Source organism: Streptomyces sp. NBC_00727, assembly GCF_045161745.1.
Taxonomy (GTDB): domain Bacteria; phylum Actinomycetota; class Actinomycetes; order Streptomycetales; family Streptomycetaceae; genus Streptomyces.
This window is the reverse complement of record NZ_CP108981.1, coordinates 2178483-2236153: the sequence shown is the minus strand read 5'-3', so window position 1 is coordinate 2236153 and position 57671 is coordinate 2178483. Positions and strand designations below refer to the sequence as shown.

Sequence of the window (57671 nt, the reverse complement as noted above, 5' to 3'; positions counted from 1 at the left end):
CAACTTCGAGAAGGAGCTGTGCGACCTGTACGAACGGGTCGCCGTCAGCGGCAAGCCGGACGCCGCCGCGCGCGCCCTGCTCACCGCACGCTCCCCGAGCGCCGTCGCCGACCGCATCAAGGTCCCCGCGCTCATCGTGCAGGGCCAGACCGACTCCCTCTTCCCGCTCGGCCAGGCCGACGCCATGGCGAAGGCCATCGCGGCCAACGGCGCCCCCGTCTCCGTCGACTGGACGGCCGGCGGGCACGACGGGGGTGACATGGAGACCGGCCGGGTACAGAAGAGGATCGGTTCCTGGTTCGACCGCTATCTGAAGGGGGAAGAGGGCGCCGACACCGGCCCCGCCTTCCGCGTCACCCGGACCGGCGGCATCGACTCCACCGACGGCGCCGCCCTCACCCGCGGCGCGACCGGCGACACCTACCCCGGACTGCACAGCGGCGGGCAGCCCGTCGAGCTGAGCGGCGACCCGCAGAAGGTCGGCAACCCGGCCGGCGGCAACCCGCCCGGCATCTCCGCCGTCCCCGGAGTCGGCGGCTCCCTCGCCCAGCTCTCCACCCTCGGGATGGGCCTCGCCCTCGACTTCCCCGGCCAGTACGCCAGCTTCGACTCCGCCCCGCTGACCACGGCACGCCGCATCACCGGCGCCCCGACCGTGCGGGTGACCGTCGAGGCCGATCACGGCGACGCGGTGCTGTTCGGCAAGGTGTACGACGTCTCCCCGGACGGGAAGCGGCAGGTGCTGCCCGCCCAGCTGGTCGCGCCCTACCGGATCACGCCCGCGCAGCAGGGCAAACCGATCGAGCTGACGCTGCCCGCCGTCGACCACGAACTCGACGCGGGCCACCGCCTCCGCCTCGTCCTCGCCGCGACCGACCTCGGCTACGCGTCCCCGGCCGAACCGGCCACGTACACCGTCTCCCTCGAAGGGCCGCTCACGCTTCCCACCGCGCCCGGCCTCGAAACCGCCTCGGCCGCGCTGCCCTGGTGGACCTGGGGGCTGCCCGCCGTCGCCCTGGTGATCGCCGCCGCCCTGCTGCTCACCGCCCGCCGCCGTACCGTGACGCCCGCCCCCGACCCCGCACTCACCGACGTACCGCTCCAGATCACCGGCCTGTCGAAGAAGTACGCCAAGTCCGCCGACAGGTACGCCGTGCGCGACCTGTCCTTCCGCGTCGAGAAGGGGCAGGTGCTCGGCCTGCTCGGCCCCAACGGCGCCGGCAAGACCACCACCCTGCGCATGCTCATGGGGCTCATCACCCCCGACGACGGCGAGATCCGCGTCTTCGGGCGGGCCATCCGCCCCGGCGCGCCCGTGCTGTCCCGGGTCGGCTGCTTCGTCGAGGGCGCGGGCTTCCTGCCGCACCTGTCCGGCCGCGCCAACCTGGAGCTGTACTGGAAGGCCACCGGACGCCCCGACGAGGACGCGCGCATCGACGAGGCCCTGGAGATCGCCGGCCTCGGCGACGCCCTGGCCCGCGCCGTGCGCACGTACTCCCAGGGCATGCGGCAGCGGCTCGCCATCGCCCAGGCCATGCTCGGCATGCCGGACCTCCTCATCCTCGACGAGCCGACCAACGGGCTCGACCCGCCGCAGATCCGCGAGATGCGGGACGTGATGATCCGGTACGCGGCCGGCGGCCGCACCGTGATCGTCTCCAGCCACCTCCTGTCCGAGGTCGAGCAGTCCTGCACGCACCTGGTCGTCATGGACCGCGGCCGGCTCGTCCAGGCGGGCCCCGTCGCCGAGATCACCGGCTCCGGCGACATGCTCCTGGTCACCGCCGCCGACCCGCTCACCGAACCCCTCGCGGAGAAGATCGCCGCCCTGCCGGGCATCGGCTCCGCCGTCCGCACCGACGACGGGCACGGGCTGCTCGTCCGGCTCGACGGGGCGACCTCGCCGCAGCTGATCGCCGAGCTGGTCCGCCTCGACGTGCCGCTGACGGGCGTCGGCCCGCACCGCCGCCTGGAGGACGCCTTCCTCACCCTGATCTCCGGAGGCTCCGCATGAGTACCGCAGCCGACCTCGCCGCGGCCCCCGAGGCACCCGGCTACCGCGCCCGCCACACCCTGCCGCTGCGCGTCGAGGCGGTACGGCAGCTGCGCCGGCGCCGCACCCTGCTGATGGGCGGGGTGCTGGCCGCGCTGCCGTTCATCCTGATCATCGCGTTCGCGATCGGCGGCACCCCGGACGGCGGGCCCGACGGCGGCGACCGGATCACGCTCATGGACACGGCGACCGCGTCCGCCGCGAACTTCGCCGCGACCTGCCTGTTCGTCTCGGCGGGCTTCCTGCTCGTCGTCCCGGTCGCGCTGTTCTGCGGCGACACCGTGGCCTCCGAGGCGAGCTGGTCCTCGCTGCGCTATCTGCTGGCCGCGCCCGTGCCCCGGGCCAGGCTGCTGTGGAGCAAGCTCGCCGTCGCGCTGGGCTTCAGCCTCGCCGCGATGGTGCTGCTGCCGCTCGTCGCGCTCGCGGCCGGGGCGGCGGCCTACGGCTGGGGACCACTGGAGCTGCCGACCGGGGGAGCGCTGGCGGCCGGGGACGCGGTGCCGCGCCTCGCGCTCGTCGTGGCGTTCGTCTTCGTGTCCCAGCTGGTGACCGCGGGGCTGGCGTTCTGGCTGTCGACGAAGACCGACGCCCCGCTCGGCGCGGTCGGCGGTGCGGTGGGGCTGACCATCGTCGGCAATGTGCTCGACGCCGTGACCGCGCTCGGCTCCTGGCGCGACTTCCTCCCGGCGCACTGGCAGTTCGCCTGGGCCGACGCGCTCCAGCCCTCCATCGAGTGGGGTGGCATGGCGAAGGGCGCGGCCGTATCGGTGACGTATGCCCTGATCCTGTTCGCTCTCGCCTTCCGAGGGTTCAGCCGTAAGGACATCGTGTCCTGACCTTGACATTCCGCTGCCGGACCGCTCGTCGTTGCCGCATCGAGATCGTTCCGCAACGCTTTCGTCCGGTCCGGACCACCCCTTCACGCGTCACATTCACAAGTGCTGACGTGACGACACAGGGGGTACGGGATGGAACACCGCACACGGAAGTACCGGGGCGCAGTGGGGCTGTTGCTCGCGGCCGGCGTGCTGCTCACCGGCTGCTCGGGGGAGGACGGCGGCGGGAGCAAGGCGACGTCCGGCCAGCGGCGCGCGGGGGCGCCCGCACCGGCCTACACCGGCGGGGCGAAGGAGGACGCGAAGGGCGCCGAGAAGAACGGCGACGAGGCGGACCGGCTCAAGGAATCCGCCCCGCCCGACTACCTCTCCACCTTCGCGCTGGACGTGGACACCGCCTCGTACGGCTACGCCCGCCGCACCCTCGCCGACGGCCGGCTGCCCGGTCCGCAGACCGTGCGGCCCGAGGAGTTCGTCAACAGCTTCCGCCAGGGCTACCACCGTCCCACGGGCAACGGCTTCTCGGTCTCCGTGGACGGTGCCAGGGCCGGCGGCGAGGACGAGGACTGGTCGCTGGTCCGGGTCGGCCTGGCCACCAAGGCATCGCCCACCACGGCCGAACGCCCCCCGGCCGCCCTCACCTTCGTGGTCGACGTCTCCGGCTCGATGAACTCGCCCGACCGCCTCGGCCTGGTCAAGACCTCGCTCGGCATCCTCACCGACGAACTGCGCGACGACGACTCGATCAGCCTGGTCACCTTCAGCGACGAGGCGGAGACCGTCCTGCCCATGACCCGGCTGAGCGGCCACCGGAGCAAGATCCGTGACGCGGTCGACTCGATGGAACCCGGCGCCTCCACCAACGTGGGGGCGGGCGTCGAGCGCGGTTACGAGGAAGCGGTGGAGGGCCGTCGCAAGGGCGTCAACAACCGCGTCGTCCTGCTCTCCGACGCGCTCGCCAACACCGGCGACACCGAGGCCGACGACATCCTCGAACGGATCGACTCCGCCCGCCGCGAGTACGGCATCACCCTGTTCGGCGTGGGCGTCGGCAGCGACTACGGCGACGCGTTCATGGAGCAGCTGACCAACAAGGGCGACGGCCACACCACGTACATCGCCGACGAGGAACAGGCCCGCAAGGTCTTCGTCGACCAGCTCCCGGCCCACCTCGAACTGACCGCCCGGGACGCCAAGGCGCAGGTCGCCTTCGACCCGAAGACCGTCGAGAAGTTCAGGCTGATCGGCTACGAGGACCGCAAGGTCGCCGACGACGACTTCCGCGACGACTCCGTGGACGGCGGCGAGGTGGGCCCCGGCCACACCGTCACCGCCCTGTACGCGGTGCACCTGCGCGACGGCGCCTCCGGCCATGTCGCCACGGCGACCGTGCGCTGGCTCGACCCGAAGACCCGCGCCCCGCACGAGAGGACCGGCTCGGTGGAGACCGGCGCCGTCACCGGCAAGCTGTGGGGCGGCCGGAGCGCCCGGCTCCAGGTCACGGCGGTGGCCGCCTACTTCGCGGAGAACCTGCGCGGTACCGGCCTGCCCGGCGCACCGGGCCTCGGTGAACTCGCCGACCGGGCCGAGAAACTGGCCGCGAGCACGGAGGACGCCTCGGTGACGAAGCTGGCCGACGCGATCGGCCGCGCGGACCGGCTGAAGAGCGGCGACCGGGAGGACGGGACGGGCGCGGAGGAGGGCGAGATGGACTGACGGGACCGGTACGGCCGGCGCGCCCGCGTCGGCCGCCCGCCGCGCCCTGTGGCCCCAACAGGTCGTACACGTCGGCGAATTGCGGCGACGTGTACGCCCGTACCGGGCCATGATGGGCCCCATGGCATCCCTGTTCCTGACCCTCGCCGTGATCACGACCGGCCTCTACGCCGGATTCCTGCTGACCTTCCTCATCGCGGTGATGCCCGGCCTGGCCGTCCTGCCCGACGACGGCTTCACCGCGGCGATGCGCCGCTTCAACGAGAAGGTCCCCGGCCCGGTCTTCCTGGTGCTCTTCCTCGGTGTCATCGCGTTCCCGGCCGTCCCGGTGTTCACGGAGGCCGGTGAGAAGACCTGGCCCCTGCTGATCGCGGCCCTGGCCTGCGCCGTCGTCTCGCACCTGATCACGATCGCGGGCAACATCCCGCTGAACAACGCGCTCGCTCAGTCGGAGGGCGGCGACGACACGGCGGCCCGCACCGCGTTCGAAGCCCGCTGGAACGCCTTCCACCGCATCCGCACGGTCCTGTCCCTGGCGGCTTCCGTCCTGCTGGCGGTTGCCGCGTAAAGGGTGACGCCCGAAGCTTCCAAAAGAAAATGGCCGGGAATATGGGAGAAGGCGCGGTGCGTGGAATTCCGGTGCATTCCAAAGGATCAGGGCGCCGGTAATTCACGCCTCTGCCTTGGTTGTTCGGGTATACTCCGCTCGTCGCTTCAGCGGAACTTCGATCCACATAGGAATCCCAATGACTCGCCTTGGCAAATCCGAAGCTCGAACCCTCGAGCTGCTCGCGCAGGACCTGTCCTCCGACGCGACCGTGGAGGAGCTTCTGGTCGAGACCGGTGCCAGGCGTCAGCTGGACCTGTCCGACCTCAGCCCCAAGGAGCAGGCGGCGCTGATCGCGGGCCGGACCGTGGGGGTGCTGCCCTCGGAGGACGCGCTGTCCTCGGCCATCGAGGCCGCCCGTGGGGAGGGGCGGCCGCTGCGGGTCAAGCTGGGTATCGACCCCACGTCGTCCGACGTGCACCTGGGGCACACCGTCCCCATGATCATCCTGAGCCGGTTCCAGCGCATGGGGCACGACATCGTTCTGATCATCGGCGACATCACGGCGAAGATCGGCGACCCCTCAGGGCGCTCCGACGAGCGCCCGCCGCTGACGGACGAGGACATCGCGAACAATCTCGCGACCTACCGGGACCAGGTCTCCCCTTTCTTCGACTTCGAGCGTGCGGACTTCCGTCGTAACAGCGAATGGCTCGCGGACATCCGGCTGCCGGAACTCATCGGCGTCCTTTCGCAGATTCCCGTTTCCATGTCGTTGCAGCGCGAGGACTTCCGGACCCGGCTCGCCCAGGGGCACGGCCTGGCGATGTCCGAGTTCATCTACGCCGTCGTCATGGCGATCGATTCGGAGAAGATCCACGCGGACATCGAACTCGGCGGTGTGGACCAGCTGCTGAACATGCAGATGGGCCGCAAGGTCATGGAGATCGCGGGCCAGAAGCCGCAGCTGGTCATCACCATGCCCCTGATCGAGGGCACGGACGGCAGCGGTGCCAAGATGAGCAAGAGCAAGGGCAACTACATCGCCCTGACCGCGACCGCGGACGACGTCTTCGGCAAGATCATGTCCATCCCGGACCGGCTGATGGTGCCGTACCTCAAGGCGTGGACCGAGTGGACCGACGCCGAGGTGGACGCGGCCGTCGCCCGCATCGAGAGCAAGAGCCTGCACCCGATGGACCTCAAGAAGGTCCTCGCCGGTGAGGCCGTCGCCGCGGTCCACGGCCTCGAAGCCGCGATGGCCGCCCGCCGTCACTTCACCGCCCAGTTCTCCCAGCGCAGCTTCGGTGACGTCGAGTCGCTGCCCGTCGTCCCGGCCGCCCACGGCAACGACCCGGTGGCCGCCGTGCTCACGCAGGTCCTGGAGTTCGCCGCCAGCACCTCCGCGGCACGCCGGCTCGCCAAGCAGAACGCCCTCCGGATCGTCGTCGAGACCGCCGAGGGCCAGAAGACGGTGACCCTCTCGGAGGACGACGTCACGCGCCCCCTCCACGAGGCCGTCAAGACCGCCCTGGCCGCCGCCGGCGACACGACCGGCGCCGACACGGTCTACCTCAAGGCGGGCCGCAAGCTGGCGAAGATCGAGGGCGTGTAACCGCCAGGACGCGGTTGACCGGAACGGGCGGGCGGGGCGCATGGGCCCCGCCCGCCCGACGCGTATGCGGTGCCGACCGCTGGATGCTGTGTGCCCCCGGCAGGACTCGAACCTGCGGCCAAGCGCTTAGAAGGCACTTGGCCTAACGTTATCTCTACCCTCCTGACCTGGCATTTTATAGATCAGTGACGCATCGTCAGCCGTTTTGGGGGACGCATGTGGGACGATCTTGCTCGCCGACTGGTGGTGGGATCATGGAGGGAGAGTCCGTAGCGATTCGGGGACCCCGTTTCCTTGACGAGGGGCGCCACGGGCGAGACCTGATCGAGGTGCCGACCATGGATACCACCTTTGACGTCAGGGTCTGGCAGATCGAGCGGGGCTCCGGGAAGCTGCGCGAGTCCTACGGGGTCCGCTGGTCCGTCGGTGGAAAGCGCCATCGCAAGGTGTTCCAGACGTTCGCCTTGGCCGACGGTTTCCGAGCTGAGCTGGTGACCGCGACGCACGCCGGAGAGCCGTTCAACATGTCGACCGGCTTGCCGGAACGGCATGAGCCGAGAGCTTCCTCGGTCGGGTGGTACGACTTCGCCGTCCAGTTCACGGACGCCCAGTGGCCGCGTGTGTCGGCGAATCACCGGAAGAACACGGCGCGCACGCTGATGATCGTCACCACTGCGCTGATGGACCGGGAGCCGCCGGGCGTCCCTTCTCGCCGAGTCCGTACGGCCCGGAGCGAGTGGGCTTTCAATACCAACCGCCGCGGCGAGGCCGCGGATGACGTGGTCGCGGTGCTCGGCTGGGTGCGACGGCACACTCCGACCATGGACGCCTGGACCGATCCGCTCATCGTCCAGGATGTGCTGCTGGTACTGGGGACGCTGCTGGACGGGAGACGGGCGGCCGCTTCGTCCGTGAAGCGGCATCGACGGGTCCTGCATCTGCTGATGCGGTACGCGATCGTCCGCGGCATTCTGCCGTTCGACCCTGTTCCCGAGTCGCGGAACCTTACACAGCGGTCTGTCAGTGCGATCGACCGACGCCGTCTGCTGAACGAGCGGCAGGCGGCGCAGCTGCTCGGCTGGATCCGTGGCCGGCCGCGCAGCGGGCAAAGACTGCAAGCATTCTTCGCCACGTTGTACTTCACGGGGCTGCGCCCGGAAGAAGCGGTAGCGTTGCGTGTCTCGGACCTTGTCCTGCCCGGCTCGGTGGTAGGGCGGTGGGCCGACATCGTGGTCCACACTGCCGAGCCCGAGATCGGGCGCACGTGGACCGACAGTGGAACCCGGCACGATCAGCGACGTCTGAAAGCCAGAGCAGAGGGTGAAACACGCATAGTGCCGTGCCCTCCGACCCTGTCCACCCTCTTGCGGGCGCGTATCCAGGAGGCGAGCCTGCGCCCCGGCGATCGGCTCGTTCCCGGGGAACGCGGCGGAATTCTCGCCGGTTCCGTCTACCGCCGCATGTGGGACCACGCCCGCAGGGCAACCCTGCCACCCAACGTATACGCGTCACCGACAGGGCAACGCGTGTACGACCTTCGGCACACCAGGCTGACGATGTGGCTGAACAACGGCATTCCGCCTGCTCAGGTGGCAGAGTGGGCCGGCACCAGTGTTGCCATGCTGTTCGCCACATACGCGCAGTGCATCAGTGGTCAAGAGCGAGATCTGCGGCAGCGACTCGACGAGATGCCGGACGTCTCGGCCACCCTGATCGCGTGATCGCCGGTGAGGATCACCGCTCGCGCCGGTAGGGGTCCGTGTACGGCTCCATGGACTGGCGGACCTCGTCCCGGACCGGGTCCATGAGGGGCCCGGGGGCGTAGTAGCGGGCGCGGGCCTTGCCGTGAGGGACGAGCCAGCCGCGGGCCACGAGCTCCCGGATGTCGCGGATGGCTTGCTGGTCGCTGAGGTCGGCGTCCTGCTGGTAGACGGTGCGGCGCACCTTCGCGTCGGAGAAGGCGGGTAGCAGGGCATAGACCACCCGCTCGTCCAGACCGGCGGCCTCGACGCCTTCAACCAGGCGGGTCCAGGCTCGCGACATGACGTCGAAGCGGCGCTGGGCCTGCTGGGCCTGGCGGTGGTGGGCGGTCAGGCAGAACCGGATCCAGGGGCGGGTATCCCGCTCGGGGCTCCAGTGCGGTCCGCCCACCTCCTCCAAGATCTGGTAGTAGGCGTAGGTGTTCTGTCCCCGGCCGAGCCATTCCTCGATGGAGGAAAACTCGGGGGGCATCAGAGCCTCGCGGGAGAACACGAGCGTGGACAGAGCGCGGGACATACGTCCGTTGCCGTCTTTCCATGGATGGATCTTGACGAGGTTGAGGTGGGCCATGGAGGCGCGGACGTGGACGGGTGCGTCGAGGTCGCCCTCGTTGAGCCAGTCGATGAACTCCGACATCAGAGCCGGAACGTCCGCTTGGTCCGGTGCGGTGTAGGCCGGGACGAGAGGGTCGTCGGGGCTGGTGACGTAGACGGGTCCGTCGCGCCAGCGGCCGGGGCGTTTGTCGAGGTGGTGGCCCTGCAGCATGAAGTGCAGGCCGTTGAGCAGGCCGGCGTCGTAACGGAAGTCGTCTCCGGCGTCGGCGAGGGCCTGGATGTAGGTCATGCCACGCTGGTAGCCCTCCAACTCGGCACGAGTCTTCTCTCCGGTCTCCAGGGGTTCCTCACCTGACATGAGGGCTTCCACGTCGTCGACCGTCGCCGCGTATCCCTCGATGGTGTTCGATCCGGCGATGGCGCGGGCGGTGAGGTTGCGGCGCAGTTGGCGGGTCCAGCGCGGGGTGGCGCGGAGCATGTGGCGCAGGGAGCGGCGCATGCTCTCGATCTCGTCGAGGGCGCGGCGGTCGTCGGCGTTCAGGGAGGGCGTTACGTACAGCATGACTCAATGACATGATAATTGTGTTACGAAGTCAACCTGGTCGCTGGTGATTCCTTGCCATGGTCCGCAGCCCCTCGCTGCTGCGGGTCCTTGGTCGTGGCGTGCTGCCTCCCGATCTTCCGCGGCGCAGGTGGTGGGTGCAGGCGTCAGCCCGGCTGCCTCGGCCGTTAAGTTTTTGCCTGGTCGAACGGCGCCTCCTCTTCGTCGCAAGCGCCCGGGCGAGGGGACCTTGTACATGTCGTACAGCGGGCGGCTGAGCGGCTTCCTCGACGAGGTGAGGCGGCAGGGAGGGTGGCGCGCTGTTGCCCTGTGAACTCTGTCAATATCTGCGTCTTCCGTAGTAGTCTGCGGGACGCGCGGGAGGCAAAAAGTGGCTTGATCACGCGTCTGTAGGCGGGGAGCGTCCACATCTATTGAGAGAACGTCCAGGGAGTTCAGATGTCCACGCCGCGTGCCGTACCAGTATCCCTGGCGGAAATCGCTCGCCTCGCGGGCGTCGGGCGGGCCGCCGTCAGTAACTGGCGGCGACGTCATCAGTCGTTCCCCGCACGGATCGCCGGCACGGACGTCAATCCCCAGTTCTCACTCACCGACATCGAGAACTGGCTGCGTGAGAACAAGAAGCTCAAGAAGTCCGCCGAGCGCGAATGGCTCTGGCCCCGCTTCGAGGCGCTTGGCGGACGGGACGAGACGGGGGCGGCGATCGCCGAGGTGGGCAGGCGGCTCGCCGGGCAAGGCGCGACAGGTCAGTCCGCGCGTCCGGCGAAGTCTGGGTACCCGAAAGAGGCAACGGACCTCATCGAACAGGCCGTGGACCTCGGGCAGCGCGAAGGAGGACCGGAGTCCTTCGCCTTCCTGCTGCGCCGCTGGCTCGACGTCCACGTACGCCAGATCGCCACGACCCCCGAGCCACTTGCCGCGCTCATGGCGGACATCGCCACCCGCGTCGCCGCCGTCGATGGCGGCATCACGGCGATGGACCCCGCCTGCGGCACCGGCCACCTCCTGACGGCCGGGGCCGAGATGGCCGAGGAGCAGGGCGGCGGGGCGCCGACCCTGCTCGGCGGCGACCGCGACCCTGTCCTCGCCGCGCTCGCCGAAGCACGCCTGAACCTCGCCGAGCAGGCACCGCGGACAGAGCCCGCCTCCATCGACGTACGCGCGGGGGACTCGCTGCGTGACGACCCCTTCGCCGACATCCCCGCCGACATCGTGCTGTGCAACCCGCCGTTCAACGAACGGAACTGGGGGTACGAGGAGCTGGCCACGGACGCCCGCTGGAGCCACGGGTTGCCGCCGCGTACTGAACCCGAACTCGCCTGGGTCCAGCACTGTCTGGCGGGGCTGCGGCCGGGAGGCGCGGCCGTGCTGCTGCTGCCTCCCGCTGTGGCGGCGCGCAAGGCCGGCCGCCGCATCCGCGGGTCCCTGCTGCGCACCGGCCAGCTGAAGGCCGTCGTGGCGCTGCCGCCGGGGTGTGCCGCGCCGCACAGCGTCTCCCTGCACCTGTGGGTGCTACGGGCGCCCGCGGCAGGTGAGGAGCCACCCGTGGGCGGCCACCTGATGGTGGCTGACGGAGTGTCCCGCTTCCCCCGGGATCCGGGCCGTGAATGGGCCCCCGACTGGGCGGCGATCGGTGACTTCCTGCGCGAGGCCGTGGGGGGGACGGACCCGGCCGAGGGATCTGCCCATGTGCAGCGCGTACCCGTCATCGAGCTGCTCGACGACGAGGTCGACCTCACTCCGGGACGCCACATCACCCCGTCCCCGGCGGACAGTGCGCCCCGACTGGTCGCTTCCTGGCGGGAGTTCAAGGACCTCACCGCCAAGGTGACCAAGTCCGCCCGGCTGCTCGCGGCGCTCGAACTCGCCTCTGCGGCGCAGGACACACCCACGGCCACCACCGTCGCCGAACTGGCGCGGGCGGGGGCGCTCACCCTGCGCGGCGGCCAGCAGCCACCAGAGACGGCGGTCCGCACCGGGACGCCGTCCGCCGAGGACATTCCGCTCCTGACGGTTCCCGACCTCCTGTCGGGCGGCGCACCCAGGGGACACCTCGCCGGCGACGACCCGGCGCTGCGCGAAGCTGTGATCGCCGCACCCGGAGACATTGTCGTGGTGGGAGTGGCGCGGGCCTTCTCCGCCTGGGTCCACGAAGGAGCACCCACCGCCCTGGGCGCTCAGCTGCACGCCGTGCGGGTGCAGCCCGAGCAGCTGGACGCCTGGTTCCTCGCCGGTTCGCTGCGCGCCCCGGCCAACGTCCGCCAGGCCGGGACCCATGCGACGAGCTCCTCCCGCATCGATGTCCGCCGCCTCCAGGTCCGCCAGGTGCCGCTGCGCGAACAGCGGCGCTACGGCGAGGCGTTTCGTGAGCTCGCCGCCTTCGAACAGCTGGCGCGACGCACCGCCGAGCTCGGTGCGGACCTCGTCCACGACCTCGGTGACGAACTGGCGGCCGGGCGTCTCGCGGGCGGGGCGTAGCGCGTCCGGCGGTGTGAGGAGGCGGAGCGTGTCACGGCGCCTCGCCGTCCGTCCGGGCCTGCGAGGCGCCATGACCGTCCGCGTCCGCAAGCCGTGCCGAGAGCTGGGCGTCGACCTCACGTCGTACGGACTCGACCTGCACGGCGTGCTCGTGAGGCAGGCCCGCAGCCGTGCGGCCCGCGGCGTCGACCGTGGCGACGACGGCCTCCAGTTCACCGAAGACGAGTCGGCATTCGGCCAGCCGCAGCCGGATCACCGCGCGCTCCGCCCGTTCGGCCGGACCATCACCATGCAGGAGAGCGTCGTCGATCCCCTCGTAGAGACGAGCCGCGGAGCCGAAGTCCCCGGCCAGACGGAGCCCGTCCGCCGCTCCTCGCCACACACGGCGCGCCAGTGGGCGGCGCGCTCCCCACTCCCCGCGCACCCGTTCCGTCAGCGCGCTCAGACGACCGGTCGCGTCACCGGGTTCACCGGTGGCGATCTCCGACTCGGCCCGCGCGCAGAGCAGTTCCACCGCGCGGGCGTCGAGCCACTCCGCCTCGCCCTCCGCCAAGGGCGGGACAGGGGACGCGGCGGGAGCGCGGAGTGTGCGTACGGCCCGGTCCGCGGGCCGGCGAAGCGGCGCCGTAGCGTCGGGGTGGGTGCGCGGACGGGGCCCGTGGTCACCGGGCTGCGGGCCGAGCGGTTCGAGGACCGCCAGAACCTCGTCCACGGGCGGTCGCTGTCCGGGCTGCTTGGCGAGCATGCGCAGCACGAGATCGTCGATCGCCTCGGGGATGCCCGCGGCGTACACACTCGGCGGCAGCGGCTCCTCGTAGAGATGTCTTTCGGTCAGCCCGGAGTCCGCGCCTAGGGGGAACGGCGGGCGCCCGGTGAGCAGTTCGTAGAAGACGCAGCCGAAGCAGTACACGTCCGTCCGCGCGGTGGGCTCGCGCTCCAGCAACTGCTCGGGCGCGAGATAACCGCGGGTGCCGAGGGTGGAACCGTGCGCCGTGTACCGGGTGGCGTCGGACCGCAGCGGCTTGGCGATGCCGAAGTCGATCAGGACGACCGCCCCCTCGTCGTCGATCATGATGTTGGCCGGCTTGAGGTCCCGGTGCACGACGGGCAGCGTGTGCGCGCAGGCCAGCGCTCCCGCCATCTGCACGGCGACCGCGATCGCCGTCGCCAGCGGCAGTGGTGTGTGCTCGTCGAGGAAGGTTCGCAGGCTCACCCCGGTCACCAGCCGCATGGCGATGTACGGCACGCCCCGGTGCGTTCCGCTGCCGTACAGCTCCGTGATGCCCGGGTGGTCGAGCGTGCCCAGAAGCGTGGCCTCGCGCCGGAACCGGGCGTTTCTGACAGCGAGTTCGGCCTCCCTTTCCTCGGGGTCCAGGGCGTACAGGGCCTCAGAGTCGTGGCGCAGGAACTTCACCGCGACCTCGCGACCCGCTGACGTCGCGCGACCTTCGGAAGCCTCGCTGTCCGTGGAGATCTCGCGGGCCTGCCAGACGTGGGCCATCCCGCCCTTGCCGAGCGACTCCGCCAACTCGTAGCGCCCGTCGATCAGGTCACCCGTGCCGGGCCTGTACATCTCCGCGTACGAATCCACGTCCACGCCGCGCCGCCCCTTCGTCCTTCCGCACCATCCGGCACAACAGACTAGCGTGAAGTGGCTACTCTATTAGATCTTCATGGACTCAGTTCACAGATGTGTGGCATGCTGGATCGCGTCCAGGGTCCCGTTCGTAGCCTGCCAGGCCCCTTGGTCCTGGACGTCCACTTTGCCCTTGCCGCCTTGCAACGGGGGTCATCATGCAAAACCCACCGGGTGTAGTCGGAGAGGACTGGCTGATCAAGGCGAGTCCCCGGATGGCTCGGCCCGACGCCGCGGCCTGCCCCACGCACCGCCGCATCGCGATGCGGCCCCAACTCGTCGCCGAACCGGCCGTGCCGTTCCTGTCCACGCCGTACGAGGAGTTCGGATTCGGCCCGCTCTTTGCGGCGCTCGATCGTGTGGAGCATGACGGCCGGTCCGTCGAGCAGGTGCGCGAGGAGCTGCGGAACACCCGCGGACCGTTCCGAGGCAGGGGTGCCCCGGTCCACCCCGTACATCTCGCATGGACCGCGCACGCCCTGGAGCGGTACGTCGCGGCCCGCGCCCGGGAGCAGGCCGCCGCCACGGAAGCAGGGCTGCCGCCCACCCTGGCGGTCAAGCAGCCGTGGACGTGGCGCACCCGCCGACTGCACGCACCCGATGCGCGCGGTGCCCGGCAGTACGAGCACACCCTGTGGGGCCGCATGTACGCCTCCACTGACGAGACGGTACGCGACCTCTGGCTGCCCTCGCTGGGTCGGGCCAAGACGGGCCGCCCCGGCACTGAACTCGGGGCCGTGGCGCAGGTGATGGCCCATGGGGCGCCCACGCCCCGGCGCAGGGCGCGGGACGAACCCCCGGCCGGGGCGACCGGCACCGCCCGCCCGCCCGCCCTGGTGCGCGTCTTCGACGTCGGGTGCGCCGATGGTTCGGTGGAACCACTGCTCGGTGCGGCACCGTCGTTCGGCGAGGGGCCCATCGAGGCGAGCAAGCGGTTCGAGGGCGACGCCGTGCCGGCGTTCCTCTCCACCGCGACCGCGACCGGCACCAGGCCCGGCGAGAGCTGCGTCGACTGCAAGGCCATCGCCGGCTGTACGGATCTGAGGCGCACCCCGGGCCTGTGGGGAGGGCGCCCCATGTCTGTCGCACGCAAGCGTCGTTCCGTCTCCGCCTGGGACCTGCGCCTGTATGCGGAGTGTCCTGCGCAGTACCACCTGGTGCGGCGTCTGCACCTCAACGACCTGTCCGGCGAGAACGAGGGGGCCCGACGTGGAAGGGTCGTCGACTCGTGGCTGGACGCGCTCCACGGGGAACGGCCGGTGCGTGGCTGCCGGGACCGTGCGGCCCCCGACTCGGACGTGCTGCGGTCGACAACCGGTCTGGACGAGGCGTCCGCGCGTGAGGCCGCAGGAATGCTGGCCGGGCACCGGTTGCTGTGCCCGCTCGACGGACTCGGTGCCGACGAGCACGTCCTCGTGCAGCATCGGGTGACGGCCTACGTTCCCGAACTCGATGTCGTCGTTCTCGCCGTACCCGACCTGGTGTACACCCACCGTGGCCGGTGGATCTGGCGCGAGACGAAGACATCCTCCCGCCCGCTGTGGGAGCGGGATTCACTGCTTCGCACGTATCCGCAACTGGCGCTCGGTGTACTTCTGTTCCACGCGGGGGCGCTGGGCGACGACCCGCGCCGCTCCTGGGTCGAGCTGGAGCACCTGCGCGAGGGCCGCGGGGAGAGCAGGCTCGAACGTGTCGATCCCGGGCGCGCCGAGATCGTCGACGAAGCCCGGCACGTCATCGCCGGTCTTGCCCAGCCGCTCCTTGAGGACACCACGTACGAACCGAAGACTGGGCGCCACTGCCACGGCTGCCTGGCGCGCACCTGGTGCCGTCCCGGCAGGACCTACGCCGCTGATCATCCGCTGCCGTACGGCCCCGGTACGCCCTCGTCCGCCGACAGATCCGGGCCGAGTGCCGAGCTGACGCCGCAAGAGGGGTACGTCGTCCGATGACTGACCAACAGGCAGCCCCGGATTGGCTGTTCAATCGGGACGTCGTTCTGCTGAGGGACGTGGCCACTGCTGTCCTTCACCTGGCCGCCGTCGACGACCTCGACGCCTTTGCCCTGCCCTATCCGGCCGGCGCGCAGCGGGCCCTGAACGCCCTGGCCCTCCAGTGTCTGCGCAACGGAGCCACGCCCCCGGCCGGCGTACCCGAGATGGTCCGCTGGGCCCGCGCCCGGCCGCTCAGCAGCTGGCCTCTCGACCAGCTGCCCGCCGACCTGTTCGACGCCGCGGACCGGCTGATCGACGAGGGCTCGGGAGAACCCTCCCAGCTCTGCCACGAACTTTCTGTGCGCGGATACGGCGACAGCACCGGGCGACAGTACGACCGCATGGTCATTCACGAGGCCCTGCGGGTCTGCCGTGCGATGTCGGCGCCCGAGTCGTACACGGCCTTCCGCCGCCTCTTGGTCACCCGACCCGTACTCACGGAAGATGACTGGGCCGAGATCAGCTGCGACCTCTTCCTCGACCCGGTCCGCTTCCTCGTCGAGGAGATCTACGCCCGCGTCCCCGCCGGGTTCCGGCGCGACGGTTCGTATTTGTGCTGTCACCGCTGCCTGACCCTGCTGCACCCGGTGTCCGACACCGAGTGGTGGTGCGAGCGGGATCAATGCCGCCACCAGGGCCCCGCGCCGCACGGCCGGGCGCTCGTGGCGGCAGAGACCGGAGAGCTGCGCCAACTACGCAAACCGCTGCGGCTGTTCGTCACCGGGCCCGGGCAGGCGGAGACCTCCCTGGAGGGTGAGCTGCGGGCGCTGGGGCTCACCGTTGAGATGTGGCCCAACTTCGACTCGTACGACGTGAGAGTCATCTTCCCCGACGGTCATGTGTGGGCCGTGGACGTCAAGGACTGGGCGCATCCCGCCTTCCTCGGCCGCAGCGCGACCGCGGTGCGGGCCGAACCGCCCTACGACGAGGCGTGCTGGGTCGTACCGGAGTTCAGGGTCCGCGCACGCCGCGACTATCTCGACAGCTACGCCAAGGAGCGGGGCGCTCAGGCGGATGGGCTCAGACTCCTGACGGATCGCCAATTCGTGCGGGCGGCCCGGCTGCGACTGGCTGGTGACCAAGGGCCGGACGCCTCCATTCGTCCGCTCCACGGTGGAGCGGACAAACCGCCGCGCCCCGGCCGAGGGACCGCCGGACGCCGCCCCATGGACAACACGCCCCCGGCCGAGGACGCCGGGCAGGAGGACGGAGCGGACGATGCGTGACCGCAGCAGTTGGTACCAGCCGGTCGTGGCCGCGCTCGGGCCCTGGCCCGAGGAACACGCCAGGACCCGTCCCGCACTGCTCTGCCAGGTCGAGCTCGCCCTGCGGCTGATGGAGACCGTGGCGCCCGGCCACGCCGCCGACGGGGCGTGGACACTCCTGGGCGGCTACGGCCTCGCCTTCGCACGGGCCGCGAAGCTGCCCTTGGGCGCCGCGGAGCAGGCCGCGCTGGCCGCCGCCCGGCACCTGCTGTGGCCGATGCGCCGCGGCCGGATGTGGCGGCAGTCCCTGAACACGTACCTGGAACTGCCGGAACGGCTGCGGGCCTACCGCGTCCCGGCACAGGGGGAGGCGGCATACCGGGTTGCTCCCATGGTCGCCGCCGACCGCTTCGCCGTGTACGACGAGGCACTGGCGAGCCTGCCGGGCTTCGCCGTCAAACCGTTGGATCAGGCGGAGGCGGGCGAGCATCGCTTCATGGACCGCCGCCACCGGCGCACCTCCGTCACCATCCCGGCCGACCTCGTACGGGACCCCCTCCCGGGTCACCCCCTCACCGCCGGACGCCCGGCCACCGCAGGACCTCTGGACGTGCCACTCGACGAACTCGACGACGTGGCACGGTGGATGGACGAGGAGGAACGGCGGCGCGGTCGCAAGGAGGGAAACTGGGCCCAGCGCCTCGACGACCTCGATCTCGACACCCGTAGCCCCGACGGGACCGCCTTTGCGCCGGCGTCCGCGCTGCCACTGAACCGGCTCACCCACCTCGTCGGCATGGTCGGCGCAGGTAAATCAACCCTGATGACGCTGCTTGCCGTCTGGGCGCACCACAATGGCCTGCGCACCACACTCGTCGTCGGTGATGTGGCCGAACAGCTCACCCTGACCGAACTCTTCCGCGGACTCGGTCTGAGCGCCGCCTTGATCCAGGGCGGCACCACGCGTCCCCAGCACACCCAGCGGCTGCACCGCAGGCTCGCCGCGCGTGGAGCGCACTCACTACTTGCCCATACTGATGCGACCTTTAGACACCTCAGCACCGCCTGTCCACTGGACGCGCTGCGCGCACTCGACACATCAGAGCCGCTGCGTTACAACGACGCACCGTGCGGCGGCCTGCACCCTGTGCGGAGGGCCGGAGCCGACGAGGGTGGGGACGAGGTGGCGGCCGAGAACGCCCTGCGCGCACTCGAACGCGCCCGCGGCGCTGCCGACAGGCAGACTCCCGAGGACGGTGCCGGGGAAGAGGAGGAATGGGGCACCCCGCACGCTTGCCCGCTGTGGAGCGCCTGCCCCCGGCACTCTGCTGCGCGCGACCTCGTCGACGCGCTCATCTGGGTGGCGAACCCCGCCAGCCTCGTTCAGACGGCTGTTCCACGCCAGCTCAACGCCGAACGCCTGCGCTACCTGGAACTGGCCTGTCTGCGCAGTGACATCGTGATCGTCGACGAGGCCGACCGCGTACAGATGCAGCTGGACCAGATGTTCGCACCGTCGGCCACCCTCGTCACCACCGGTGTCTCCGATTCCTGGCTCGACCAGTTGCAGACCCATGAGATCGCCGAACTCGCCCGGCAGGGACGACTGCCGCTCTCCGACCAGGACGTGGAGCGGTGGTCCGCAGCCCTGGACATCGTTGGCACCGCAGCGGACCGGCTGTACGCCATGCTCATCGACGACGAGGGGCTGCGGAACTGGGCACAGATCGACTACTTCAGCGCATGGACTCTTCAGGAGAAACTGCTGAACGCCTGGTATCCGCTGAAGTCCGGCCGGTCCGTCCGACGTCCGGACGGCACGGAGACGGGGGACGTCGAGGACGAGACTGCGCTGTACGAGGACGAGGAGGACGGCGAAAGGGACGGCGCGGACGGCCCGGGGGAGGCGGATCTCCCTGAGTCGGAGGCGCCCTGGGCGCCCCGCCGCAGTGAGATCACCGGATTCTTCGACATGTTCCGGGACGATCCGCTCGGCGGACGGGGCCCCTACCTGACGCCCGCCGACGAGCTCACCGCCCTCGCCCACGACGTTCTGCACACCCTCGACGAGAAGCGGACGCGCGCCCGGGTCCGCGCGCTCCTCGATTCCTTCCTCGTCGGAGCACCGGGGCCCCAGCAGCGGCCGCCGTCCACCGTCCGTCAGGACAGGGACCCGGCGCGCGAGGAGGTGCCGCTTACCGAGGAATGGCGCGAACTGAACGCGCGGAGATTGGAGTTCACCCTTGTGCTCGCCGCGCTGCACCAGCGTCTGGACCGGGTGACCTTCCTGTGGCCCCAGGTGGAGGCGGCGCTGCGGCTCGACGCGGCGAGCCACGAACTGACCCGTCGGCCGCCGCTCGACTACGCGCCGCTCCTGCCCGAGGCGCCCATGGGCAACGTCCTCGGCTTCCAATACCTCATCGACGAACGGGCGGCCGCCCGCGACAAGGACGGTCGTCGCACGGGAACCCTGCGCTTCTTCCGCTGCGCGGGGGTGGGCCGCGAACTGCTCCTCGGCCTTCCCCAGCTCGGCGCCGATCCCGCCCGGGGAGAGGCCGGCCCGCACGTTCTGCTGATGTCCGGCACCAGCTGGGCCGGCACGTCCACCCGCGCCCATGTCCTCGCTCCCGTCCGAGCGGTCCTGAAACCGCAGAGCAAGGCGCTGCGGTCCATCCGGGACACTGCGTTTCGCACCGAGTTCCTCTACGACGCGGCCGGGCAGCCGATCCGCCTCTCCGGGCAGGATCCTGACAAACGCGAGGACGTCCTTCGCCTGATGATCGACCGTCTGGCCCGTCCCCGCAGGGACGGAACCACCTCTCCGCTGCAGAGCGAACTTGCACAAATCCCCGACCAGCGCCGCAGGCGCGCCCTGCTTCTGGTGGGCAGCTACGCAGAGGCAGGGGTGGCTGCCACGGCCCTGGACGAGATCCCGCGCTGGCGCGGCCGGGTACGCGTCCTGGCCGCCGACGACGCGGAGCTCGAAGCCGCGGTCGACGGCACCGCGCCAGGCGGGAGCCGGACACGGAGCACCGGAGCGGTGCGGCGCGGTGACCTCGCCTCTTTCGCTGAGGACCCGGACGCCGAACTGCTCGTCGCTCCTCTGCTCGCCGTCGAGCGCGGACACAACATCCTCACCACCCCGCAGCGTCCCGGTGAGGAAAGGGTGGCGGCGTTCGGAACGGTGTTCTTCCTGGTCCGTCCCCACCCCCGTCCCGATGACCTGTCCTTGGCTGTGTTCGCCATCAACGACTGGGCGAGCCGGTTCGTACGAGGTCAACTGGCCAGCGGGGGGGCGACGTTCGATGATCTGGTGGCGGAAGTCGACGGTCTCGACTCGGCAGGCGGCTCCTTCCGCACCGTCGCCCGCCGCGTCTGGCGGCACGTGTTGTCCCGTCCCTACATCTACTCCTCGCTCTCCGACGACGAGAAGGAGTCCTTCGTCTGGGACCAGCTCGTCACCATCTGGCAGGTCATCGGCCGCCTTGTCCGCGGTGGTGTGCCGGCCCGCGTCGTGTTCGTCGACGCCGCCTTCGCGCCGCGGCTGGCCGCGGCACAGGCACCCGTCGCAGGCAGAAACAGGCGGTCCCGTACCAGTGACCCGGGACTGCTGGTACGCCTCCGGGACGTTCTCGCCCCGTACTTCAGCGGCACCGAGAACACTGCCGGCGGGCCCGACCCTGCCGACATCGAACTCGTCAAGCTGCTCTACCGGCCGCTGTACGAAGCGCTGTGCGGCCTTGGCGCTCCGTCCGCGCCGAGCGGCACCGACTGACACACCGGGACGCCGCCGCTGCCAAGGCTGTCGAAGACACGCCGCTCCACCGGCCACGTACGACATCGCAGGGAGAACGGACATGTACCAGCACATCCGCCGATCCGCGTACCACCTCGCCGAGGGCAGCGAGCCCTGGACCGAGGACTACCGTGCCCTCGCCTTTCCCGAACACTGGCACGCGGACCTTCTCGAACTGCACAACCACGGGCGCGACGAGGAGAAGAGGCAGCTGACCCTGCCCACGCGCCGGCTCGACGGCGTCCTGCAGACCCTCGCTCCCGACGTGATCGTGCGCCCCCGCCCCCGTGTCCCCGTCGAGCCGGGGCCGGAGCAGCGCTCCCCGACCGCCGAGGACTTCTGGATGTACGTCCCCGCTTCGGCGACCGATCCCCTCCCGGAACGCTCCCTGCGGCAGCTCCTGGACTCATGGCTGCGCACACTCGGTCCCAAGGGTGCGGGGCAGGACCCCGCGTTCCGTTCGGCGCTGCTCGCGAGCAGCGCCGACCTCAAGCGGAACCTGCCCGAGTGGCAGCCGGTCTCCGGCGTCGAACTGCTCACCGGTCCCGCCACCCCCGGCGGGACCGCCGCCCCCGACCCCCGGCAGTACCAGCTCGCCACCGACGCGTTGGCCCGCCGCATCCTGTCCCTCGACCCCTACCGCTTCGAAGGAGGAGAGCTGCGCTTTCGGGCTGTACCTCGCGGGCCTCGCGACCAGGGGGCCGAGCTCATGTCGCAGCCCCTGATCCGGACGGTCAAGCGTAAGGAGTGGTGGTTCTCCGTCGTACTTAACATCTCCCTGCACACCACGCCGTTCGATGCCAGGCCGCGTCTGCACCTGCACTGGGGCGTACGACGATGGGCGACGCATCCGCGGGTCACCACCAAACGCCTCAACCTCTCCTATCGGGAAGCCACCACGGCCTACTTGAGGCCCACCATCCCTTGGCTCCCCGGAGCGCCGGCCACCGAGCGCTACGCGCTCGCCCGACTGCGCCGGGACCGGGCAGCGGACACCTTCGCCTGGTCCGAGAACGACACGGCCGGCATCCTGCGCGGACTCAGCCTTGCTGGCAATTTCCCCGACCCCGAACAACTCCTCGCCGAACCGGGCTCCTGGATCGGCGAGGGTGGAGGGGTCCGCGCCGCAGTGGTGCACAGCACCCGGATGGGAAACCACGAGATCGGCACCGGCTTCATGCCCAACCAGCGCGCCCAGCTGACCGAATGGGCCGAACAGGCCCTTCCGGAGCCCGTGGTGCGGGTATCCGATCTGAAGCGGGGGCGCGGCAAGGGCATCGGCGCACCCGGGAACCGACGGCCCAAACCGAGGACCGACGAGGCCAAGAAGACCGAGCTGCGCCGCGAGACCCAGGCGCGCAGGGCGAGTCTCGCGGCGCAGGCACGGATCGCTGGCCCGGCCCAGCACCACAGTGGTCCACCGCTGGTGGAGGTTCGGTTGCTGTGGCAGTCACCAGAGGTACGCAAGGAGGCAGTGGCCCAGTTCGCGCACGCCCTGGGTCTTGACGGTGACGGCGGCGCCTCCGCAGCCGCGATCACGGACCGGCACTTCGACGAAGCCCGGCCTGGGGCACCGGTCGTCCTCGAATGGCAGACGGAGGAACTCATCCTGCGGCTGCGGTGCCTGCCCCTGGCCGACGGCCTCGGAGACCGGCTGGTGCCTGACCCGGCCGTCAAAGGCAAGGGAGCGGCCATCTCGACGGCCATTGTCGAGCGCCGCAAAGCCCTGGACTCATGGCTCCGCGCGGACGGCGCGGACCCCGGTTGTCCTGAACTCGCCCTGGTGGAGATCGCCCACCGCAGCACCTTCCGCCCGTCGACGACGGACCCCAAATTCACCATTCGGCTGGGGTGCGCCGACGCGGGCGTACTGACCCAGTTCGTCGTGACTCCGTCCACCGACCGGCAGATCGACAATGCGGACAGCATCGGGCATCGCACCCACAGCTCCTGGCTGGATGGGCTGCGTCAGCTCGGCGTCCGCGTACTACCGCAGCACACCCTCGGCGACGACCTGCCCGACGGGCTTCAGTACGCCGCGGTCTGGATGGTGAAGCGCCGCAAGGACGGCCCGACCCGCCTGCCCAAGCACCTGCCTGTGGCCGTCATGGCCACGCCGCTGCCGGACGCGACGGGTCAGGCCGCCGTACGAGGATGGGACGATGCCGCGGGGGAGTGGGTGCCGTATCCGCGCTTCCTCCTTGGCCTGGTGAAACAGGCCGAGATCGATCCCGAGGTATGCGCGGAGCCCAACCCGCAAGGCGGCGCCCCGCAATCGAGTGCCCCCCGCGTGACCGGCAAGCAGTGGCGCACCAACCTTGCCCAGCAGCGCAAGGAGACAGCGGCATTCCTCCAGCGTGTACTGCACTCGCTCCGCGGTCAGCCCACCGCGCTGATCACTCACGCACAGAACAGCAGGCTGCACTGGCCATGGCTGCAGGACGGCCGGATCAAGCGGGATCTGATCCGGACGGGCCACGCCCCCGCGGGCCGGCTCGACGACGAACTCCGCCTTGTGCGCGTCCGAGGGTGTGGCGGGCGGGAGGCCGCGCAGTGGTGGGGCCTGGCGGAACCGGGTAAGCCGCACGGCCAGCCGGCCGGCTTCTGGGTTCAGGCTATCCCGTCGCAGGGCGGGGCCTCATCAGGGGACCGGATCTTCTACAGCACCACGGAACGCCCCGGTACCCATGCTGTGTCGCCCGCCCTCGACCGCCTGGCCACCAGGGTCAACGCCGCGGGCAACCTCACCTCGCAGGCGGGCACCAGCGCCTGGAACCCGACCTTGCTCGAGATCGCGGTGCTCGGCTGTCAGACGGATGACGACCCGGGCGCCCTTGCCCTGGGAAAGCCGGACGAGGCAGAGGCGCTGGCCCTCGCCGTACACCAACTGCGCCAGGCACCGGATTATGCGGCGGCGCTGTCCCTGCCGCTCCCGCTTCACCTGGCCGGACTGGCCCAGGCATACGTCCTCCCGATGCTCGTGGAGAGTGATGAGAATTCAACGGGAGCGACGGCGGGGCCAACTGTGGAGCAGGAGCAGGGGAGCGCGATGGACAACGATACGGACCCGGACCTCGTGGACGCGGCGGGGCTGACCACGGAACCCGAAGGGGGAGACGACGAGGGGTGAGGCTCGTCTCCGGCAGGGCCCTGGGCTTGGGACGAAGCGGCTCTCCGGGCCAGCGGCCGATGCACAGCCGCTGGCTCCGCGACCTGCGTGGTTCGGCGGCGGCGCCACTCGGGTGGTTGGCGCCGAGATGGAGCAGCTTGAGTCAGCAGTCACGAACAGGGCAGGCGCCGCTTTGTCGCCAGCTCTGTGTGCACCCGAAGGGCCGTCAGGATGACTCTGACCAGGTATTACTCTCTTACGGCTGCGGGCAGACCGTGGGATACCTTCCGAACTGGGGGACGTATGTGGGACGAGGAGCTCAAGAAGAGGGCGGAAAACGGGGCAAAGTGCGCTCCTGGGCAACGAAAAAGCCCTCCGCAAGTGATCTTGCGAAGGGCTTAAAACCGCCTTTGACCTGTATAAACGTGCGCCCCCGGCAGGACTCGAACCTGCGGCCAAGCGCTTAGAAGGCGCCTGCTCTATCCACTGAGCTACGGGGGCCGGGTAGTGGCTGCGGTGTCGGGAGCCCCGGGACCGGGTGGTCCGTGACCTTGCCGGGACAAGGATAGGGCTCCGATTGGCTCGACCTCGTTGCTTCACCTGCGTGGCACGATGTGGAGGTTCAGTGAAGCGAGACGATAATCGCAGGTGGGTGCGATTCATGCATCGCTTTTGACGCTTCACGCCTCGGGTGTTGTGCACTCGTTATGCCTGCGCCCCCCTCATCACCCCTGTCCGGACGGGGGAACCGGCGCGCAGAAGTGGCTATACGCTTCAAAAGGGCGCCAAAATTGGGCATTCTTCGCATGTGGTGACCTTGGACGTACGGCCTCAGCTCATCGACGCACTCTCCGCCCTGCGCGACTGTGTCGCCGCCGTGCGTCTTCCACTTCCCCTCCCAGGGGCCCTTCGCGCCAGGCAGACCCGGATCGAGCTGCTCGCCCAGCTCGACGACTATCTGCTGCCCCGGCTCAAGGACCCCGAGGCGCCCCTGCTCGCCGTCATCGGCGGATCGACCGGCGCCGGCAAGTCGACGCTCGTCAACTCCCTGGTGGGGCGCAGGGTCAGCGAGGCCGGGGTGCTCCGGCCCACCACCCGCACGCCCGTCCTGGTCTGCCACCCGGACGACCAGCACTGGTTCGCGGGCGTACGGGTGCTGCCGCAGCTCACCCGCGTCTGGCTGTCGCCCGAGGAGTACGCCGACCCCGGCCAGTGCGACGACCTCGACGGCCCCGACGGCAACGCCGCCGAGGAAGGCACCGCGCTGCGCGTCGAGACCGCCCCCGGGCTGCCGCGCGGGCTCGCCCTGCTGGACGCCCCCGACATCGACTCCCTCGTCGTGCGCAACCGGGTCCTGGCCGCCGAACTCATCTGCGCCGCCGACATCTGGGTCATGGTCACCACGGCCTCCCGGTACGCCGACGCCGTGCCCTGGCACCTGCTGCGCACCGCCAAGGAGTACAACGCCTCGCTCGTCACCGTCCTCGACCGCGTCCCGCACCAGGTGATCGCCGAGGTCTCCCGGCAGTACGGCGCCCTGCTCACCAAGGCGGGCCTCGGCGAGGTGCCCCGGTTCACCATCCCCGAACTCCCCGAGTCCGCCGGCGGCGGCAGCGGACTGCTGCCCACCACCGCGGTCGCCCCGCTGCGCGCCTGGCTCGCCCACCGCGCCCAGGACCCGGCGGCCCGTCAACAGGCGGTCGGCCGGACGGCCACGGGCGTCATCGACTCCCTGGACGTCCGGATGCCCGCGCTCGCCGGGGCCGTCGCCGCGCAGTACGCGGCCGCCGTACGGCTGACAGGGGTCGTCGAGGACGCGTACGGGAAGGAGGGCGCCAGGGTCCGCCGCAGGCTGAAGAACGGCGGCGCGCTCGCCGGCGACGCCCGGACACGCTGGCGCGGCTACCCCACGTACAGCACGTCCGAGGAAGTGCTCGACGCGCTCGTCGAGAGCCTGGCCGCGCTCCTGGAGTGCGCCGTCGCCGCCGCCGACGAGCAGATCCGTACCGTCTGGCGCCGCGAACCCGCCGCTTCGGCCTTCGCCTTCGAGGCGGCGGGCCGCGAGGAGGGCGGCTGGGGACCGGCCGAGGACATCCGGGGCCGGATCGACATGACCGTACGCAGGTGGCGCCGGATCCTCGAGGAACTGGCCGAGGAGGAGCTGCGCCTGATGGAGCGCAACACCGCCCCGGACCCCGAGACCGTCGCCGCACTGCTGGCCGCGGCCCTGCTCGGCGGCCGCCGCGCCCGTACCGCGGGCGAACAACTCGCCGAACGCATCGGCGCACAGGGCGCGCTGCGGCTGCGCGACAAGGGCGGCGCGCTGCTCACCAACTGTCTCGACCACGTGCTGAACGGCGAACGCGACCGGCGGCTCGCCCCCCTGGACTCCCTCGACGTGGCCCCCGAACCGCAGGCCGAACTGATCGCCGCGCTGTCCCTACTGCAGAAGGAGAGGTGGCAGCGATGACTGCCGTCACTGACGAGAATCCGGGGCAGGGCGGGGCCGGGGAGCACCTCTCCGACGCGTCGCGCTCCGGCACCGGATGGGACGACGGGCTGATCGCCCGGCGCGCGCAGGCCGCCCGCAAGGAGACCGAGCAGACCCCGGACGAGATCCCCCCGGAGGACGACGGCGGGCCGCAGGTCGAGGCGTACGTGGACTCCGGCAGCCCGCTCCGGCCACGCCTGGACGCCCTGCGCGAACTCGTCGGCCTGTCCAGGGCCCGCCTGGACCGGGCCGCCCTCGCCGAGGCGGGCCGGGTACTGGACGAGGCGGCGGCCCGCCAGCGGCTCTCCTCCCGGCACACCGTCGTCGCCATCGCCGGGGCCAGCGGCAGCGGCAAGTCGGCCCTCTTCAACGCGCTCGCCGGCGCCCAGCTCTCCGAGACCGGCCTGCGCAGGCCCACCACCTCCTCCCCCCTCGCCTGCTCCTGGACCGACGGGGCCGCCGGACTGCTCGACCGGCTGGCCGTGCCCGGCAGGCTCCGGCGCAGGCCGCAGCCCGCCGCGGCGGCCGACGAGGCGCTCCAGGGCCTGGTCCTCGTCGACCTGCCCGACCACGACTCGGCGGCCAGGGGCCACCGCGACCAGGTGGACCGGGTGCTCGCGCTGGTCGACGCCGTGATCTGGGTGGTCGACCCGGAGAAGTACGCGGACGCGGCCCTGCACGAGCGCTACCTGCGGCCCCTCGCCGGCCACGCCGAGGTCACCTTCGTCGTCCTCAACCAGATCGACCGGCTGCCGGGCGAGGCCGCCGACCTGGTCCTCGACGACCTGCGCCGGCTGCTCGACGAGGACGGCATGGCCCTCGGCGAGCACGGCGAGCCCGGAGCCACCGTCCTCTCCCTGTCCGCCCTCACCGGCGAGGGCGTCGGCGAACTGCGCGAACTGCTCGGCCGGTTCGTCCAGGACCGCACGGCCGCCACCCGGCGCCTGTCCGCCGACGTGGACGCGGCGGCGGCCAGGCTCCGGCCGGTGTACGTCGCCGAGGGGCGGCCGGGTCTTGGCGAGCAGGCCCGCGAGGAGTTCGCGGACCGGCTCGCGGAGGCCGTGGGCGCGGCGGCCGCGGGCCAGGCGGCCGAACGCGAGTGGCGCCGCAACGCCGGACGGGCGTGCGGCACGCCGTGGCTGCGGCTCTGGCGCTGGTACGAGGCAGCCCGGCAGCCCGGCAGCCGGGACCGCGCCCCGCTCGCCGCCCCGCCCGAGGAACGGCTCACGGCGCGTCAGCGCGTCGAGCAGGCGGTGCGCACGGTGGCGGACGACGCCTCCGCCGGGCTGCCCGGGCCCTGGGCGCAGGCGGTGCGCGAGGCCGCGGTGCACGGGGCGCAGGGGCTGCCGGACGCGCTGGACGAACTGGCGGGGCGGGTGGGCCTGGACGCGGGGGGCGCCGCGTGCACAGGGGAGGCGGCCGGTCAGCTGCCGGGTCACCCGGGCGAGAGCCGGGGTGCGCGGGCGGCCGGGAAGCCGCCGCGTCCCGCCTGGTGGCCGGCGGCCGTGCTGGCGCAGGTGGCGATGACGCTGCTCCAGATCTTCGGCGGCCTGTGGCTGGCCGGCCAGATCATCGGAGTACTGGAGCCGGGGCTGCTGACGCCCGCCCTGGTGATGCTGGCCGGCATCGTCGGCGGCCCGCTCGTGGAGTGGTCGTGCGCGGCGGCGGCCCGGGGTCCCGCGCGGCGGTACGGCCAGGAGGCCGAACGGCGGCTGCGCGAGACGGCGGCGGCCTGCGGACGGGCCAGGGTGCTCGACCCGGTGTCGGCCGAGCTGGCGCGCTACCGCGAAGTGCGCGAAAGGTACGTGGCGGTGACGGAGTTTTCCACAACGGGCCGTTAGTCCACAGCCTCCAGCGGGATTTCCGCCTCCCCTCCAGCATGGGATCAGTGACCGCACGCACGGTGTGGTCGCCGAGACCGGGCGAAAAGGGGAGGCGGAGTCATGAACGAGACCTTGGTGACGCTGGTGGGCAACGCGGCGACGGCAGTGGAGTTCCGGGACACGGCGAGCGGGGGAATGGCCCGTTTCAGGTTCGCGGTGACGCCCCGGCGGTGGGACCGGGTCAAGGAGGCCTGGGCCGACGGGCACACGAGCTTCTACACCGTGTGGGCGTGGCGCACGCTGGCCACGAATCTGACGGGGTCGGTCGCGGTGGGGGAGCCGCTGGTGGTGCACGGCAGGCTGAAGGTGCGCGAGGAGGAGTCGGAGGGGAAGCGCCGGACGTTCGTGGACATCGAGGCGGTGGCGGTGGGCCACGATCTGACGCGGGGGACGGCGGCGTTCCGCCGGGTGGTCAGGGGCGAGCCCGGCCTGACGTCCCGGTACGGCCCGGCACCGGTCGCCGCGGGGAGCGACGATCCGTGGGCGGTGCGGGAGGCGCCGGAGCGGCGGGGCGGTGAGCCGGTGGACAGGGACGAAGCCGCGGGCGACGCGGAGCCGTCGGAGGGGCCGCCGGTGCAAGAGCGGCCGGCCGCGCTGCGGCGGACGGCGCGTCAGAAGGGCGGAGCCGCGCCCCGGAAGCCCGACTCCGACCTGGTGACCGCGTGATGACCGAGCGTGCCGGGGCCGGTGTTCGCAACGGGGCGCGAGTTGCCCGGGATAACGATTGCGATTCGGAATGGTTGTCGGACGGTATGACGGGGGACGGTTCTTGGCCCGCTCCATAGGATCTCCCCGTACTCACAAGGCACTTGAGTAAGCAGGCGGGACAATCCCCACACGCGTACCGGGCGCGAGGGTCTCGCCCGGAGGGGAATTCAGTGTTTTCTGCTTCTTCAGCGACCGTTTCGTCGTCCACGGCGACGGCCTCGACCGTCCGGCGCGGGCGCATAGCCCGGCTGACCGCTGCCGCGGTGGCGTCCGGCCTGGTCATGGCCGGTGCCCTCGTCGGCGCCGGCAGCGCGGCGGCCGACGAGGTGCCCGCGCACCAGGGCGGAGCCACCGCCGTGCTGGACGGGCTCAAGACCTACGACACCGCTTACGTCCACGAGGACGGCAAGAAGGACGACGCGGTGTCCGCGGGTCTGTTCGAGATGAAGGTCGACGGCGGCGGCACGCTCCAGACGTACTGCATCGACATCAACAACCACACGCAGGACCGGGCGAAGTACCTGGAGACGCCCTGGAGCCAGACCTCGCTCGGTGGCAACAAGGACGCCGGCAAGATCCTCTGGGTCCTGCAGCACTCCTACCCGCAGGTCGACGACCTTACGCAGCTTGCGGAAGCGGCCCAGACCGGGCCGCTCACCAAGAAGACCGCGGCGGCCGGTACCCAGGTCGCGATCTGGCGGTTCTCCGACCACGTCGACGTCACCGCCAAGGACGAGCAGGCGGAGAAGCTCGCGGACTGGCTGGAGAAGTCCGCCACCGTCACCGCCGAGCCGAAGGCCTCCCTGGCGCTCGACCCGGTCGCGGTCTCCGGCCGCTCCGGTGAGCGCCTCGGCCCGGTCACCGTCCACACCAACGCCGGCCAGGCCACGGTGACCCCGCCGGCGGACCTCGCCAGCGGCGTGAAGGTCACCGACAAGGATGGCAAGCCCGTCACCACGGCGTCCGACGGCGACCAGCTCTACTTCGACGTGCCCGCCGGCTCCGAGGAGGGCACCGCCGCGCTGACCGTCCAGGCCACCACCTCCGTTCCGGTCGGCCGCGCCTTCGCCGGGGTCACCAAGAGCCAGACCCAGATCCTGGCCGGCTCCAGCGAGTCCACGGTCTCCGCGGCCGCCACCGCCTCCTGGGCCAAGAAGGGCCCGATCCCGACGGCCACCGCCGAGAAGAACTGCACCAAGGGCGGCGTCGACATCACCGTCGGCAACGAGGGTGACGAGGCGTTCACCTTCCAGCTCGACGGCAAGGAGCAGACCGTGGAGGCCGGCAAGACCGTGACCGTCACGGTCCCGGTCGCCGAGGACCAGGCGTACGACATCACGGTCACCGGCCCCGGCGGCTTCTCGAAGACGTTCAAGGGCGTCCTGGACTGCAAGACCACCAGCAGCGGCACGGGCGGCACGGGCGGCACGGACACCCAGACCGGTGGTGACGAGCCCACCCCGACCACGGCCACGGCCGGCGGCAGCACCTCGGGCGGCGACGACACCAACCTCGCAGAGACCGGCAGCTCCAGCGCCACCCCGATGATCGCGGGCATCGCCATCGCCCTGGTCGTCGTCGGCGGCGGCGCGGTCGTGCTCCTGCGCCGCAAGGGCCGCACCGCCAGTGAGTGACCAGCGGTAGCACACCGTCACACGCGCTGATCAAGGCCCCGGCAGGCTTCGGCCCGCCGGGGCCTTCGCGTACCCCGGCCGGTCCCGGCGCGTACCGCGACCCGGGACCGCCCGTATCGCGCACCGGACCGGTTTCCGTCAAGAGGCGGCCGTCAGGCAAGATGGGGTGTATCTGCCCACTCATCGATTGCCGGACGGTTTCTCTTGGCTGAGTACATCTACACGATGCGCAAGACACGCAAGGCGCACGGCGACAAGGTCATCCTTGACGACGTGACGCTGAGCTTCCTGCCCGGCGCGAAGATCGGTGTGGTGGGTCCCAACGGTGCCGGTAAGTCCACGGTGCTGAAGATCATGGCGGGCCTGGAGCAGCCGTCCAACGGTGACGCGTTCCTGTCGCCCGGGTTCAGCGTCGGCATCCTCATGCAGGAGCCCCAGCTCGACGAGGCGAAGACCGTTCTGGAGAACGTGCAGGACGGCGCCGCCGAGATCATGGGCAAGCTCAAGCGCTTCAACGAGGTCGCAGAGCTGATGGCGACCGACTACTCGGACGCGCTCATGGACGAGATGGGCAAGCTCCAGGAGGACCTGGACCACGCCAACGCGTGGGACCTGGACGCCCAGCTGGAGCAGGCCATGGACGCCCTGGGCTGCCCGCCCGGCGACTGGCCCGTCGTCAACCTCTCCGGTGGCGAGAAGCGCCGCGTCGCGCTCTGCAAGCTCCTCATCGAGGCGCCCGACCTGCTGCTCCTCGACGAGCCCACCAACCACCTCGACGCCGAGTCGGTGAACTGGCTGGAGCAGCACCTCTCGAAGTACGCGGGCGCCGTGGTCGCCGTCACCCACGACCGGTACTTCCTGAACAACGTCGCCGAGTGGATCCTCGAACTCGACCGCGGCCGCGCCATCCCCTACGAGGGCAACTACTCCACGTACCTGGAGAAGAAGGCCACCCGCCTCAAGGTCGAGGGCCGCAAGGACGAGAAGCGCCAGAAGCGGCTCAAGGAAGAGCTGGAGTGGGTGCGGTCGAACGCCAAGGGGCGGCAGACCAAGTCCAAGGCGCGCCTCGCCCGTTACGAGGAGATGGCCGCCGAGGCGGACAAGATGCGGAAGCTGGACTTCGAGGAGATCCAGATCCCGCCGGGGCCGCGGCTCGGTTCCATCGTCGTCGAGGTCGAGAACCTCTCGAAGGCCTTCGGCGACAAGGTCCTCATCGACGACCTGTCGTTCACGCTGCCCCGTAACGGCATCGTCGGCGTCATCGGTCCGAACGGCGCGGGCAAGACCACGCTGTTCAAGATGATCCAGGGCCTGGAGACGCCGGACAGCGGCGCCATCAAGGTCGGCGACACGGTCAAGATCAGTTACGTCGACCAGTCCCGCGCCAACATCGACCCGAAGAAGACCCTCTGGGCCGTCGTCTCGGACGAGCTGGACTACATCAACGTCGGCCAGGTCGAGATGCCCTCGCGGGCGTACGTCTCCGCGTTCGGCTTCAAGGGCCCGGACCAGCAGAAGCCGGCCGGTGTCCTCTCCGGTGGTGAGCGCAACCGCCTCAACCTGGCGCTGACGCTCAAGGAGGGCGGCAACCTGCTGCTCCTCGACGAGCCCACCAACGACCTCGACGTCGAGACCCTGTCCTCGCTGGAGAACGCCCTGCTCGAGTTCCCGGGCGCGGCTGTGGTCATCTCCCACGACCGCTGGTTCCTGGACCGCGTCGCCACGCACATCCTGGCGTACGAGGGCGACTCCAAGTGGTACTGGTTCGAGGGCAACTTCGAGTCGTACGAGAAGAACAAGGTCGAGCGCCTCGGTGCGGACGCCGCCCGCCCGCACCGTGCCACGTACAAGAAGCTCACGCGAGGCTGATCGTCTTGGCTCGTCACATCTACAGCTGCCCGCTGCGCTGGTCGGACATGGACGCCTTCGGCCACGTCAACAACGTGGTCTTCCTCCGCTACCTGGAGGAGGCGCGCATCGACTTCATGTTCCGGCTGGCGCCCGGTGACGGCTCGCCGTCCTTCGCGGGAGGTTCCGTGGTGGCGCGGCACGAGATCGACTACGTGCGGCCCCTGGTCCACCGCCACCGGCCGGTGACCGTCGAGTCCTGGGTCACGAAGATAGGCGCCGCGTCCCTGACGATCGCCTACGAGATCAAGGACCCGGACCAGGTCTACGTACGCGCCTCGACCGTCGTCGTGCCGTACGACCTGGCCGCGGAGCGCCCCCGGCGGATCTCCGCGGAGGAGAAGCTGTTCCTCCAGGAGTACCTGGCCGAGGAGCCCGCCGCGGTATGACCGTGTCCGTACAGTCGCTGCGGTTCGCCGACGCGAGGGAGGCCGCCGACCTCGCGGCCTTCCTCGAACGGCTGCTCCACTACGACCGCGCCGCCGCCGTACGCCTCCAGGCGGGCGGCGGCGCGGTCGCCGTGTTCGGCAGGCCGCCGTCCTTCGACGTGCTGGCGATCCGTACGGCACGGCTGGCCGAGCCGCACGACTTCGACGTCACGGTGTCGGCCGGCGACCTCCTGGAGAGCCTGCCGGCCGAGGGGTCCGGCGCCGGCGCCCTGCCCGCGCCGGTCACCGGACCGCCCTGGGCCGGTGTCCTGCCGCCCCGCGGCGGCTGGCGGGAGCGCCCCGGACTGCCCGGCCCCGTCGCCCTGCGCGCCGCACTGACCGCGGCCGTCACGGAGTTCCGGGCCCGCGACGAGGCCCTTCCCGAGGACCGGCGCACCCGCGCCGAGCGGGACCGCATCGGCCACGACATCTGGTCGCGCACCCTCGCGGACACCGAACTCCCGCTCCGCGCGGTGCACGCCGCGCAGTCCCTCGGCTTCCTGCGCGCCGCCCCCGGCTTCCCGGTCGCCCTCCTGACGACGGGCAGCTGGCTGCGCCTGCGCACCCCGTACGGCTCCATCGCCCTGCGCCGGGCCGGCGCGACGGGCGGCCTCGGGAACCTCGCGGTCTCCGTGAACGGCTGAACGCCCCCTCACCACCGCATGCGCACGTCCTCCGCCCAGCCCAGCAGGTGGTCCACCGCGATCTCCGTGCCGTCGTCGGCGCGGACGCGGCCGTCGTAGTGGCCGAAGCACTGGTCGGTGCGGTTGGCGAGCAGGCCCGCCTCGGTGCGGGTGCGGCGGTTGTGGAACGGGGTGAACGTGAGGTCGATCTGGCCGGTCAGCGGGGTGCGGATCGTCCAGGGGGCCAGCGGGTCCGAGGCCGACCAGCGCCAGTCCAGCTCCTCGCCGATCTTGCTGAGCCGGCCGTCCACGCACAGGGCGTTCTCCGTGGAGCCGGTGCCCAGCGTCCACTGCCCGCCGAGCTGGAGGCCCACCGTGCGGCCGTCGGTGCGGCCGGAGGCGGCGCCCCAGTTCCAGTCGGCCGTACGGGGCCAGCGGCCCCGGCCGTGGTCCAGGACGGCCCAGGTGTCGTCCCCGTCGAAGTCCAGGAACTCGTCCCCGACCCTGACCCGGCCGGAGGCGGGCAGCGCGGTCTGCTTGGACGTGTACTGGAAGCGGCGGCTGTTCCAGGGGACGACCACCGAGAGCGATTCGTGGTCCGCCGGGCGGGCGACCAGGAGGTCCACCTCCACCGGCACCCGTTCCGGGGTCAGACAGCGCGCCCTGAGCCGGGTCCCGCCGGGTTCGTCGCGGATCTCCACACGCACCTTGCCGCCCGTGGGGCGCGCCGGGCCCGTCACGACGGCCGGGGAGCCGGGGGCGCCGGCCACGGTGTCGGGCAGGTGGACGCCGAGGCCGCCGGGGATGATCGCGGTGCGTTCCAGTTCGAGGCCGCCGGGCGCGTACTCGAGCAGGTAGACACTGTTCAGGGCGAGGAAGTCCAGATCGCTGACGGTCAGCGCCACCAGGTGGGTGGGCGTCGTCACGCACCAGTACTCCCACCGCTTCGTGCGGCCCCAGCCGCGCAGATTCGCGCGGTGCAGCGGCGTCCGCGACCAGCCGACCGCCGCCGGGTCGAGGCGCCCGTCGGGCAGACACAGGTCGACCGGCTCGGTGATCTCGCGTTCGAACGTCGTCATGGCCGGATCCTAACGGCCGGTCAGCGTCGGCCCGGGGGCGGTCACTCCCCCTTCGGGCTGTCCGGCCACACCCCGATGTGGTCCTGCTCCAGCTCCAGCATCACACGGTGCTCCATGCCCAGCGCCTCCGTGTAGTCCGCGGGCAGCTGGAGCCGGCCGGCGCGGTCGAGCATCGCGTACTCGCGTGCCACCTGGGACTCCTGGCCGGTCGCCGCGTCGACCTCCGTGCGGCGCAGCACCTCGAAGGACGTGCGGCCGTCGCGGATCGCGACCGTACGGCGCACCTCGTCGGCGACCGCCTGGTCGTGGGTGACGATCACGATCGTCGTCCCCAGCTCCTCGTTGGCGCGGCGGAACGCGGCGAAGACCTGCTCACCGGTGGCCGAGTCGAGTTCGCCGGTCGGTTCGTCGGCGAGCAGCACCGAGGGGGAGTTGGCGAGCGACACCGCGATGGCCACCCGCTGCTGCTGGCCGCCCGACATCTGCTGCGGGCGCCGGTCGCGGCAGTCCTCGACCTCCAGCATCTTCAGCAACGCCTCGGCGCGCGCGGCCCGTTCGCGGCTGCGGCCGCGGCCGCGCAGCTGCATGGGCAGGGTGATGTTCTGGATCGCCGTGAGATACGGCAGCAGGTTGCGGGCGGTCTGCTGCCAGACGAAGCCGACGACGTCCCGGCGGTAGCGGAGCCGTTCCTTCTGCCCCATGGACAGCAGGTCGCAGCCCGCCACCTTCGCCGCACCGGCCGTCGGCTCGTCCAGCCCCGCCAGGATGTTCATCAGCGTGGACTTGCCGCTGCCGGACGCGCCGACCAGCGCCAGCAACTCGCCCTCCTCCACCAGCAGATCGAGGCCCTGGAGGGCCTGCACCTCCACCCCGTCCGTGGTGAAGACGCGTACCAGGCGGTCGCAGGCGATGAGCGCGTCGTGCCCGTAGGAGGGCCGGTCGCGCCGGGCGGTGGCCCGGTGTTCGAGCTCGGCCAGCGTGGAATCGGTCGACGGCGTCGTCATCGGGAGTCTCCTGCCCTGAGTTCGGTGATCGATCCGCGGCGGCCGGTCCACCAGGCCTGCACGCCGGCCACCGCGGCGGCGAGGACGACCACGCCCAGCGCCGGCAGGACCAGGGACCAGAGGTCGGTCCGCAGCGGTGCGGTGTCCAGCAGACCGGAACCGGGACCGGTCGAGAGCGCGAGGTGCACCAGGTCGATGCCGGGTGCGAGCAGCGCGATGGTGGCCCGGCCGACGAGCAGCCCGCCCACGGCGGCGAGCAGCGCCTGCGGCATGGCCTCGAAGCCCAGCAGCCGCCCGCCCTGCCGGGAGGTGAGACCCATCGTGCGCAGCCGGGCCAGCAGCGTCGTGCGCTCCGGCGCGGTCTGGAGCAGCGAGAGGAGGACGGCGAGCAGGGCGTATCCGGCGCCGGCCGCGATGGCCGCCAGATAGATCTGCTCGGCGCCGTTCTGCATCGGGGTGTCGACGTACCCGGCGCGCGCCTCGGAGCGCAGCTGTACGGAGAAGTGCTCGCCCGCCTTGGCGGCGGCCGCCCGCAGCGCGTCGGCGTCCAGGTGGTCGCCGGTGAGGAGCAGCGTGGTGGTCTGCCGGTGGGTGAGCGCGGAGGCGTCGACGATCATGAAGGAGGAGTCGGAGACGGCGGGGGTACGGGCCACCGTGCCGGCCAGCCGCACCTTGAAGTTCCCGGCCAGCGACTGCAGATCGCGCGGCCGGTCACCGAGCCGCTCGGCGACGGACGGCGAGGCGAGCACGGGCAGCACCCGGTCCTCGGAGGCCGGCTCGCCCTTCGCGGGCCGGGCGCCGGTGGCCTTCAGCCGGTCGGCCGGGAACGTGCCGAGGCCGACGGTACGGGCCAGCCGGGCGTACGCCTCCGGGTCGACGCCGATCAGCGTGGCGCCCCTGGCGTCCTCGACCCCGTTCCGCGCGGGCGGCAGCGCGATCCCGTACTCGACCTGGACCCGCACCACCTCGCGTACGCCGTCCGCCTTCCCGGCCGCGCCGGCCAAGGCGGCGGGCAGCGGTACGGCGCCGCCCCGGCCGCTGATCCGGGCGTCGGCGCCGGTGGCGAGGACGGCCGCGTCGTCCCGGGCGTCCGCGACCCCGGCGAGCACCGAGCCGCCGAAGGCCGCCGTCGTCAGGGCGACCAGCAGGGCGAGCAACGGCAGGGTGCCGGCGGCGGACGAGCGGCCGGCCCGGGCCAGCGCCAGGAAGCCCACCGCGCCGCGCAGCCGGGACACCGAGCGCAGCGCGAGCCGCAGCGGCAGCGGATAGAGCCGGACCAGGACCACGGCCGCGATCAGGGCGACCAGCGCGGGCGCGGCGCTGACCAGCAGGTCGGGGCCGCCCGCGCTGTCCGTACCGCGCCGGCGCAGTGCGACGACCGCGCCGACCGCCAGGACGAGCAGGGTCAGTTCGGCGACCGTGCGCCGCCGGGACGGACGGGCGGTCGCGAGGTCGTCGCGGGCGCCGTGGGCCCGGTGCCCGCGGTGCAGCAGGGCGGTGCGCAGCGGTAGCGCGACGCAGACCAGCGCGACGACCGCGCCCGCGCCCACGGCGGCCGGCCACAGCCGGGCCTCGCCCACCGCGAGGACCGCGAGCAGCAGCCCCAGCGCGCCGGCGGGCACGGCCATGACCGCGGTCTCGGCGAGCAGCCGGCCCCCGACGCCGGTCAGGGACGCGCCCCGGGCCCGCAGCAGCGCCAGCTCGGCGCGCCGGCGGCCCGCGATGAGGCCGCCCGTCATCAGCAGGACGACGGCGGCCACGGCCCCGATGCCGACGGCGGCGACGGTGACGACCGGTTCGATCGCCGTACGCATCTCGTCGTAGCCGGCCAGGATCTCGTCCAGGTCGGTGGCGACGGTGACCGTGTCCCCGGCCTGCTCGCGCATGGAGAGCAGCCCGGGTCCCCCCTCCAGGGAGGCGATCGCCGTCCGCAGCCCGGCCACGTCACGGGCGGTCAGGCCGGAGCCGTCCGGCGCGAGCCGCCAGTAGACCTCGGGCTGCCCGGTGGTGGAGAGCAGGGCCGGGGCGGCGTCGGGCGGCAGCAGCAGCGCGGCCGTCCAGTAGTAGCGCGGGGTCTCCTTGGTGGGGATCGGCACCAGGGCGGGGGTGCGCAGCAGCTCCTCGGCCGACCAGTAGGACGCCTCGGGCTGCTTGGGGGCGACGATGCCGGTGACGCGTACGGTCAGCGTCCCGCCGCCCTGGGTCGGGACGGCGACCGTCGCGCCCGCCTCGATGTGCAGGGCCTTCGCGGTGGCATCGGTGACGGCCGCCTCGACCTCGCGGGTCCGCAGGGTCGCCCTGCCGCGGACCTCCGGCCAGGAGCCCGCGCGCAGGGTGGCGTGGTCGGGGAGCCCGGCCTGGGTGACGTAGGTGAGCGAGGGGTCGAGACCGTACGGGCGGGGCAACCAGGTCTCCGCCGCCGCGATGCCCTTCGAGGTCCGCATCCCGTACGCGGACTGCGCGGCGTCGGCCCGTACCGGCGCGGGCAGCGCGCGCAGGATGCCGCGCTGGACGGAGCCCAGCTTCGCCCCGCGCACCGCCTCCTCGCGGGCGGCCACGGGCAGTTCGAGACCGGGCTGCGGGCCGCGCACCTCCAGGACGCTGCGCCGGGGTTCGACGACGCCGAGGTCGTGGCGCAGCCCCTGGCCCTCGTAGCGGTCGACGGACCGGGGGAAGGCGGCGGCCAGGAACGCGGTGGCCAGCACCAGCAGGGCGAACGCGAGCGACGCGCCGGGCGCGGTCCGCAGCCGGGTGCGCACCCAGGGGGCGCAGGCGGCCGCCGCGCGGGGGGTTCTCGAACGCGTGCTCATGTCAGTGGTCCCCCTGGTGGCGCAGCGATATCGCGGGGTCGGCGCGGCGCAGGGCGAGGGCCGCGACGATGAGCAGCGGCAGCGCGGCGACCCCGGCCAGCAGCAGGGCGACCTGCCCGGCCGGCAGTTGCGTGAGGACCGGGGGCACCGGCTGGGCCGCCTGCCCGGTCAGCACGATCAGCGGCACGACGGCCCGGGTGAGCAGCGCCCCGAGCAGCCCGCCCACGAGCAGCCCGATGGCGATCAGGACGCCCTGCTCGGCGGCGGTCATCCGGGCCAGCTGGCGGCGCGGGGTGCCGAGCGCCCGCAGCACGGCGAACTCGGCGGAGCGTTCCCGCTGCGAGCCGACCGCCGCCACCGCGAAGCCGACCGCCGCCAGGGCCGCGGCGATCACCGCGACCGCGAGCAGCGCGGACTGCGGCCCGGCCCCCAGCGGGTCGCTGACCAGTTCGTCGGCGACCTCGTCGCGTACGAGGACCTGGGCCGGGTCGGTGTCCGGCAGGGCGCGCAGCGCGGCGGCGACCTCGGCGGTGCGGCCGGGGGCGGTGCTCAGCCACCACTCGGTCACCGACAGCCGGGCGTCCGGCCGGCCGGCGAAGACCTGGCCCAGGGACCGGAGGTCCAGCAGCAGCGCCCCGCCGTCCCTGGCCCTGCGGTACTCCGTGGTGGTCTCGGCGGAGCCGCCGGGCCCGGTCGTCGGCAGCCGGTGCACGGTCCGGGCGATCTTCACCCGGACCCGCTCCCCGGCCAGCGTGACGTCCACTGCCTGCCCGGTCCTCGCCCCGGTCGCCTTGAGGTAGGCGTCCGTGGCGACCGCCTGGATCACGGCGGGGGCCTTGGGGCGCTCGGCGGTGATCCGCACGTTGAGGCTCGGTATGGAGGACGCCGCGTCCTCGGAGGTGACCGAGCCGGTGAGGTAGTCGAGGCCGAGCGGGGTGGCGGCCGAGGCGGTCGGGAAGGCGGCGGCGCCGGGCCGGACCTCGCCGAGCGAGTCGGCGGAGACGGCGGCGCGCCACCGGAAGCCGTCGGGCACCGGGACCGGCTGCTCGGCGCCGCTGCCGGTCACCGTGCGCAGACCGGTCACGGCCAGGCGGTGCGATTCGTCCCGGCCGACGGGCTGCTTGTCGTCGAGCTCGAAGCCGGTCACGGCGAGCCCGCCGGCGGCGGCCACCTTGATCTCGAACGGCCGCTTCTTCCCGTCGGCCGGCACGGCACCGGCGGCCACCTGGTACGGGAGGCCGTAGCGGTCCTCCAGCATCACGGTGAGCTGCGGGGCCATGTCCGACGCAGAGGCCGTGCGCGCGGAGAGGGCCAGGTCGAAGCGGAGCCGGGTGCTCTTCGCGGGCAGGACGAGCCCGGGGCGCGCCGCCTTCTTCGGGGCGAGCCCGTCGAACAGCCGGGAGGCGGAGCCGGCGCCGAGGTCGTCGCGCATCAGCATCCGGTCACCGGCGTGCGCGGTGTCCAGGGCGAGGACGTCCGCGGTGCGCTCGCCGGACAGGTCGACCGTCGTACGGAAGGCGGGTGCCGCGTCCCGTACGCCCGGCACCTGCCCGTACGCACCGGCCTTCGCCGGGTCCGCGTTGATGCCGCCGGTCATCCGGACCGAGGCGCCGGACCTGAAGTCGGCCTGGTCGCTCTGCGAGCGGTTCCACGACGCGCTCTGCCCGATCGCCAGCATGCCCATCGCCACCGAGAGGACCAGCAGCAGCACCGGCCCGGCGCCCCGCAGCGGCCGGCGGCTGAACTGCCAGCCGGCCAGCGCGGTGGCGAGCCCCCGCCCGCCCGCCGCCCGGCGTTCCGCGAGCTTCGCGGCCGGCGGCAGCAGGCGCAGCGTGAGTACGGTGCCGGCGAGCAGGGCCAGCGCGGGCGAGGCCACCAGGAGCGGGTCGATCCCGAGCCCGCCCGAGCGGTCGCCGCTGAGCGCGCCGCTCCCCGAGCCCTTCGTCTGCCGGTCCAGCTGCCAGTACGCCACCGCCGCGACCAGCAGCAGCGCGAGGTCGGCGCCCGCCCGCACCGGCCCGGGCAGTGCGGCCGGGCGCGTGGTGCGCCGGCCCCCGGCGCCGGCGGCCAGGGCCGGGGCCACGACGGCGAGCGCGCAGGCCAGCGCGGTGACGGCGGCGATCAGCCAGACCTGGCCGGTGACCCCGGTGTCCAGCCGCAGCCCGATCCGGGAGAGCTCGCTGCGGTCCGCCAGGAGCCGGGTCAGCGGGCCGGCGAGCAGGGGGGCGACGAGGGCCGCGGGCAGCGCGATCAGCAGTGCCTCGGCGGCGGCGAGCCAGGTGATCCGGGCCCGTGAACCGCCGCGCGCCCGCAGCAGTTCGGTCTCGCCCGCGCGTTCGCTGCTGAGCAGCCGGGCCACGAGGAGCAGGGCGTACCCGGCGAGCAGGACCAGTTGCACGGCCACGATCGTCAGGGTCGAGCGGGAGACCAGCAGGGCGCGTTCGATCTGTTCGAGCACGGTGGGCAGCGACGTCCGCGCGGTGCCCCCGTCCTTGAACTCGGGGGCGGCCAGCAGCTTCTTCGGGCCGGCGGTGGCCGCGTCGTGCAGCGCGTCCATGCGGTCCGTGGTGACGGTCCGGAAGTCGGCGGACGCCAGCCAGGACACCTCGCCCGGACTGGTCCGCCCCGAGCCGAGCACGGCGGGGTCGGTGAGCAGGGGTCCGTACGTGGTGAAGACGACCTTGCGGACGCCGCGCCCGCCGAGCTCGTCGAGCTGCCAGTACGGGTCGGCCTGGTCGGCGGCCTTGTAGAGCCCGGTGATCACGATCTCGACCGGCTTGCCGCCCAGCCGGTCGGTGAGCTTCAGCCGGGCGCCGGGCCTCAGCGCCAGCGCATCGGCGGCGGTCGCGGGCAGGGCCACCTCGACGGGGGCGCCGCTCCTCCCCGCGCCGGCGGCGGGCATGCGGCCGGCGGTGAGGCGGACGCGGCTGCGGTCCAGCGAGGCGAAGTGTGCGAGGTCGGGGTCACCGCGCCGGGCGGCCGGGGCCTGGAGGCTGCGCGGCAGCGCGTACGGACCGGACGCCTCCAGCTTGCGTACGGTCACCGGCAGACCGGCGAAGGTCTCCCGGGCGGTCCTGCGCGCCGCGGCGTCGGCCGGCTCCCGTTCGTCCGGCTCCAGTTGCGTGGAGACCACGAGCGAGGCGGGGACGGCGGAGCGGTGGGTGAGCGTGTGGCGCAGCGCGGCGTCGCCGACGGAACCGGAGAACGCGGTCAGCGCGGCCAGCACCGAGGTGGTCAGGAGCACGGCCAGCACGGCCGCCGCGAGGAGGAGCCGGTGCGCCCTCACCCGCAGAAAGACGAACCCCGTCACTTGCCCCCCAGTCGCCACTCACCGCACGCGCGCCCCCCGGCGTTTTCTGGATGCTGTCAGACGGCCAGTGCTCGTGGAAACCGCTTACGGGTACAACTTGACGCATTCGTGACCGGTATCCGGCCACGGGGCACCGGATTCCGCACGGGTATCGGCGGTCCGTGACCGGTGATCAGCCGTCGGTGTTCACCATCGAGGCGGCCGCGTAGGTGAGGTAGTCCCACAACTGGCGCTCGTGCTCGGGCGCGAGGCCCAGCTCGTCCAGCGCCACCCGCATGTGGTGCAGCCACGCGTCGTGCGCGGCACGGTCCACCCGGAACGGCGCGTGCCGCATCCGCAGCCGCGGGTGGCCGCGGCGGTCGCTGTAGGTGCGGGGACCGCCCCAGTACTGCATGAGGAACAGCGCGAACCGCTCCTCGGCCGGCCCGAGGTCCTCCTCCGGGTACATCGGCCGCAGCAGCGGGTCATCGGCGACGCCCTGGTAGAAGCGGTGGACCAGGCGCCTGAAGGTCTCCTCGCCGCCGACCTGCTCGTAGAAGGTCAGCTCCTGCACCGTGTCGCGCGGATTCTCAGTCACCCGTCCATGGTCGCAGACGCGCCGCCCGCCGGGCCGGGTCCGGGGGATCTTCTCCGGCCTCCGGCCCTTTCCGCCTTGTCAGTTCGTTGTGCGAACTACTATGGTTCGTGTAACGAACGAAATCATGTGTTTCATTCAAGGGTTGGGGTCGGCATGGCAAACGGAACAGCGAATCGCACCGTCGTGGTCATCGGCGGCGGATACGGCGGCTCCGCCGTCGCCAAGGCGCTCGACGACGAAACCGATGTGGTCCTCATCGACCCCAAGGACGCATTCGTCCACGCGGCGGGCTCCCTCAGGGCCTTGGTCGAGCCGGACTGGGCACAGAACATCTTCTTCCCGTACGACACCCTGCTGAAGCGCGGCACCGTCCGCCGCGAGCGGGCCGTCGCCGTGGACCCGGGCGGCGTCACCCTGGCCGGCGGTGAGCGCGTCTCCGCCGACTACCTGGTGCTCGCCTCCGGCTCGGACTACCCGTTCCCGGCCAAGCCGGACACCGACCTGTCCGGCGAGGCGCTGGCCCGGATACGCGAGGCGCACCGGGAACTGGCCGGTGCGAAGCGGGTCCTGATCACCGGCGCCGGACCGGTCGGCCTCGAACTGTCCGGCGAGATCAAGGCCGTCTGGCCCGAGAAGCACGTGGTCGTCACCGACCCCGCCGACGAGCTGCTGCCCGGCTTCCTGCCCGAGGTCCGCGAGGAGCTGGAGCGCCAGCTGGCCGCCCTCGGCGTCGAACTCCGGCTCGGCACCGCACTCACCGGGGAACCGCCGGCCGTCCCGGGCCGCCTGGAGCCGTTCACCGTGACCACCGCCGCCGGCGACCCCATCGGGGCCGACATCTGGTTCCGCTGCTACGGCGTGCGCTCCAACGGCGGCTACCTCGCCGACGGCCGGGTCGCCGAGCGCGACGCGCAGGGCCGGGTGCCGGTCGACGAGCGGCTCAACGTCGTGGGCCACGACCGCGTCTACGCTCTCGGCGACCTCACCGACCTGGCCGAGGCCAAGATGGCCGGGTACGCCATGAAGCACGCCGAGGTCGTCGCCGCCAACATCCTGGCCCAGGTGCGCGGGGAGGACCCGGTGGCCGTCTACCTGCCGTCCCCGGTGCGCTCCGCGCTGCTCCCGCTCGGGCCCGGCGGCGGGGTCGGGCAGGTGCCCGCGCCGGGCGGCCCGGTGCTGCTGCCCGCGGAGGAGGTCAGCGCGTACAAGGGCAAGGACCTGTTCACCGGCCGCTTCGCGGAGCTCTTCGGCATCACCCGCTGAGGAGGGGCCCGGCCTCAGCAGCCGGGAGTGGCCGCCGGGGCGTTCTCACAGGACTCGCGGAAGACCATGGGCACCTTGTTCTCCAGCACCAGGCGCCCCAGGAGCGCGGTCAGCAGCTCGCGGTCGGGCTCGTCGAGCCCGTCCGCCAGGGCCTCGACCCGCCGGCAGGTCTCCGCGTGGAACTCCTCGGCGAGCTCGCTCCCGGCCTCGGTCGTCGCCACCCGCACCGCGCGCCCGTCCTGCGGATCGGCCTCCCGGCGCACCAGGCCGCGCTGCACGCAGCGGTCCACCAGGCCGGTGAGGCTGGACTTCGCCAGACCGAGGACGGCGCCCAGCTCGCGCATGCCGTACGGCTTCACCATCAGCACGCAGAGCAGCTGGCCCTGCTGGGCGGTGATTCCGTGTTCGCGGCCGGAATCGGCGTACACGGCATTCACCAGGAATGCGGAGCGCACCAATGCGGTGGCGGTCCCCATCTGCCCTTCGTCGGCCTTTCGCATGTGAACAGAATATGGCAGGCGCGAGCGGTACGGGCCCACCCGGACCGGACATTCGTGGTACGAACTACCGCAATGCCGAAGCGGCCGGTGAAGGGGGGTCCCCTCACCGGCCGCTTCGCCGTACGCGGTGGTCAGTCCCGGCGGACCGTGATCGTCGTCCACGCCCCGACGTGCACCTGGTCGCCGTCCTGGAGCGGGACGGGGACGTAGGGCTGGATCGGCTCCTCGGAACCGTTGACCGTGGTGCCGTTGGTCGAGTTCTGGTCGACCACGGCCCAGCTGCCGTCGGGCTGCTGCACCAGCACGGCGTGCTGGTGGGAGACGCCCGGGTCCTCCGGCGGAACCGACAGGTCGATGTCCGGGGACTCGCCCGTGCTGTGCCGGCGGCGGCCGATCGTGATCTGCGTGCCGGTGAGCGCGAGCTGCTGCTCCGGGGAGTACGCGGGCAGGTTCAGCCCGGTCGCCTCGGGGCCGCTGCGCTGCATCATCGCCAGGAAGTACTCACGGTCGGGCGCGATGAACGCCGTCCAGTTGTTGGACAGCGGCGGCTGACCGGGACCGGGGCCGTGCTGCTGCCCGGGGCCGTGCGAGTCGGGGCCGTGCGGTCCGCCGTACTGAGGGCCGGGGCCCTGCGGGCCGGGTCCGTGCGGGCCGGGTCCGTGCGGGCCGGGTCCGTGCTGGCCGGGGCCCTGCGGGCCGGGCCCCTGCGGGCCCGGACCGTGCTGCCCCGGACCGTGCTGCCCCGGGAAGGGCGACTGCGGGCCCTGGGCCGGCGGCGGCGCGGGCTGCGACGGCGGGGACAGCAGCCAGTCGTCGCCGTCCGAGCGCGGCGGGGCCGGCGGGGGAGCCGTCTGCTGCTGGAAGGCGGGCGGCGCGCCCTGCTGCTGGAACGGCGGGGGCGATCCCTGCGGTCCCTGCTGGTACGGGGGCGGAGGCGGCGGCCCCTGGTGCCCCTGCGGACCGGGCGGGCCCGACTGGAACGGCGGCGGGGCGCCCTGCGGACCGGGCGGGCCCTGGCCGAACGGCGGCGGGGCGCCCTGCGGGCCCTGGCCGAACGGCGGCTGCCCCTGGCCCTGCGGACCACCCTGGCCCGGGCCCGTGGACAGCGGCTCGGCGGACCGGTTCATCTGCGAAGGGCGGGAGCCCTGGTAGTCGAAGGAGTCGCGCGACGGCGGGGGCGGCTGCTGGGCCGGGAAGCCGGGCGGCCGGTTGCCGGCCGGGCCGGGGTCGCCCGGGAGGTTGTGCCGGGGGGCCAGCGGTGTGTACGACGTCGCCGTGTTCGTGAGGAAGTTCCAGCGGCACTCCTCGCAGAACGGCGCCATCGCCTCACGCGGCGTGCGGCACTGCGGGCACAGCTCGGCCTGGGCCGTCGCGTTCGGGTCGTGCGGCTGGGGATATCCGTAACCGCGCGCGGGCGGCGGGGGAGGCGGCGGGGGGACCGCACCCGCAGGCGCGCCCGCCCCGGTCATGCGGTGGCCGCAGACCTCGCACCAGTCCTCGGAACCCGACTGGTGTCCGTTCGGGCAGGTCGGCATGTCGGCGCTTCCCCCTCTCCTTCTCCGGCCCGCAGGCCGTTATTCGTGCTGCTCGCCGCCCGGCGGATCTGCACCGGCGGGCGGCTGATCGTGTGTGGTTGTCCGGTTATTTCTTGACGCGAACCGTCTTCGTCGAGCGCGTTTCGAGAGTCATCTCGTCCGCTTCCGCGACCTTCGCCTTCAGTCGCACAGTACCTGTCGCCGCGTCGACGACGTCTACCACCTTCGAAAGCAGTTTCGCAGTGTCCTCGTTCCCGGACGCCGACGCCAACTGCACCGCACGGCCGAGTTTGGCCGTGGCGCCGTCGAAGTCTCCCGACTTGCGGGCATCCAGACCCTGCTGGATGACTTGTGCCAGTTCGGCCTGACCCGTGTAGTGCGCGACCTGCGGATTGATCGAGGTCGACGCCACCATGTCGTCCGTCCACACCGCCCGTACCAGCCCCTGCGACAGGGTCTGCGGCGCCCCGCCCGACGGGTCGGGAAGGATCAGCGAGACCCGGGCGGCGAGCATCTCCTGCCCGATGCCGGCCTCCGGCACCCGGACGCACACGTGGTAGTCGCGGGACTCGTCGCCCCAGGAACCGGTGGGATAGTCCCCGGCGCGGGGACCCGCCCCGGTGCGGCGGCCGGTCAGGTCGGCGACCGTCGGCGCGACCTGCTTCACGAACTGGATCTCCACGCCGACCGGGGTCCACAGCCGCAGCGCCACGTCCGCGACCTCCTTGCCCATGGCGTTCTCCATCATCTGCGTGAAGTCCGCGGCGAGCCCGGCCGGGTCGGCGACGATGTCGGCCGTGCCGAGGAGCGCCGACGCGATGGCTGTGACTTCTTTCACCTCCCAGTCGGTGCCGACCCCGCGGGCGTCACAGGTGAACCGGCCGGCACAGGCGTCCAGCGCCGCGCGCAGGTCCTCGGGCGACTCGTGCTCGTTGCGCCCGTCGGTGAGCAGGATGCCGTGCCGGATGTCCACGTCGGCCGCGCCGAGCAGGCGGTCCGTCAGCCGCAGCCAGGTCCCGATCGCCGTACCGCCGCCCGCGCTCAGCCGGCGCAGTGCCTCCTTGGCCTGGGCCCGGGTCCGCGCGTCGGCGACGGCGAGCCGGCCGTTGCCCGGGTAGACCTCCTTGGCCACGTGCGTCCCGGCGACCACGGCGAACGAGGTGCCGTCGCGCAGGGTGTCCACGGCGGCCGCCGTCGCGTCGCGGGCGTTGCGCATCTTGGTCGGCGGGTAGTCCATCGAACCCGAGCAGTCCACCATGATCACCACGGCGGCCCCGGCGGCCGCCCCCGGCAGCGGTACGCCCCCGGTGGTGCCGCCCCCGGTCGAGGTGACCGTGATGATGCCGTTGACCTCGCGGCCGCCCTCGGGCAGGAACTCGTTCTGGTACACCTCGACGGAGAACTGCGGCACGTTCGACTTGGAGAAGTTGGCCATCTGATCGGCTCCTTGAGGCTCCACGTCTCGGATGAAGCCAGCGGTACGGACAAAGGCGTAGGAGGGCGGAAAACCGCCCAGGCATCAGGCGGAGCCTGCCCCTTGCGGTGACACGGCGAACGGCAGCAGGGCCACTGTTACGTTGTCGTGGCCGCCGCCGTCGAGCGCGTGGCCGACCAGGACCTGGGCGCCGTGCAGCGGCCGGCGGTACGCGTCCTCGGGCACCGCGGCGGCCATCTCGGCCGCGGACTCCGCGTAGTTCCACAGGCCGTCCGTGCAGACCACCACCAGGCCCGGCCGGTCCGGCTTGAACGAGGCGGTGTGCGGCTCCAGTTCGTACGCGTCCGCGCCGAGCCAGCCCGTGATGGCGTGGGCGCGCTCGTCCGCGTACGCCTCCGCCTCGTTCATCAGGCCCGTCGCCACCATCTGCGCGGCCCACGAGTCGTCCTCGGTGAGCCGGGCGGGCGCGGTGGAGCGGTCCTCGGGCACCCAGTACACGCGGCTGTCGCCGACCCAGCCGACGACCAGCAGCCCGCTCGCCACGACCGCGCCGACCAGGGTGCACGCCGGAGCGTTCTGGTGGCGGTGCTGATCGCGCTCCTGACCGGCCTGCTGGGCCAGCAGGTTGACCGACTCCGACGCCGCCACGATCGCCTCGTGCATCGCCTGCTGCGGATGCGTGCCGCGCGGCAGCGACTCCAGCAGGCACTCGTTGGCCGCGCTCGCCGCCGCAGCGGACGCCTCGTCGGGCCGGCTGGCCGACGACACCCCGTCGCAGACGATCGCGACGACGGCGGCCGAACCGTCCGGCAGGGCGGTCGTCGACACCGCGAACGAGTCCTCGTTGCGGTGGTGGCGCAGGCCCCGGTCGCTGACCGCGGCGACCGCACCGAGCTCCTGCTCCATGTGGTCGCGCTCGCGCGGCTGGGCGTGGCCGCAGTTCTCGCAGTAGCCGTCGCCGTCGACCCGCCCGGCCCGGCAGGCCACGCAGACCTTGCCCCAGGCCGCCGGGGCCGGAGCGGGTTCCTGCGCCGTACGGGGATCGGGCGCCGCCCCCGGTGCGGCCAGCTCGAAGTCACCGGCGGCTTCCGGACCGTCGTGACGGACCCCGGACGGGGGACCCGCGGCCGGTGCGGCGGCGGGCGGCGCGGCGGCGGGCGGCGCGGCGGCCGGTGCCGGGCCCGGGGTGACGATGGCGACCGTCGGGCGGTCGGGGGCCGGCGCGGGCGCGGCCGACAGGTCGTACCCGCAGGCGCCGCAGAACAGGTCGCCCTGCTCCAGCGGCTCCTCGCAGCCGGGGCACCTCGGCAAGGCCGTCTCCTGGTGGTTCTGCGACATGTTCACACCCACGTTCGGGGGCGGAAACGGTTGGCCCGCTCCACCAGTTCGATCCTCTCGGCGCCGGGCTCAGCGAGCCGGGCGAGCATCCGGTACGCACGCTCCAGGCCGAAACGCAGTCCGCGCTCGTCCAGCTCGCTGCCGAGCAGCGTCCCCGGGGCGCGCGCACCGGCCTGCGCGGCCGGCTGCGCACCCGAGGGGCTACCGGAGAGTACCCAGTCGAGGGCCGTGCCCAGCACCTCGGCCGAAAGACGCTCCCGCCGGACCGCGTCGAGCCCGAGCCCCGCGAGCCCCGACACCTGGGCCGACGCGGCCATCAGGTCCGCCATCAGCGGTTCGCCCGGGGCGCGTTCGCGCAGCCGGGCCCGGACGGCCGCGATCCGGGCCGCCGTGTAGTGGATCGACGCCTCCGGCACCGACTCCAGCGTCCGGACGGCCGCACTCCGGTCATCGGCCGCGATCTGCACCCGGGCCAGGCCGAACGCCGCGCTCACGAAGCTCGGGTCGGTCATCCACACCAGCCGGTAGTACTCCGCGGCGTTGTCCAGCTGCCCCAGGACCTCCGCGCAGATGCCGAGGGCCAGCTTGGGCGCGGGCTCCCCGGGGAACGCGTCGTACACCGCGTCGAACGACAGCGCCGCGTCCTCCCTGTCACCGGTCACCAGGGCGGTGAGGCCCCGGTACCAGACGACGCGCCAGTCGTCCCCGTGCTGCCCTTCGAGGGAGGTCAGCGTCTGCGATGCGGCGGCGAGGTCGCCCATCTCCAGGTACGCGCGCAGCTCGCGCAGCCGGGTCTCCAGCGAGGGCGCCGGGACCGCCTGCAGCGCGGCGATCAGCTCGGCGGGCGCCGACGCCATCACCCCGGCCAGGAAACCGGCGTTGGGGTCGCTCGCGTCGACCCGGGGCACGGGCAGCGCCAGCGAGGTCCCCCGCACGTCGAGCCCGGCCAGCCGGGCCGCCCGTCCGCCCGCCGGAGCCTGCGGGGCGGGGGAGGGGAGCGGGCTGCGGGGCGCCGGGATGCTCGCGGCGGGCGCGTACGGCAGGGGCCCCGCGCCGGTGCCCGCGCCGCCGGGCGCACGGACATGGGTGGCCGCGGACGGCACCGGGGCCGCACCCGTGGGCGCCATGGGCGGCGGTCCGGCGGGCAGCGCCCCCGGCACACCCCCGGGCGGGGCCACGGCGGCGGGCGCGGACGGCGCCTGGGCACCCGCCCCGCCCCGCCGGCGCCCGCCGGACCCCTCGGCCCGGGCACCCAGCCGGGACACCTCGCCCGCCTGGTCCGCGAACAGCTCCGTGTCGGTGACCCGCAACTCCGCGCCGAACAGCGTCGACAGCGCCGGACGCGGGCGCCCCGTCTGCAGCGACACCACCTCGCGCAGCACGCCCGTCAGCTGCTCCGCCATCTCGGCCGCCGAGGCGAACCGGCGGGCCGGGTCCGGGTCGGTGGCGCGTACCAGGAGCCGGTAGAACGACTCGTAGGTCCGGAACACCTCGATGTTGTCCGGGTCCGGCAGCGAGTCCACGAAGACGTTCGTGTACCCCTGGAAGTCGAAGGTGAGCACCGCGAGCGTGCGGGCCACCGTGTACAGGTCGGAGGCGACCGACGGGCCGACCTCCGCGACCTCGGGCGCCTGGTAGCCGACGGTGCCGTAGATCGCCGACTCCTCGTCGTCCATCCGGCGGACCGCGCCCATGTCGATGAGCTTCAGCTGGTCCTCGGTCTGGATCGCGTTGTCGACCTTGAAGTCGCAGTACAGCAGGTTGCGGCTGTGCAGATGCCCCAGTGCCTCCAGGGCCTCGATGCCGAAGGCGCACGCCTGCTCGACCGGCAGCGGGTCCCGCTTCCCGGCCGGGGTGCGGCGCTCGTTGGCGATCTCCTTGAGCGCCTTGCCGCCGACGTACTCCATGACGATGTACCCGTCCAGCGAACCGGTCCGCTGGTCCAGGTGCTCGACGAAGTTGTAGATCCGGACGATGTTGGAGTGCTCGATCTCCGCGAGGAACCGCCGCTCCGAGATCGCCGCCGCCATCGCGTCCTGGTCACCCGTGTCCAGCAGGCCCTTGAGCACCACCCACCGGTCCGAGACCGCCTTGTCCACCGCGAGGTAGACCCAGCCGAGCCCGCCGTGCGCCAGGCAGCCCGCGACCTCGTACTGCCCGTGGACGACGTCGCCCGCCTCCAGCTTGGGCACGAAGGAGTACGGGTGGCCGCACTTGGTGCAGAACCCCTCGGTCCGGCCCAGCCGGTCGCCCCGGGACCGGCCCACCGGCGCCCCGCAGTCCGACCGCGAGCAGAACCGCTTCCGCTCGGGCACCTCCGGGTTCTCCATCACGGCCGTACGCGGATCGGGCCGCGGCACCTCCGGCACCTGCACCAGGCCCGCGCCCAGCCGGTTGCGGCCCGAGGCGTTGGCCGACCTGGCGGAGGACCGCACCGACACCGACTGCGAGGCGGCCGTGCCGGACAGCGACCGAGAGAGCCGCCCCGACACCGAACGCCGCGAGGTCGACGAACGCGACGACGCCCGCGAGGAGGCCTGCGAACCGCTGCGCGCCGAGGCGCTGCTGGAACCCCGGCCACCGCCCGCGATCCCGGTCGGCGGCGAGCTCACCATGCCGTTCGGTGACACGACGGGTGCCAGGCCGCAGGTGTCGCAGTACAGCTCACCGCCGCCCATGTCCTCGTAACCGCCCTCGCACGCGGGGCGCTGGCACTGCGTACTCATGTTCGTTTCCCCACTTCGCCCCGCCGGCCGGACGGTCCGTCATCTCTGATCCTGCGCGCGGTCCGTCTCACACATGCCCCCGGCGGTCCTGCGGGCCCCGGCCGCCCAGCAGCTCCAGCACCGCGTCCTGGTAGCGCTGCACGGCCTGCGCCGCCACCCGCAGATCGCACGGGGCGCTCCACAGCATCCGCCGTGCCGCGTCGTACCGCTCGATCAGGACCGGGTCCTCCGCCAGCCCGTTGCGGGCCACCTTCGCCTTGTACGCGTCGAGCCGGCCGCGCAGCTCCGCCCGGACGGCCAGCGGCGCGGTGACCGCCGTCAGCTGCTCCCGGGCCCGCAGCAACTCCTCCTCGGCCTCCCGCTCCAGGGTCTCCAGGAGCGGCGAGAGGCGGTGCCAGCGGGCGTGCCTGCGGTACTCGGACGCGGCGGCCAGCCGCTCCTGGAGCGCGGTCGGCGGGCCGTTGACCACGGGCACCTCCGACGCGGCGATCTTGGCCAGCACCTCGCCGCGCGCCGCCCGCGCCTCGGCCAGCGTGCGGTCGGCCCGCGAGAGCACGTCCCGCAGGTGCACGAGCCGCTGCTCCGCGTCCTGCCGCACGGCGAGCACCGCCTCGACCTCGCGCCGCACCTCGTCCAGCGCCCGGGCCGCCCGGTCGTAGCGGGCCGTGTCCGGGCGCCCGCCGCCCGGCGCCGCGCTGCCCGGCCCCGGCAGCCAGAACGCCAGCGGGTCCGCGATCACCTGCGCCCGCAGCGTGGCCAGTTCCTCGGTGATCGCCTCCAGGTCGTCGCCCGCCGGGTGCTCACCGGGCCGTACGCCCACCGAGTGCGCCAGCGAGTGCGTGCGGCGCAGTTCGGCGGCGAGGAGGTCTATGCGGGCGGGCATCGCCGACCAGACGGTGTCCGACGCGACGACCATGTCCAGGGCGTTCGCGTACAGCCCGTTCATCCGGGAGACCAGCTCCTCCAGCGTGAACCGCTCGGAGAGCCGGGCCGGTCCGGAGACCGACGGGTCGTGGCCCGCGGCGGCGTGCGCCACGGTGACCCCCTGGCCGCGCAGCAGCTCGGTCAGGACCGTCAGGTCCTCCCGGTTGGGGTGGCGGCGCCGGGCCCGCACCCTGCGCGCCTCGTCCAGCACACCCGCGTACGCGTCGAAGTAGCTCCACAGCAGCGTGACGGACCGCTCGGTGACGGCCCATCGCTCACGGGTGACACCGGACAGCTCCGCGCCCTCCAGGAGGCGGCGGCCCGCATGGTCCTGGAGGGCGAGGAGCGAGGTCTCGATCGCCTCGTGCTCCGCGCCGAGCCGGGCCAGCGCACGGTCGGCCTCGTCCCGGTCCATGACCGGACCGGGGGGCCGGGCCGCGTAGCTGGGGAAGGGGCCAGCGACGCCCATCGATCACCTCTCCGCTCTCCCCGCCGGGCCGGAGCCCCGCAGGATCAGTACCACCACCCGCGCTCGGGCCGGACTAGTCCCGGTACTTGGGCGCCGGCGGCGCCTTGATCCCCGGCAGGCCGTCCTCCAGCCATTCGCGGTACGACTTCATCCAGAGGCTGTCCGCGCCTCCGGCCCGGTAGTCGACCAGCACCTTGTTGACCCGGGCCACCAGGTCGTCCGCGCCCTTCTTCGTGGCCACGCCGTAGTACTCGGTGGTGAACGGGTCGCCCTTGAGCTCGACGGCCGGGTCCTGCGCGGCCTGGCCCGCGGCCAGTGCGTTGTCCGTGACGACCGCGTCGACCTCGCCCAGCTGGAGCCGCACCAGGCAGTCCAGCTGGTTGGGGACGGTGAGCCGGTCCTCGTCGGCCGCCGTGCCGTCGTGCTTGTCCTTGAAGACCGAGCCGAACGACTCCTTCTCCAGCGCCTCGTACGCCGTGGAGCCCTCGGCGGTGCAGACCCGCTTGCCGGCCAGCGTGGAGTTGAAGCCGGTGATCGAGTGGTCCTCCTTCGCGGCGAGGACCTGCTGCCCGGCCTGGAAGTAGGCCGTCGAGAACGAGACCTGCTTCAGCCGGGCGCAGTTGATCGTCATCGTCCGTACGACGACGTCGACCTTGTCGTTCTCCAGCGCGGCGATGCGCTGGTTGGTCGGGATGGCCCGGAAGATCACCTTGGCGCCGTCGCCGAGGATGTCCTGCGCGATGGCCCGCACCAGGTCGATGTCGAAGCCTTCGAGGTCCCCGGACTCCGGATTGCGGAAGCCCCACTGGAAGCTGTTCTGGTCGACGCCGGCGATGAGCTTGCCGCGCTCCCTGATCTTCCGGACCGCGTCCCCGTCCACCTCGCCCGGCCGCAGGCTGGCCTCCGGGTCCGTGCAGGAGTCGGCCCGTGCCTGCAGCGCGTGCGCCGACCCCGGGCCCGTCACCTGGGGGCCGAAGACGTCGTCGCCCTGGTGGGACAGCGGCAGCAGGGTCAGCGACGCCGTCACCGCGCAGGCCGCGGCCATCGCCGTCACGCCGCCCCAGCCGCGCAGCCGGCGCAGTCGTCCGCGGCCCGTCCCCGGGTTCTTCGCTGTCATCGCTCCCCCTGTCACCGGAACTCCGAGAGCCTGCGGTTGATCCCGACGATCGCCGCGACCGCGCCGAGCACGGCCAGCACCGCCGCGCCGACGGGCAGACCGCCCAGGGCGCCGCGGCCGTCGCGCGCGGCCCGGGTGAAGTCGTCCTGCTCGTGGGCCAGGGCGTCGCGCAGGGCGTCGTCCACCTTCTTGAAGGACTCGCCCGTGGAGTTCTCCTGGCCGATGATCTGCTCCAGGGCCGACTCGTAGTCACCGGCGTCGTCGGTCTTCCGGGCGGTCCGGTGGCGCTCCTGCCACTCCGCGACCGCCTTGGACGCCGCGGCGACCGGCTTGCCGCCCCCGGTGTCCCCGGTGTCGTCGGCGAGCTTCGCCGCCGCGGCCAGCTCCTCGCCCAGCGCCTTCATGCCCGCGGTGTAGTCCGTCTCGTACTTGTCGTTCCTGCCGTCCGCGGTGAGCACCGCACCCCGGGCGACCACCGTGAGGTTCTCGTCGGCGCGCGCCTTCAGCGAGTCGATGCGCGCCCGGTTGAGCACGTCCATGGACCGCTGCCCGTGCGAGTCGGCCTCCGCCAGGTCGGACCTGGCCACCGTGTGCCCGACCGCCAGCCACAGCAGCAGCACCGTCGCCGCGGCCGTCGAGGCGACCAGACCGTGGTTGAACACCCGGTTCGTGCGGCGGTGGTTGCGCCGCTGCGCCCACACCAGGACCGCCAGTGCGACGACTCCGGCGCCCAGCGAGAACCACGGCCGGGCCCGCGCGGAGCGGTGGTCGCCGTCGAGCCGGCCGGTCTCCGCCTTGTACAGCCGCTCGGCGGCCGGCAGCAGCTCGCCCGACATCTGCTGGTTCGCGTACCGCAGATAGGCACCGCCGAGCGGGAGCCCCTGCCGGTTGGCGGCGCGGGCGCGCTCGATCAGGCCCGCGTAGCGCGGGAGGCCCTCGTTGAGCGTGGTGATCTCGCGGCCGGACGTCGTCGCCGCGTCCGTGTTGGCCGCGGCCTTCACCAGCAGCCGGGACGCCTCCTCGATGTCCTTCACATACTGATCGTGCACCGCGCGCGGCTCCTGCGGACCGGCCAGGAAGCCGCTCGCCGCCGCCGCGTCCGCGTCGGCCAGCGAGCGGTAGATGCCCGCCGCGTCCGCGCTGAGCGGCTGGCTGCGCTCCACCACGTCGTCGGCCGAGGCCGCCCGGCCGCTGACCTCGAACGCCGTGACCGCCCCGAACGCGAGGACCAGCAGCGCCAGGACGGCCCCGATGATCTGGAGGCGGCCCGGTTCGGTGGTCGCCGCGGCGCGCAGCCGCCCGATCGCGGCGGCGCGGGCGCTCGGCTGCGGCGGCACGGGCACGGCCGCCGGCGCAGGCGGCTGCTCCGGTGCGCGGTACGGCGCCCGGCCCACACTCGGCGGGTGTGTCACTCGACCTCCCCCTCGGTCACTGACGGCGGCCCGCCCCCCGGCCGATCGGGGGACCGGTGGCCCGGCCAGAAGTATGGCCGCAGGGACCGGCACACACATCCAGAACGCCTGGATCGGGCACCGGACCACGCAGCGGCCGGCCCGGACCGGCCGCGGTCACACGGCATTCGATCAAGACAAGCGCCGTTGATCAAGGGCGGACGGCACGATCCCCCGACGGACCGTCCTCCCCACCATCAACACGTCCGGGGCGACCGATCGGTTCCCGTACGCGAAAGGCGCCCCGCAACCCGCGGGCCACGGGGCGCCCCTGACGGGCCGGAGGTCAGGCGTACTGCGCCCGCAGCCTCGCGTGGACGTCCGGCGCCGCGCCCGTGTGGTCCAGGCCCAGGAGCCCGGCGCCGAGCACCGGCGACTCCTGCACCACGCGCACCACGGCCTTCGGGGCCCGGGCGGCCAGGAGTTCGGCGATCCGGTCGTCCAACTGCGGGTGGCGCGCCGCGAGTACGCTGCCGCCCAGCAGCACCGGCGCCTCCTCGCCGAGCAGCCCGAGGCGGGTCAGCGCGACGGCCGCCAGCGCCACGACCTCCTCGGCCAGCCGGTCCACCAGGGCCCGGGCCACCGGGTCGCCCGCCGCGCCCGTCGCGAAGAGCACGGGGGCCAGTTCGTGCCGGCGCTCCGGCGCGATGCGGCCCAGGTGCAGCGCCTCGATCAGCGCGTACATCGAGCCGAGCCCGAAGTGCGCGGGCAGCGCCCGGGCCAGCTCGGTCGGCTCGCCCCGGCCGTCCTCGGCGCGCGCGGCGAACCACATCGCCTCCTCGGACAGACCCGAACCGCCGCCCCAGTCACCGGAGATCCGGCCTATCGCGGGGAACCGCGCGGTGCGCCCGTCCGGGACCATGCCGACGCAGTTGATCCCCGCGCCGCACACCACGGCCACGCCGCGCGGCTCGTCGACCCCGGCCCGCAGGATCGCGAAGGTGTCGTTGCGGACCTCGACCGTGCGGCCCCAGCCGCGTGCGGCCAGCGCCGCGGTCAGCTGCTCCTCCTCGACCGGCAGGTCCGCGTTGGCCAGGCAGGCGGACACGTGGGCGACCCGCCCCGCGTCCGTACCGGCCTCGGACAGCGCCCGCCCCACCGCCGCGCCGAGCACGTCGACGGCCGTCTCCACACCGACCACCGGCGGCTGGAACCCGCCGCCCCTGGCCGTGGACAGCACCGAGCCGTCCGCACCGATGAGGGCCACATCGGTCTTGCTGTTCCCCGCGTCGATCGCGAGGACCGAACCGTTCACGCCCACGCGAGGTGCTCCCGGTTGTGCGCGATCAGCTTGTCGGTGAGCGCCTCGGCGTACTCGAACTGGCCGATCAGGGGGTGGGCGAGCAGCGCCTTGAACACCCGGTCCCGGCCGCCGTGCAGCGCGGCCCGGAGGGCGAGGTCCTCGTACGCCGTGACGTCGGCGATCAGCCCCGCGTACAGCGGGTCCAGGGCGGGCACGGCGAGCGGCGTCGCGCCCGAGCGGTCGACCTTCGCCTGGACCTCGACGACCGCGTCGTCCGGCAGGAACGGCAGCGTGCCGTTGTTGTACGTGTTGACCACCTGGTGCGCCGAGCCGCCGCCGCCCAGGAGCGCCGCCGCCAGGTCCACGGCCGCCTCCGAGTAGAAGGCGCCGCCGCGCTTGGCGAGCAGCGCGGGCTTCTCGTCCAGCGCCGGGTCGCCGTACATCGCCAGGAGCTCCTTCTCCATGGCGGCGACCTCGGCGGCCCGGGAGGGCTTGGTGCCGAGCTCGCGGACGACCTGGTCGTGCGCGTAGAAGTACCGCAGGTAGTACGAGGGGACGACGCCGAGCCGGTCCACGATCGCGCGCGGCATGTGCAGGTCGTCCGCGATGGCGTCGCCGTGCTCGGCGATCAGCCGGGGCAGCACGTCCTCGCCCCGGGGGCCGCCGAGGCGCACCCCCAGCTCCCAGGTCAGGTGGTTCAGCCCGACGTGGTCGAGGTGCACCTCGCCGGGGGCCACGTCGAGCAGCGCCGCGAACTTGCGCTGGAAGCCGATCGCCACGTTGCACAGGCCGACGGCCTTGTGGCCGGCCTGGAGGAGGGCGCGGGTGACGATGCCGACCGGGTTGGTGAAGTCGATGATCCAGGCGTCCGGGTTGGCGCGCCGGACCCGCTCGGCGATGTCCAGGACGACCGGGACCGTGCGCAGGGCCTTGGCGAGGCCGCCGGCCCCGGTGGTCTCCTGGCCGACGCAGCCGCACTCCAGCGGCCAGGTCTCGTCCTGGTTGCGGGCGGCCTGGCCGCCGACGCGCAGCTGGAGCAGGACGGCGTCCGCTCCGGCGACGCCCGCGTCGACGTCCGAGGTGGTGACGATGCGGCCCGGGTGGCCCTGCTTGGCGAAGATCCGCCGGGCGAGGCCGCCCACGAGGTCGAGCCGGTCGGCGGCCGGGTCGACGAGGACCAGCTCCTCGACCGGCAGCGTGTCACGCAGCCGGGCGAATCCGTCGATCAGTTCGGGGGTGTAGGTGGACCCGCCACCCACTACAGCGAGCTTCATGGTTCAGCCCTTTACTCCGGTCAGTGTGACGCCCTCGACAAAGGCCTTCTGTGCGAAGAAGAAGACGACGATCACAGGG

At 72.6% G+C, this 57671-nt stretch carries 37 protein-coding genes and 2 tRNA genes (2 of these 39 cut by a window edge); 19 read left to right on the top strand and 20 right to left on the bottom strand.

Annotation, left to right across the window (positions count from 1 at the left end):
* The 5 genes from OG242_RS09905 to tyrS all read left to right on the top strand — a co-directional run.
* A protein-coding gene (locus OG242_RS09905; protein WP_405897792.1) for an alpha/beta fold hydrolase crosses the window boundary here: on the top strand, nucleotides 1-2014 show its 3' portion. Its footprint begins 647 nt before the window's first position; 2014 of the gene's 2661 nt are visible here — the last part of the coding sequence; the start codon falls outside the window, past its left edge; the stop codon is at nucleotides 2012-2014.
* Nucleotides 2011-2889, top strand: coding sequence for an ABC transporter permease (locus OG242_RS09900; RefSeq protein WP_405897791.1), 879 nt, complete (start codon nucleotides 2011-2013; stop codon nucleotides 2887-2889). The genes OG242_RS09905 and OG242_RS09900 overlap by 4 nt, the downstream gene beginning before the upstream one ends.
* A 132-nt stretch (nucleotides 2890-3021) precedes the next feature.
* Nucleotides 3022-4605, top strand: a complete 1584-nt coding sequence (locus OG242_RS09895) for a von Willebrand factor type A domain-containing protein (RefSeq protein WP_405897790.1) — start codon at nucleotides 3022-3024, stop codon at nucleotides 4603-4605.
* A gap of 121 nt (nucleotides 4606-4726) precedes the next feature.
* On the top strand, nucleotides 4727-5173 hold the full coding sequence (locus OG242_RS09890) for a DUF1772 domain-containing protein (protein ID WP_405897789.1): 447 nt from the start codon (nucleotides 4727-4729) through the stop codon (nucleotides 5171-5173).
* A gap of 178 nt (nucleotides 5174-5351) precedes the next feature.
* Nucleotides 5352-6767 (top strand): tyrosine--tRNA ligase, encoded by a 1416-nt coding sequence (gene tyrS / locus OG242_RS09885; RefSeq protein WP_405897788.1) that lies wholly within the window; start codon nucleotides 5352-5354, stop codon nucleotides 6765-6767.
* Between the two features lie 91 nt (nucleotides 6768-6858).
* On the opposite strand, the gene OG242_RS09880 is transcribed toward tyrS, so the two are convergent.
* Nucleotides 6859-6939: transfer RNA gene (locus tag OG242_RS09880), tRNA-Arg, on the bottom strand.
* A 166-nt stretch (nucleotides 6940-7105) separates the two neighbouring features.
* On the opposite strand from OG242_RS09880, the gene OG242_RS09875 reads away from it, so the two are divergent.
* Entirely contained in the window at nucleotides 7106-8488 is a 1383-nt protein-coding gene (locus OG242_RS09875; RefSeq protein ID WP_405897787.1) for a tyrosine-type recombinase/integrase, read from the top strand.
* 13 nt (nucleotides 8489-8501) lie between these two features.
* Here the strand turns inward: OG242_RS09875 and OG242_RS09870 are convergent, their stop codons facing one another.
* Nucleotides 8502-9644 (bottom strand): Fic family protein, encoded by a 1143-nt coding sequence (locus tag OG242_RS09870; protein ID WP_405897786.1) that lies wholly within the window; start codon nucleotides 9642-9644, stop codon nucleotides 8502-8504.
* A gap of 438 nt (nucleotides 9645-10082) precedes the next feature.
* Between OG242_RS09870 and OG242_RS09865 the strand changes: the two genes are divergently transcribed.
* The gene (locus OG242_RS09865) at nucleotides 10083-12122 is read left to right on the top strand and encodes an N-6 DNA methylase (protein ID WP_405897785.1); all 2040 of its coding nucleotides are present in this window, start codon (nucleotides 10083-10085) and stop codon (nucleotides 12120-12122) included.
* Between the two features lie 31 nt (nucleotides 12123-12153).
* Here OG242_RS09865 and OG242_RS09860 read toward each other — a convergent pair whose 3' ends face one another.
* On the bottom strand, nucleotides 12154-13719 hold the full coding sequence (locus OG242_RS09860) for a protein kinase domain-containing protein (RefSeq protein WP_405897784.1): 1566 nt from the start codon (nucleotides 13717-13719) through the stop codon (nucleotides 12154-12156).
* Nucleotides 13720-13973: 254 nt separating this feature from the next.
* Here OG242_RS09860 and OG242_RS09855 point away from each other — a divergent pair, with 254 nt between their 5' ends.
* The 4 genes from OG242_RS09855 to OG242_RS09840 all read left to right on the top strand — a co-directional run bounded on the left by OG242_RS09855 (nucleotide 13974) and on the right by OG242_RS09840 (nucleotide 23883).
* On the top strand, nucleotides 13974-15710 hold the full coding sequence (locus OG242_RS09855) for a PD-(D/E)XK nuclease family protein (protein ID WP_405897783.1): 1737 nt from the start codon (nucleotides 13974-13976) through the stop codon (nucleotides 15708-15710).
* 59 nt (nucleotides 15711-15769) lie between these two features.
* The gene (locus OG242_RS09850) at nucleotides 15770-16978 is read left to right on the top strand and encodes a hypothetical protein (RefSeq protein WP_405897782.1); all 1209 of its coding nucleotides are present in this window, start codon (nucleotides 15770-15772) and stop codon (nucleotides 16976-16978) included.
* A complete protein-coding gene (locus tag OG242_RS09845) occupies nucleotides 16971-20732 on the top strand; it encodes a hypothetical protein (protein ID WP_405897781.1) in 3762 nt (1253 codons plus the stop codon). The genes OG242_RS09850 and OG242_RS09845 overlap by 8 nt, the downstream gene beginning before the upstream one ends.
* Before the next feature lie 82 nt (nucleotides 20733-20814).
* The gene (locus OG242_RS09840) at nucleotides 20815-23883 is read left to right on the top strand and encodes a pPIWI_RE module domain-containing protein (RefSeq protein ID WP_405897780.1); all 3069 of its coding nucleotides are present in this window, start codon (nucleotides 20815-20817) and stop codon (nucleotides 23881-23883) included.
* 407 nt (nucleotides 23884-24290) lie between these two features.
* On the opposite strand, the gene OG242_RS09835 is transcribed toward OG242_RS09840, so the two are convergent.
* Nucleotides 24291-24363: transfer RNA gene (locus OG242_RS09835), tRNA-Arg, on the bottom strand.
* 316 nt (nucleotides 24364-24679) lie between these two features.
* Here OG242_RS09835 and OG242_RS09830 point away from each other — a divergent pair.
* The 7 genes from OG242_RS09830 to OG242_RS09800 all read left to right on the top strand — a co-directional run bounded on the left by OG242_RS09830 (nucleotide 24680) and on the right by OG242_RS09800 (nucleotide 33558).
* A complete protein-coding gene (locus OG242_RS09830) occupies nucleotides 24680-26332 on the top strand; it encodes a dynamin family protein (protein ID WP_405901565.1) in 1653 nt (550 codons plus the stop codon).
* Complete coding sequence (locus tag OG242_RS09825; RefSeq protein ID WP_405897779.1) at nucleotides 26329-28194, top strand: GTPase; 1866 nt, start codon at nucleotides 26329-26331, stop codon at nucleotides 28192-28194. Before OG242_RS09830 ends, OG242_RS09825 begins: the two co-directional genes overlap by 4 nt.
* 102 nt (nucleotides 28195-28296) lie before the next feature.
* Complete coding sequence (locus OG242_RS09820; RefSeq protein ID WP_405897778.1) at nucleotides 28297-28902, top strand: single-stranded DNA-binding protein; 606 nt, start codon at nucleotides 28297-28299, stop codon at nucleotides 28900-28902.
* Nucleotides 28903-29114: 212 nt separating this feature from the next.
* The gene (locus tag OG242_RS09815; protein WP_405897777.1) at nucleotides 29115-30578 is read left to right on the top strand and encodes an LAETG motif-containing sortase-dependent surface protein; all 1464 of its coding nucleotides are present in this window, start codon (nucleotides 29115-29117) and stop codon (nucleotides 30576-30578) included.
* 204 nt (nucleotides 30579-30782) lie between these two features.
* A complete protein-coding gene (gene ettA / locus OG242_RS09810) occupies nucleotides 30783-32447 on the top strand; it encodes an energy-dependent translational throttle protein EttA (protein WP_405897776.1) in 1665 nt (554 codons plus the stop codon).
* A gap of 5 nt (nucleotides 32448-32452) precedes the next feature.
* Nucleotides 32453-32875, top strand: a complete 423-nt coding sequence (locus OG242_RS09805) for a thioesterase family protein (protein ID WP_026242659.1) — start codon at nucleotides 32453-32455, stop codon at nucleotides 32873-32875.
* Nucleotides 32872-33558: a hypothetical protein gene (locus OG242_RS09800; RefSeq protein WP_405897775.1), complete on the top strand. Its 687-nt coding sequence runs from the start codon at nucleotides 32872-32874 to the stop codon at nucleotides 33556-33558. The genes OG242_RS09805 and OG242_RS09800 overlap by 4 nt, the downstream gene beginning before the upstream one ends.
* 8 nt (nucleotides 33559-33566) lie before the next feature.
* Here the strand turns inward: OG242_RS09800 and OG242_RS09795 are convergent, their stop codons facing one another.
* The 5 genes from OG242_RS09795 to OG242_RS09775 all read right to left on the bottom strand — a co-directional run bounded on the left by OG242_RS09795 (nucleotide 33567) and on the right by OG242_RS09775 (nucleotide 42317).
* Entirely contained in the window at nucleotides 33567-34616 is a 1050-nt protein-coding gene (locus tag OG242_RS09795; protein WP_405897774.1) for a DUF2804 domain-containing protein, read from the bottom strand.
* Between the two features lie 41 nt (nucleotides 34617-34657).
* Nucleotides 34658-35620 carry an ABC transporter ATP-binding protein gene (locus OG242_RS09790; protein ID WP_405897773.1) on the bottom strand — a complete coding sequence of 321 codons (963 nt, stop codon included), beginning with the start codon at nucleotides 35618-35620 and terminating at the stop codon, nucleotides 34658-34660.
* Nucleotides 35617-38430, bottom strand: a complete 2814-nt coding sequence (locus tag OG242_RS09785; protein WP_405897772.1) for an ABC transporter permease — start codon at nucleotides 38428-38430, stop codon at nucleotides 35617-35619. Before OG242_RS09785 ends, OG242_RS09790 begins: the two co-directional genes overlap by 4 nt.
* A gap of 1 nt (nucleotide 38431) precedes the next feature.
* The gene (locus OG242_RS09780; RefSeq protein WP_405897771.1) at nucleotides 38432-41740 is read right to left on the bottom strand and encodes an FtsX-like permease family protein; all 3309 of its coding nucleotides are present in this window, start codon (nucleotides 41738-41740) and stop codon (nucleotides 38432-38434) included.
* A gap of 172 nt (nucleotides 41741-41912) precedes the next feature.
* Nucleotides 41913-42317 carry a globin gene (locus tag OG242_RS09775; protein ID WP_132901865.1) on the bottom strand — a complete coding sequence of 135 codons (405 nt, stop codon included), beginning with the start codon at nucleotides 42315-42317 and terminating at the stop codon, nucleotides 41913-41915.
* A 153-nt stretch (nucleotides 42318-42470) separates the two neighbouring features.
* On the opposite strand from OG242_RS09775, the gene OG242_RS09770 reads away from it, so the two are divergent.
* Nucleotides 42471-43580 (top strand): NAD(P)/FAD-dependent oxidoreductase, encoded by a 1110-nt coding sequence (locus OG242_RS09770; RefSeq protein WP_405897770.1) that lies wholly within the window; start codon nucleotides 42471-42473, stop codon nucleotides 43578-43580.
* 14 nt (nucleotides 43581-43594) lie between these two features.
* Here the strand turns inward: OG242_RS09770 and OG242_RS09765 are convergent, their stop codons facing one another.
* From OG242_RS09765 to OG242_RS09715, 11 genes are all read right to left on the bottom strand, one after another.
* Nucleotides 43595-44056, bottom strand: coding sequence for a MarR family winged helix-turn-helix transcriptional regulator (locus tag OG242_RS09765; RefSeq protein WP_405901564.1), 462 nt, complete (start codon nucleotides 44054-44056; stop codon nucleotides 43595-43597).
* A 155-nt stretch (nucleotides 44057-44211) separates the two neighbouring features.
* Nucleotides 44212-45615 carry an FHA domain-containing protein gene (locus OG242_RS09760; RefSeq protein WP_405897769.1) on the bottom strand — a complete coding sequence of 468 codons (1404 nt, stop codon included), beginning with the start codon at nucleotides 45613-45615 and terminating at the stop codon, nucleotides 44212-44214.
* 106 nt (nucleotides 45616-45721) lie between these two features.
* Nucleotides 45722-47050, bottom strand: a complete 1329-nt coding sequence (locus tag OG242_RS09755) for a vWA domain-containing protein (RefSeq protein WP_405897768.1) — start codon at nucleotides 47048-47050, stop codon at nucleotides 45722-45724.
* A gap of 84 nt (nucleotides 47051-47134) precedes the next feature.
* Complete coding sequence (locus tag OG242_RS09750; protein WP_405901563.1) at nucleotides 47135-48394, bottom strand: PP2C family protein-serine/threonine phosphatase; 1260 nt, start codon at nucleotides 48392-48394, stop codon at nucleotides 47135-47137.
* A complete protein-coding gene (locus OG242_RS09745) occupies nucleotides 48391-51114 on the bottom strand; it encodes a tetratricopeptide repeat protein (RefSeq protein ID WP_405897767.1) in 2724 nt (907 codons plus the stop codon). Before OG242_RS09745 ends, OG242_RS09750 begins: the two co-directional genes overlap by 4 nt.
* A gap of 67 nt (nucleotides 51115-51181) precedes the next feature.
* Complete coding sequence (locus tag OG242_RS09740; protein ID WP_405897766.1) at nucleotides 51182-52507, bottom strand: hypothetical protein; 1326 nt, start codon at nucleotides 52505-52507, stop codon at nucleotides 51182-51184.
* A 73-nt stretch (nucleotides 52508-52580) separates the two neighbouring features.
* A complete protein-coding gene (locus tag OG242_RS09735) occupies nucleotides 52581-53624 on the bottom strand; it encodes a glutamate ABC transporter substrate-binding protein (protein WP_405897765.1) in 1044 nt (347 codons plus the stop codon).
* A gap of 11 nt (nucleotides 53625-53635) precedes the next feature.
* The gene (locus OG242_RS09730) at nucleotides 53636-55036 is read right to left on the bottom strand and encodes a hypothetical protein (protein WP_405897764.1); all 1401 of its coding nucleotides are present in this window, start codon (nucleotides 55034-55036) and stop codon (nucleotides 53636-53638) included.
* Nucleotides 55037-55361: 325 nt separating this feature from the next.
* On the bottom strand, nucleotides 55362-56336 hold the full coding sequence (locus OG242_RS09725; protein ID WP_405897763.1) for an N-acetylglucosamine kinase: 975 nt from the start codon (nucleotides 56334-56336) through the stop codon (nucleotides 55362-55364).
* Entirely contained in the window at nucleotides 56327-57592 is a 1266-nt protein-coding gene (locus OG242_RS09720) for a 6-phospho-beta-glucosidase (RefSeq protein WP_405897762.1), read from the bottom strand. Before OG242_RS09720 ends, OG242_RS09725 begins: the two co-directional genes overlap by 10 nt.
* Before the next feature lie 3 nt (nucleotides 57593-57595).
* Nucleotides 57596-57671, bottom strand: partial view of a carbohydrate ABC transporter permease gene (locus OG242_RS09715; RefSeq protein ID WP_405897761.1) — the end only. 827 nt of this gene lie beyond the right edge of the window; the window shows 76 of its 903 coding nt (coding positions 828-903); its start codon lies off the right edge, out of view; it ends in the stop codon at nucleotides 57596-57598.

What these genes read in the sequence shown, in the direction of transcription:
- OG242_RS09770 (WP_405897770.1), top strand. Translation starts at nt 42,471, where the DNA reads ATGGCAAACGGAACAGCGAATCGCACCGTCGTGGTCATCGGCGGCGGA.
- OG242_RS09820 (WP_405897778.1), top strand. Translation starts at nt 28,297, where the DNA reads ATGAACGAGACCTTGGTGACGCTGGTGGGCAACGCGGCGACGGCAGTG.
- OG242_RS09875 (WP_405897787.1), top strand. Translation starts at nt 7,106, where the DNA reads ATGGATACCACCTTTGACGTCAGGGTCTGGCAGATCGAGCGGGGCTCC.
- OG242_RS09755 (WP_405897768.1), bottom strand. Translation starts at nt 47,050, where the DNA reads ATGGCCAACTTCTCCAAGTCGAACGTGCCGCAGTTCTCCGTCGAGGTG.
- OG242_RS09735 (WP_405897765.1), bottom strand. Translation starts at nt 53,624, where the DNA reads ATGACAGCGAAGAACCCGGGGACGGGCCGCGGACGACTGCGCCGGCTG.
- OG242_RS09790 (WP_405897773.1), bottom strand. Translation starts at nt 35,620, where the DNA reads ATGACGACGCCGTCGACCGATTCCACGCTGGCCGAGCTCGAACACCGG.
- OG242_RS09740 (WP_405897766.1), bottom strand. Translation starts at nt 52,507, where the DNA reads ATGGGCGTCGCTGGCCCCTTCCCCAGCTACGCGGCCCGGCCCCCCGGT.
- OG242_RS09745 (WP_405897767.1), bottom strand. Translation starts at nt 51,114, where the DNA reads ATGAGTACGCAGTGCCAGCGCCCCGCGTGCGAGGGCGGTTACGAGGAC.
- OG242_RS09845 (WP_405897781.1), top strand. Translation starts at nt 16,971, where the DNA reads ATGCGTGACCGCAGCAGTTGGTACCAGCCGGTCGTGGCCGCGCTCGGG.
- tyrS (WP_405897788.1), top strand. Translation starts at nt 5,352, where the DNA reads ATGACTCGCCTTGGCAAATCCGAAGCTCGAACCCTCGAGCTGCTCGCG.
- OG242_RS09785 (WP_405897772.1), bottom strand. Translation starts at nt 38,430, where the DNA reads ATGAGCACGCGTTCGAGAACCCCCCGCGCGGCGGCCGCCTGCGCCCCC.
- OG242_RS09855 (WP_405897783.1), top strand. Translation starts at nt 13,974, where the DNA reads ATGGCTCGGCCCGACGCCGCGGCCTGCCCCACGCACCGCCGCATCGCG.
- OG242_RS09720 (WP_405897762.1), bottom strand. Translation starts at nt 57,592, where the DNA reads ATGAAGCTCGCTGTAGTGGGTGGCGGGTCCACCTACACCCCCGAACTG.
- OG242_RS09840 (WP_405897780.1), top strand. Translation starts at nt 20,815, where the DNA reads ATGTACCAGCACATCCGCCGATCCGCGTACCACCTCGCCGAGGGCAGC.
- OG242_RS09895 (WP_405897790.1), top strand. Translation starts at nt 3,022, where the DNA reads ATGGAACACCGCACACGGAAGTACCGGGGCGCAGTGGGGCTGTTGCTC.
- OG242_RS09795 (WP_405897774.1), bottom strand. Translation starts at nt 34,616, where the DNA reads ATGACGACGTTCGAACGCGAGATCACCGAGCCGGTCGACCTGTGTCTG.
- OG242_RS09765 (WP_405901564.1), bottom strand. Translation starts at nt 44,056, where the DNA reads ATGGGGACCGCCACCGCATTGGTGCGCTCCGCATTCCTGGTGAATGCC.
- OG242_RS09800 (WP_405897775.1), top strand. Translation starts at nt 32,872, where the DNA reads ATGACCGTGTCCGTACAGTCGCTGCGGTTCGCCGACGCGAGGGAGGCC.
- OG242_RS09865 (WP_405897785.1), top strand. Translation starts at nt 10,083, where the DNA reads ATGTCCACGCCGCGTGCCGTACCAGTATCCCTGGCGGAAATCGCTCGC.
- OG242_RS09900 (WP_405897791.1), top strand. Translation starts at nt 2,011, where the DNA reads ATGAGTACCGCAGCCGACCTCGCCGCGGCCCCCGAGGCACCCGGCTAC.
- OG242_RS09825 (WP_405897779.1), top strand. Translation starts at nt 26,329, where the DNA reads ATGACTGCCGTCACTGACGAGAATCCGGGGCAGGGCGGGGCCGGGGAG.
- OG242_RS09760 (WP_405897769.1), bottom strand. Translation starts at nt 45,615, where the DNA reads ATGCCGACCTGCCCGAACGGACACCAGTCGGGTTCCGAGGACTGGTGC.
- OG242_RS09890 (WP_405897789.1), top strand. Translation starts at nt 4,727, where the DNA reads ATGGCATCCCTGTTCCTGACCCTCGCCGTGATCACGACCGGCCTCTAC.
- OG242_RS09870 (WP_405897786.1), bottom strand. Translation starts at nt 9,644, where the DNA reads ATGCTGTACGTAACGCCCTCCCTGAACGCCGACGACCGCCGCGCCCTC.